Raw genomic sequence first — 45,666 nt, 5'->3', positions numbered from 1 at the left:
AAATGGACGGGGCGTATTCAAGGCTGGGGGCAAATCATCCTCCAACTATCCATTCATTTCGAGGAGCGCGTCACCCCTTATATCATTGATTAATAGAGTTTACACAAAATATTTGACAGTCCCAATTGATAATAACCAAATCGTCCCCTTCAGCAACAATAAATACTTAGAAAAGTTAAATGGGGTAAAAGAAGAAGAATTAATTGGCGAAATACAACAATTACAACTCCAATCCAAATAAACCAAACAGAATGAATATGATTATTATGCGCATATTATCAGTAGTGATCTTTATTATACTCATAAGCTGCAGCAATAAGACGTTCACCTTAGAATCTGATGTCCATCATTTAAAACTATTAAATTGGGATGGAACCGGTTCGATCAAAACAATTTCTAATCAAGCTGTAATTAAAGATCTAATTCAATGTTTAGAAAATTCAAAAAGTAAATCTACTGCTTCAATGGATTTCCCTAATCCTCATTGGCGTCTCTCCTTTTTGGACGAGAGTGGAAAGACGATTATAGAGTTAGGTTATTTTCAAGAGGAAGTCGAACTTGGTGTTAGTGGACACTACTGGGATCCAGAAAAAGATATCGTTTATGGATGCAATTATAATCTCATCTATCCGTTCTAGATTTGTATACAAAAGGAAGAAGAGCGCTGTGATAGCGGTTATATATACCTTCGGCCTGCCGCCTGAACGAGCGTTTAATTTCACAATAAAATAACCTAAGGTGAAAACGCTCTTTCAAAAGTCGGCACTTCGGTATAAACCATACTTCACCATACCCCTTTTCATAAAATAACCCCCATGCCGATGGCACGGGGGGTTTGTTTTTATTGCCTTATTTGTCGCCTTTAATCATCTGGCGAAGTACAGTTTGCAGAATGCCGCCATTGCGGTAGTAGTCGACATCGACCAAGCTGTCGAGACGGACGATCACGTTGAAATCGAACGTGCTGCCGTCCTCGCGAACAGCTTCTACCTTAAGCTGCTGGCCAGGCTGAACATCGTTGCTCAAACCGACGATGTTGAACGTTTCGCGTCCTGTCAGTCCAAGCGTCTTCCAGCTTGTTCCTTCAGGGAATTGCAAAGGCAGAACGCCCATACCGACAAGGTTGCTGCGGTGAATACGTTCAAAGCTCTCAGCGATAACCGCTTTAACACCGAGGAGATCCGTTCCTTTTGCTGCCCAGTCACGGGAGCTTCCGGTACCGTATTCTTTACCCGCAATGACTACAAGCGGTGTGCCGGCTTCTTGATATTTCATTGAAGCATCATAGATCGGCATGACTTCACCGGTTGGCAGGTATGTCGTAACGCCGCCTTCTGTACCAGGAGCCATTTGGTTCCGGATTCGGATGTTCGCGAACGTACCGCGCATCATCACCTCATGGTTACCGCGGCGGGAACCGTACGAGTTGAAGTCTTCCTTCTTCACGCCATTTCCAACCAAGTATTGTCCAGCCGGGCTGTCTACTTTAATGTTTCCTGCCGGTGAAATATGGTCTGTCGTGACGGAATCGCCCAGCAGTGCTAAGGTTTTAGCGCCGCGAATCTCCGTAATATCTTCAAGCTCTGTACCCAATCCTTCGAAGAAAGGAGGCTCTTGAATGTAAGTGGACTTCTCATCCCATTCATAGAGCTGACCTTCTGGAACCGGAATTTCATTCCAACGAGGGTTGGCACGGAATACATCTTTATATTTCGCTTCGAACAGTTCAGGACCCATTGCCTGTTCAACAGCGTTTTTAATCTCTTCATTCGTTGGCCAAATATCCTTCAAGTAGACTGGCTCACCTTGATCGTTGGTACCGATCGGATCGTTCGCCAAGTCGATATTGACCGTGCCCGCAAGCGCGTAAGCAACGACAAGCGGTGGAGAAGCGAGATAGTTCGCTTTGACCTGCGCGTGAACGCGACCTTCGAAGTTACGGTTACCACTAAGTACGGAAGCGACGGTCAAATCGTTGTCTGCGATCGCCTTGCTGACTTCGTCAGGAAGCGGACCGGAGTTACCGATACAAGTTGCGCAGCCGTAGCCGGCAACGTGGAAGCCGAGCGCTTCAAGAGAATCAAGCAGGCCGGATTTCATCAGGTATTCGGTAACGACCAGTGAACCAGGCGTTAAGCTGCTTTTCACGTAAGCAGGCTTCTTCAGGCCTTTCTCAACCGCCTTCTTCGCGACTAAGCCTGCACCAAGCATAACGCTTGGGTTGGAAGTGTTCGTACAGCTGGTGATGGCTGCGATAACGACCGAACCCGTACCCAGCTTCGTCGTTTCTCCGTTTGGATGCTTCACTTCAACTTGTTCTTCGATTTTTTGCTCAGATAGACCGTATCCGCCTTGTTCAATTGGCGTACGGATAATTTGATTGAAGGCTTCCTTCATGTTCGTCAATTCGATGCGGTCCTGCGGACGCTTCGGTCCGGACAAGGAAGGAACGACCGTGGACAGATCAAGCTCTATCGTATCGCTGAAGATCGGATCGGCAGTTTCGTCTGTGCGGTACATGCCTTGCTCTTTGTAATATTGTTCAACCAGCTTAATTTGCTCTTCGCTGCGATTCGTCATTCTCATGTAATTGAGCGTTTCATCATCGACTGGGAAGAAGCCGATCGTTGCGCCGTACTCAGGAGCCATGTTCGCTACCGTTGCACGGTCAGCCAGCGTAATGTTGCTGAGGCCGGAACCGTAAAACTCAACGAACTTGCCGACAACGCCTTTTTTACGGAGCATTTGCGTAACCGTCAGTGCAAGGTCTGTTGCGGTTGCGCCTTCGCTCAGGCTGCCGGTTAATTTGAAGCCGATGACCTCAGGTGTAACGAAGTAAAGCGGTTGGCCCAGCATGCCGGCTTCTGCCTCAATACCGCCGACACCCCAGCCGACAACACCAAGACCGTTAATCATCGTAGTGTGGGAGTCAGTTCCAACGAGGGAATCCGGATACACTTCGGTTTCACCGTCTACCACTTTCGTAGCGGCTACGGAAGCGAGATACTCCAGGTTAACTTGGTGCACGATCCCGGTTGCAGGAGGGACAGCGCGGAAATTATCGAACGCGGTTTGTGCCCAGCGAAGGAAACGGTAGCGCTCTTCGTTGCGTTCGAATTCTTTGTTCATGTTATATTCAAGCGCGTCTTTATTTCCGAATGCATCGACCATAACCGAGTGGTCAATAACCAAATCGACAGGTACGAGAGGATTGATCCGCTTTGGATCGCCTCCTGCTTTTTGCATGGTTGCGCGCATAGCAGCTAAGTCAACAACGACAGGAACCCCTGTGAAGTCTTGAAGCACGATACGGGCTGGAATAAAAGGAATTTCCTTATTCTTGCCTTCCCCGGAAGCCCAATTCATGATTTGTCCAACATGATCCTTGGTAATCGCTCTGCCGTCAAATTGGCGAACAGCCGCTTCGAGCAGCACCTTGATGGAGAAAGGCAGTTTGGAAATATCGCTGCTGCCAGCTTGATCTTGCAGCTTCTTCAAAGAGTAGTATTGGTATTCCTTGCCGCCTACCTGCAGGCTGGAGCGTACAGAAAAAGCATCTTTACTCAATGGGATACAGCCTCCTTATCATTTTTTGTTTCACTAGGTGAAACAGGATTTCAAAATTAATTGATCTACCCTTAGTATACATTTTCTGTCCTATTACGTAAAGATATTTTTACCACACCGTTCCACTCGGAAAGTTGAATTTGAATAAAGTAATCATATGCGGAAGTTTCCAGACTGAGGGTATAAACAACCTTAAAACTGATAAGTGAATGTTTACGATGCAGTTGACTATAAGACCTCGGGAGGACGCTTTTCAGGAGGGATTTTGGCTAGAAGTTAATCCACCTTTCGATTCGGGAATGGCCACCATGGAAAAAAACGCAAAAATTCATGAAAGGCTGAATTCTATCATATATTAATACATCGTTTCCTGCGGGAGGGATTTCATGCAGCAGCTGTGGAAAGCGGCCGTTTTGGATTACGTGAGACGGCGCAATCGGATGGAAACTCATTATGAATGGATAGAAGACGGCTTCATTCAGGACAGCCGCGATGATTTCAAAATCCAGCAAGGTTTAAAAAGAATCAAGGAATGGCATAAGGAAAGAGGCGTTCAGCCGATTCGCAGCGAATCGAGCATACGGATTCTTCATCATCGTGCGGTAGAAGATCGGTTGAATGTGACGGTGATGATCCAGAAGACGACACATTTTCGTCAAGGACAGCTCGAGTACGATGAATCGCGTATCGATATAGAGCGGCTGGAGCTGCGCCAACAAGGCAATCAGTGGAACATTCGAACGATAGTGAGGGATGTCCCGGAACGTTCTTCTTTCTTCTATGATCGCAACATAAAATGGAAGCAAAAGAAAGAGTCACAGCCTCTCATCAGGGTACCGGCACTACAAACGAATGGGCTTCATCGTCCTGGGAAAAGGCATTATGACCGCAATAAGGCGAAGGCGTATGCCGATATGTGGTGGGATCATCCGAATCCCAACTTCATGTCGTTTGATGTCGACTGCACGAATTTTGTTTCCCAGTGCCTCTATGCAGGCGGTGCTCCGATAAATTATACTGGTAAAAGGGAATCTGGGTGGTGGTACCGATGGCAAAACGGCAAAGACCAGTGGAGCTTCAGTTGGTCGGTCTCCAACAGCTTGAAAAGATATTTGTCTTCGAGTCAAAACGGCCTAAGGGCGGAACAATTGGATGATCCTCGGGGACTCGACATTGGCGATTGCATTATATACGATTGGGATGGAGACGGCAGGTATCAACACAGCACGATTGTGACATCCAAGGATGCAAGCGGGATGCCGCTCGTCAATGCGCATACGATCAATAGTAAGAATAGATATTGGGACTATCGCGATTCACCGGCGTGGACACCTCGAACGGTATATTGCTTCATGCATATTATCGATGATTTTTAACCTATCAAACCTATTCATGATGACGGAGGGACCTATGGACAGAAAAATACGTGTCGGACTTATATACGGAGGAAAGTCAGGCGAGCATGAGGTTTCTCTGCAAACGGCGCTGGCAGTGACGAAAGCATTTGATTTTACGAAATATGAAATTGTACCCTTTTATATTACTCCGCAGGGAGAATGGAACAAAGGAGAGCTTCTTCAGGGCCCGGCCCAAAATCAGCAGCAATTGGCGTTCGGCGGCTCAGAAGGAGGCAGTGATCATACAGCACTTATGCCGCTGCTGTATTCCATGACGCAAGTAAAGAAGTCAGGCGATGGAGATCGAGATCAGCTTGAGCCTGCGATCGATGTCATGTTCCCGCTGCTGCACGGTACATATGGCGAAGACGGAACGATCCAAGGCTTGTTTGAAATGGCGAACATTCCATATGTTGGTGCAGGTGTATTGGCGTCGGCGGTGGGCATGGATAAGATTATGATGAAGAAAGTGTTCGCACAAGAAAATCTGCCGCAGTGCATATATCGTTATTTTAATAAAGTACAGTGGGAGAAGGACCCGAACTTCTTCATTATGGAGGTCGAAATTTCGTTAGGCTATCCTTGCTTTATTAAGCCGGCCAATCTGGGCTCCAGCGTAGGCATCTCCAAAGCGAACAACCGGGAAGAGCTCATTCAAGGCATCGAAACGGCTCTTCAGTACGATCGCAAGGTCATTATTGAGGAGTACATTCATGCGCGGGAAGTCGAGGTAGCGGTTCTAGGGAATGATGAGCCGGAAGCATCCGTGCCTGGTGAAATTGTATCCTCGAGTGATTTTTATGACTATCAAGCAAAATATATCGACGGCAATTCAGCGATGATTATTCCGGCCGAGCTTGAGCAGGAACAGGCAGACGACCTTCGAAAGATGGCGATTCAAGCGTTCCGTGCAATCGATGGTTCTGGATTGTCCCGTGTCGATTTCTTCATTAGAAAGGAAGACGGCAAAGTATTTATCAATGAAATCAATACGATGCCTGGATTTACCCCGTTCAGCATGTATCCATTGCTGTGGAAGGAGACGGGATTGTCTTATCAAGAGCTGCTTGACCGTTTGATTCAGTTGGCAGTGGAACGATATAATGTAAAGCAGCAATTGAAATTCGGCATGTAGTTACTGCGGAGTATACGAGCCAGAAAACGTTTAAGAGAAATGCTCGCTCCGTGAAAGGTATCCATAATACTCTAGTGATCACAATAGAGAAGGGGGACACAAGACATGGGATTTCAAACCGAATTTAATTCAGCCTGCAAATTTAAGAATGAACAGGAGCTATACGACCTTCTTGAGTACGGCAAGACAGCGATGATCAAAAGTGGATTCAGGGTGTATCCCGCTGGACAAAAAGCGATTGCCTATACGCCGGACAACCAAGCGATCGCAATTGTGAAAATTACAGCATCCATCGCTGAAATTAATTTCCAAGGCGAAGAAGTCACGAAGGTAGAAATGGACTTGATCCGCCGGCTTACCGAAGAAGAAGCCAAAGTACAAACGGCGCTTGCGTACGAAATGTTTTTTGGAGAGCATGGCGAAAAATAAAACAAGCTTGAAATAAGAAGCCCCCTAGCGGATATGAACGGACATATCATCTGCGCTAAGGGGTTTTTATTTGGTTTTATACGAATCTAGGATGTCCCGAAGCATGTCAGTTGTTGGCGCACGGCCGCAAGCATAAAGGGCATGGAACTACGATATTTATCATAATTGAGAAATATTGAAACTTTATCCCAAATTCTGACGTATTATCTAATGAAAATGCATTCATGTTCCGCCGGCGGAAGAAAATGGAGAAGGGGGCCTGGGTGGGTGAGAAAATGTTGGCATTGTACTGGATCTGTTTTATATTTGGCATCCTATTTGTCTTAATCACGGTTCTTGCCGGCGATATTATCGGCGGCTTGTTGGATGGCATGTTTGAATTTCTATCCGCGGAAGGGATGGACTTCCTCCAGCCCATTACCATTGTCGGGGGTCTCACAGCTCTCGGCGGTGCGGGCATCATGCTCGAAAACTATACGTCGATCGGCCCCTTCTACACGTTCGTATGCGCCTTGTTTTTGGCAACGCTGATTTCCATCGCTTTGTATTTTTTCTATGTGAAACCGATGTCGGATGCTGAAAATTCCACCGCGATTTCGATGCAGGATCTAGTTGGTAAAATTGCCGAAGTGAATATCCCGATTCCCGCAGACGGATATGGAGAAATTACGATGAAATCAGGAATTGGTACGTATCACGAAATCGCAGCCAGCTTTGATGGAGTTGAAATTAGTGCAGGAAACAAGGTGTTAGTGATTGATGTGAAGGATAAGGTGGCGTACGTTTCCAAGTGGGAAGAGGTATGAAATGAAAAATAAACATATATGGGAGGATGCAAATGGATCAAGTGATGTTGATTCCCCTCATTGTCTTAGGGGTTATTGTATTGTTGGGTGTGGCGTTCTGGGCGAGGTATAAGACGGTCGGGCCGGATGAAGCGATGATCGTCACGGGCTCGCTGCTTGGCAGCAAAAATGTCATTACGGACGAGAACGGACGAAGCATAAAAATTATTCGCGGCGGCGGTTCCTTCATATTTCCTATTTTTCAAAAAGCGGAGTTCATTTCTCTACTCTCCCTTAAGCTGGATGTATCTACACCGGAAGTATATACGGAGCAAGGGGTTCCCGTGATGACGGATGGAGTAGCGATCATTAAGATCGGCGGTGTGGTCGAGGATATTGCGACCGCTGCAGAGCAGTTTATGGGTAAACCGAGAGAAGCGTTGGAATCCGAAGCGCAGGAAGTATTGGAAGGACATCTAAGAGCGATCCTTGGTTCCATGACCGTAGAAGAAATATACCGTAATCGCGATAAATTCGCTCAGGAGGTGCAGGGGGTAGCGGCCAAGGATTTGAAGAAGATGGGCCTGCAGATCGTATCTTTCACCATCAAAGATGTGCGCGATAAGCACGGTTATCTGGACGCTTTAGGTAAGCCTCGTATTGCAGCCGTGAAACGAGATGCCGAAATTGCTGAAGCTGATGCCATTCGGGATTCAAGAATTCAGAAGGCTCGCGCGGAGGAAGAAGGGATGAAGGCGGAGCTGCTGAGAGATACGAATATCGCGGAGGCGACGAAGGAGAAGGAGCTGAAGGTAGCGGCATTCAAAAGGGACCAGGATGCTGCCAAGGCCGAAGCCGATCAGGCTTATCATATTCAGGAGGCGCGTTCCAAGCAGCAGGTTGTGGAAGAGCAGATGAAGGTTGAGATCGTTCGTAAGGAACGTGAAATCGACATCGAGGAGAAGGAAATACAGCGCAGAGAGAAGCAGTATGATGCGGAAGTGAAGAAGAAGGCAGATGCGGATCGTTATGCTGTCGAGCAGGCCGCTGAAGCGGAAAAACTGAAGAGAATTAAGGAAGCTGATGCGCTGCAGTACAAAATCGAAGCGGAAGCCAAAGCAATGGCTGAGCAAAAAAGGCTGGAGGGTAATGCGATAGCCGAAGCGGAGAAAGCAAGAGGTAGCGCTGAAGCTGAGGTCATACGACTGCAAGGTTTAGCGGAGGCGGAAGCGAAAGAAAAGCTCGCAGAAGCGTTCCAGAAGTTTGGCGAGGCCGCTGTTCTCGACATCATTGTGAAGATGCTGCCTGAGCTGGCAGGTAAAATCGCCGAACCGTTAAAAGGCATCGACAAGCTGACCGTCGTAGATACGGGGAATGGTGAAGGGGCTGCCCGCGTCAGCAATTATGTAACACAGCTCATGGCGACAGCACCTGAAATGCTGAATGATGTTTCTGGGATTGACATTAAACAAATGATGAAGCAGTTAATTCATAAGAAGGGAACGTCTGAGCCAGCCGAGACGGTTAGCACAGCGATATTGCAAGATTCGATAGGAACGAATCAGCCAAATTCGAGAATGTAAGGAGGAGCAGGGATGGGGATTTTCAAAAGAATACGCGATATTTCCGCTGCGGCGATTCATGACTTGATTGATAAGGCTGAAGATCCAGTGAAGCTGCTGAACCAATATTTAAGAGATATGGAAGACGATATTGCAGATGCAGAAGTCGCTGTTGCGAAGCAGATTGCGGTAGAGAAGAAGTTTAGGCATCAATATGAAGAAGCCGAGGAAATGGCAGAGAAGCGGCAGTCTCAAGCTGTCAAAGCTCTCGAGAGCGGCAATGAGGAGCTGGCTCGCAAGGCTCTAAAGGATAAGAAGGAGCACCAGCAGAAGGCGGATGAATTTAAAGGACTGTACGAAAGCGCGAAAGAAAATGCCGATATGCTCCGGGGACAGCTGCGTGAGATGAAGCAGGAATTTGAAAAGATGAAAAGCCGCAAAACCGTGCTGATCGCAAGGGCGGAAACAGCCAAAGCACAGAAAAAAGTGAACGAAACGATGGTCGGTCTTGGCAAGGATACCTCAATAAAAGGCTTTGAACGAATGAACGAAAAGGTGATGCAGCTTGAGGCCGAGGCCGAAGCGGGGAAAGAACTCGGAAGCCGAAGCCGTTCCTTAGATGCCGAGCTTGCTGCTTTGGACGATGATGGGATAGAGGATGAGCTCGCCGCATTAAAAGCCAAGCTGAAACAGAGCAAGGACGATTCACCTGCCGAATAAAAAAAAGGAAACTTCAAGCTGATTCTGTACGTAAACATAATGAGATCACTTGAGTCAGTGAATGAATAAAGGTGAAAAAATAACTAAAGTTTTGACAGAAAAGATGGGCAATGGACTGCCCATTTTTTCTTCATGCTTTAATTTTTTTGCCCGCCGCGATTTATCATGATGACAAGATTGAAGAATCTGAATTAGGGCGGCGCCAAGTCGTGTTCTTCATAAGGGAGAGGAGGCTGCATGAGCTTGGATCCAAACTGGATTAGTAACTCTATTTCTGCAAATGTGCTTACCCATTTTCTGCTTGCCGTCATTTCATTGGTTGTCTGCTTGTTCCTGTTTGAATGTGTGACGAGGTACAGCAATTGGCAGCAAATCAAAAACGGAAATGTCGCAGTAGCCATGGCAACCGGAGGGAAAATATTTGGGATCGCCAACGTCTTCAGATTCTCTATCGAAGCGAATGATACGCTTTGGGAGAGCGCCATCTGGGGAGGAACCGGCTTTTTACTGCTGCTCATCTCTTATTTTATTTTTGAATTTCTAACCTTCCAGATGAATATCGATCGTGAGCTGGAGCGAGGCAATGCAGCTGTAGGACTGATCTCGCTCAGTATATCTGTCGGCCTGTCCTATGTCATTGGAGCCAGCATCGGATAAGAAAGCGCCCTGATCTAGGATGCAAAGCTTTCCCGCAGGGAACCCTAATCATGAATATAGCAGATGATAGGGAGGTCTCACGCTGTGATTGTTCGTTTCGGATATGTTGCTATGTCGGTCGTCGTTCCGAATTGCTCACCCTCTAAGACGATGACCGCGACCACTTTTCAAAAAATCACAGATCGGGAAGCCGCTATTCGAAAGCTGCAAAGAATCGCAGCCGAGAACCTGCAGAATACATTAAGGCTGCTTAAACATAATCAGGCCCATGATATTCATGTGTACCGCTTTTCTTCCAAGCTCATCCCGCTCATTAGTCATGAATGGCTGTCAGGCTGGGATCCGTTTCCGATCCTGGAGCCGTTCTTTCGTGAGATTGGCGATTATGTGAAGGCACATGGGATGAGGGTGAGCTTTCATCCGGACCATTTTACCGTACTCAGCACCCCGCGCCCGGAAATACTAAAAGCCTCTATTCGGGACCTGCACATCCATGTCAAAATGCTTGATACGATGGGACTTGGGGAAGAAGCAAAATGCAATATTCATATTGGCGGCGCATACGGAGACAAGCCCAAAAGCCTGGAGCGTTTTATTCGTCAGTTTTCTGAATTGGATGAGTCGATACGGCGCCGCATTACGCTCGAAAATGACGATAAAACCTTTAACGCATTGGAAACGCTGAAAGCCTGCGAAGCGCTGCAAGTCCCGATGGTATTGGACATTCATCATCAGTGGGTGAACAATGAAGGAGAACGAGCGATCGATTTATGGCCAAGGGTGCTGCAAACGTGGGCAGATAATCCACAGCTTCCTCCCAAAATACATGTATCCAGTCCAAAGAGCGAGTCCGACCCAAGAGGTCATGCAGACGATGTCGATGCCGGTTTTGTACGGGATTTTTTGATTTCGATTTCGAAGCATACAGATCGGCTTGATGTCATGATTGAGGCGAAGAGGAAAGACGGTGCCTTGTTTCAACTCATGGAGGATCTTCCTAAGCTCGATTCACGAATCAAAAAACGGGATCAGGCAACGATTGAACTGGAATAATTCATGTGTAAAAAAATGCAATCGGATGACCCAGTACGTCCTTTTTCGTGTACAATAAGAATGATGCTGCGTCTGCTGATCGTTGAATCTTTGCGTATAAGGCTGATCGGGTATACCTTTGTTTCAATCATTCCCGGCTGATTTACGCATTCGGTTCGAAACTTTAAGCTGTGCGGTTCGTAAATAGAAATAGAAAAGCTTGGAAGAGCAAAGGGATGATAATTATGGCGAGTCAAAAAGAGAATTCAAATCCCGCCGTTGTGACAGGAAAAAGCTTTACAGCAGTAGCTATTAATACAGCGGCAAAGGCCGGAGAATGGATTAAAAGTAAATTAGGCAGCTATGGACAGTTGTCATTGAAAACTTCCGCTCAGGATCTAGTGACGGAGGTTGATAAAGGATCTGAAAAGATGATCCGAAATCTCATTTCAACTCATTTCCCGCATCATACGTTTTTGGGCGAAGAGAGTGTAGGCCAGACGGAGGAAGAAAAGCAAGAAGCGATTGCCAGAGCAAGTGAGGCAGAGTATGTATGGGTCGTGGATCCAGTGGATGGTACGACGAATTTCGTTCATGGCTTCCCGTTTTTCTCCGTTTCGATTGCACTCGCTCATAAGGGTGAAATCATCGTCGGCGTGGTGTATGATCCTTCGAGAGATGAATTGTTTGTTGCGGAAAAGGGGAAAGGCGCCTATGTCCATGGCAACAAAATGAAAGTGAGCAGGGAGTCGGAATTAGCTCAATGCTTAATTGCGAGCGGCTTTCCTGTCGACCAGCAAAAGACACTTCCGCCGAACATGCGCGGATTGCAGGCACTTGCACCACAGGTGAGAAATATCCGGACGAGCGGATCGGCCGCTCTCCACATGGCGTACGTTGCTGCCGGACGGTTAAGCGGTTTTTATGAATTAGGCCTGAACGCCTGGGATACGGCTGCTGGGGCGATTCTTATTCAAGAGGCTGGCGGCAAAGTAACCGATACGCTTGGCAACCCTTATCGTCTTTCGACGCGTCACACATTAGCATCGAACGGAATAGTACATTCATCATTATTAGAAGTGATTAAACAAGCGGATGCTCAAGGATGAGCATCCTTTTTACTTTTAAGTATAGAAAATGATTTTTTGAAGCGTGGATGACTTGGACTGCAAGTAGACAAAATAGTAGCATCTGTTAGATGGAAAAAAGGAGTGTGGGGCATGAAAGAGGATCAAAAGCTGGAGGAGCAGCTTTCTCGGGCTTTGACGGAAGGTGAGATGGAACGGAATGACCCGAAAAGGGCAGCGATCCGTCAATTGCCTACGAAATATGAAACAAGAACACAAGCCGCATTCGACCCCATTGTAGAGGAGACGAAGCGTTTTCGAGGCATGGCGAAAGAAATCGATGATCGGTATGACCGCTATATGAAACGGGAAGCCTCGGATGAGGAGCATACACCCCAACCCTAGGAGAAAAAGAAAAGGATGGCGAACAAGTCGCCATCCCGCATACCATTAATCGATTTTCATGACACCGCCTGTGCTGGCGGATGTAACTAGCTTGGAATACCTAGCCAAGTATCCTGTTTTCACTTTAGGCTCGAAGCCTTTCCAATTGGCTTTGCGCTGTTCCATTTCTTCATCGCTGATCAGAACATTAATCTTGCGATTGTTCAAATCAAGTTCAATTTCGTCTCCATCTTCTACGAAGGCGATCGGTCCGCCTTCAGCCGCTTCAGGAGAAATATGTCCGATGCTGATGCCTCGGGAAGCACCGGAGAAACGGCCATCTGTAATCAGGCCGACCTTCGCACCCAGCCCCATTCCTACGATTTGAGAAGTAGGTGCAAGCATTTCTGGCATTCCCGGACCGCCTTTAGGACCTTCGTAACGGATGACGACAACATGTCCTTCTTTTACTTTGCCGTTTGCAATGCCGTGCAGCGCCTCTTCTTGAGAATCAAAGCAAATTGCCGGTCCCTTATGGTATCCGCCGACGGATGGATCTACAGCACCGACTTTAACGATAGCACCGTCGGGTGCCAAGTTTCCGAACAGAACAGCCAATCCGCCTCTTTCGCTGTGAGGATTGTCTATTGTATGAATAACATCCGTATTGACGATCGGATGATCCTTGACATTTTCGCGAAGTGTTTTGCCAGTAACAGTAATCTGTTCAGCGTGAATAGCTCCTTCTTTTTTAAGCAGCTCGTTCAGAACGGCGCTGACACCGCCCGCATTATGAACATCTTCGATATGCCAATCGGATGCGGGAGCAATTTTCGCAATATGAGGTACTCTCTGTGCGACTTCATTAATACGGGAAATCGGATAATCGATTCCGGCTTCATGTGCAAGAGCCAATGTATGAAGTACGGTATTGGTTGAACCGCCCATAGCCATATCGAGCGCAAAGGCGTTGTCGATCGCTTCTGGAGTGACGATATCTCTAGGCTTGAGATCCATTTCGATCAGCTTCATCAATTGACGAGCCGATTCTTTAACGAATTCTCTACGTTCCGGTGCGACGGCCAGAATAGTACCGTTGCCTGGAAGCGCAAGACCAAGTGCTTCTGCCAGACAGTTCATAGAATTAGCTGTAAACATACCGGAACAGGAGCCGCACGTAGGGCAGCCGTATTGTTCTAATTCCAATAGACCTTTATCGTCGATTTTCCCTGCCTGATAAGCACCTACCCCTTCGAATACAGAAGAAAGGGAGATGGAACGGCCGGTACTGTCCTTACCTGCTTTCATCGGACCGCCGCTGACGAATACGGTAGGAATATTCACCCTTAATGCACCCATCATCATTCCAGGTGTGATTTTATCGCAGTTGGGGATGCAGACCATGCCGTCAAACCAGTGAGCGGATACAACGGTCTCAAGAGAGTCGGCGATAATCTCACGGCTTGGAAGGGAATAGCGCATACCGATATGGCCCATCGCAATTCCGTCGTCTACGCCGATGGTATTGAATTCAAAAGGTACACCGCCAGCTTCGCGGATCGCTTCTTTGACTAATTTTCCGAATTCCTGCAAATGCACATGACCGGGTACAATATCAATATAGGAGTTGCACACCGCGATAAACGGTTTGTCGAAATCCTCTTCTTTGACTCCGGCTGCCCGAAGCAAGCTGCGGTGGGGAGCCCGGTCAAACCCCTTTTTAATCATGTCAGATCTCATTTTACCTGATGGCATGGGATTTACCTCCATTACTCTTGGATTAATACGAATACTCTTATTCTTATAGACTACCACATTTGTCCCCTGCGACGCCAGATTACCGCATAAAATCTTGCAAAAAGATAACAATCACGACTTCAATAAAATGTAAATTAATGAAAATACATCAATTTATTTCGTTATACTTCCAAATGATTAGGGGATAATAAGCTTAACCCATTGTAGCATATACGAAATAACGACGCGGATGGTAATTATGTGAACATGAATTAATGCGTTGAAAGGACATGTCATGACCAGTGAGCAATTAGAGCGAATATGTTGGGGAGTCGCATTGCCGGGCTTTGGCCAATTGTTGAACGGCAAGTATATTAAGGGACTGTTCTTTACTGTAGTCGAGGTCATTATTAATTTGCAATCGAATCTAAATGAGGTGATCTTGTACAGTTTTTTGGGTCAGATAGGCCATGCCATTCAGCTGGCGAATTATGATTGGCTGATGTTCTACCCATGCTTTTATATATTTTCTATTTGGGATGCATACAAAGATGCCGGTGGCGGAACAACGAAATATGCCGTGCTCCCTTGCGCCTTCGGTGCTTATTTTGGAACGGTTGGAGTCATGTATTCCCGCGTTTGGCTCGGGCCGGTATGGTTGGGATTAGGATTGTTTTTTGTAGGAATGTTTATAGGGAACCTGCTGAGAAAAAGAATGATACGGCAGAATTATCGTGAAACGAATCATTTGCAGTAATGATAACCCGGTAATGGTACCGGGTTTTTCTCATGAGCTGAATTGATTGTCAACCTATTATATTAATATCTGGTTGACAATCAATTCAGCAATCGCTATCATTTTTCTTGAACTAAAGTAAGGTTTTACCAGGACTAAAATAAAAGAGAACAAGACACAGATGAGAGCATGTTATTTTTAGGAGGACGTAATATGATAAGTATTCAGAGCAATTGGGACGAACTTGCGGTTCAGGTGCTGCAGGGAAAAGATGTTCAGAAGGAAGAGGCGCTGTCCATTTTGCAAGCGAAGGATGAGGAGCTGCTGGCGATCATGAACGCTGCGTATCGAATTCGAAGCGCTTATTTTGGGAATAGAGTGAAGCTGAATTATATCATCAATGCGAAAAGCGGCTGGTGTCCCGAGGACTGCGGATATTGCGCTCAGTCTATCGTTTCCGAGGCGCCTATTGATAAATACTCACTCATGGAAAAGGAAGAATTAATTGACGGTGCAAGAAGAGCGATGGAGCGTAAAGCAAGCACATATTGCATTGTAGCCAGTGGAAGAGGACCGAACCGGAGAGATTTGGCTCAAGTGATTGAAGCCGTTGAAGAAATTAAAGCGACGATGCCGATAAAAGTATGCGCTTGTTTAGGTGTTTTATCGCAGGATCAGGCGGAGTTATTGAAGGAAGCGGGAGTGGATCGCTATAATCATAACTTGAATACGAGTGAATCTCATTTTGGCAAAATTACAAGCACTCATACGTTTAATGATCGAGTGCAAACGGTAGAAAGAGCTAAGGCGTCAGGTATGTCTCCTTGTTCAGGATGTATTGTGGGCATGGGAGAAAGTGACGAGCAGCTTGTTGAGGCAGCATTTGCTTTAAAGGCGTTGGATGCAGATTCAATTCCAGTGAACTTTTTGCATTCGATTCCCGGAACCCCGCTTCAGGACCTGAAGGAATTAGATCCTCGGAAATGTTTGAAGGTATTAGCCATGATGAGGTTCATCCATCCTACGAAAGAAATTCGCATTTCTGGAGGAAGAGAGATAAACCTCAGGTCCATGCAGGCGATGGGACTGTATGCGGCGGATGCGATGTTTGTAGGAGATTATTTAACGACAGAGGGTCAGGCAGCTTTCGCCGATCATCAGATGATCGAAGATTTGGGCTTTGAAATTGAGGTGGCCTCTTCTTGAGCGGCAGCTGCCGATATCGGTATATTAATAAGTTAAAGGCTCCAGGAGAAATGGTTCCAGATGCAGATTTCTGCTTTTAATTTCCTCGTACAGCAGTTGAATAAATTCCTCCTCTAACTTCATTTCGATGGCATCGATATAGCTTTCGATGAGGTGCAGATCAGACAAGTCTTTCATTACAGTACAGCTCCCTTTCTTTTCTATAAGATGAATATCGAATATTCATGAAACAAACCTTCTCACTCTATTATCATACCGAATAAAGTAGATTACCGGAGTGCAATTATATTGCATCTTTCGCTAAACTTATTTGCATTTAGATGAAATAAATGAAAAAAAGATTGTATATTAGGACAGCAGCCTAATATACAATCTTTCATATAATTGGTAAAATTGAGAATAAAGGGTTAGTCCCAATAAGTACCTTGCCGTTCTTCTTTCTTTTTGTTCAGGTTCATCAGAATTTCTCTCTCTTCTGCCTTAAGGGAACCTTCTTTGAATTGAATAGACATGCTTTTTTTCATAGATTTTGCGGTGTCCAGCAGATTGGAGCTCCAAATAACAGATTGCATCGTTTTTCCACCTTTCACTGAAAAATTTTGGATTTGATGTAAATCCATAAAATATTATATCATAATTTGGGGGAAAAAATGGGTATTTTTCCTTTAAAGTCCAAATTTTTTTACACGGTCTTGTTTTTATTTTCGTTGGCTCTCGGATATTTCTTACTGCTGACATTTGCCTTTGTCCCGATGGGAATTGACGTGGACAAGACGAAGGAAGGTTGGGAAGTACGAAACGTTGAGTCTTCCAATCCAACGATCGAATCAGGGGTGCGAGAGGGAGATCTCATTTTAGAGATTGACGGGAAAAGGCCGGAAGAGATGAAAACAATGGAAAGTTGGAGATCTATTTCGACTTTTGAGGAAATCGTAGTCAATAGAGATGGCGAACCGCTGACTCTCCATGCAAGCAGACGTTATTTTTGGATCGACTTTCATTATGTGTACAGTCTGTTTTCCGTGCTCATGCTGATTTTTGCAGTCTACATTTATAATAAGGTCAATACTTCTTCGGCTCAGATTCTATCTTTTGTGTTTATCAATATGGCTGCCATCTTTATGAGTCTCGGTGCTTCGGCGCGTGGAAGCGGGTTGGGAAAGGCGATATTGTTTACAGGCTTGATGCTCTTTCCGATTCTATTCATTCATTTTTTGATTCGGATTTTTTCAGAGAAGGGCTATGATTTCCCCGGTGTGAAATATGTCAAATGGCTGTATATGATCGTTGCAGCGGTGGCTGTTCCGATTTTCATCTCGTTTATATGCGAGGGGAAATACACGTATCCTTTATACTTATTTTTTACCAAGGTTACGATCGTCATTACACTCATTCTATTTCTCATATCTCTTCTATTTTTAGGCTACGTGTCGTGGAAGCAGACCAAATATAATGAACTGCTGGGCGTGATTACGAAAACGCTGTGGTTCTCCATTTTCATTTCCTGTGCACCGATTGCCCTTTTTGCTTTTATTCCTAGAATTATTTGGGGCGAAGAAGCGGCAAATTCCTTTGTTATGGGATGGTTCACCCTGCTTTTCCCTTTGTCTCTCGTCTATTTGATCGCGAAAAATCAATTATACGATATCGGACTCATCACACGCAGGCTCTTACTGACGACAACGATTAGTATTTTTCCCAGCCTTGTCATTGTTTTGACGGTAACGGTTCTTTTCCCCGGAGATGATCCTTTGAATCGGGCAATCCTTTTATTTTTCATCTCCGTATGTATGATCACGTTCGTACTGTATTCACTAGAATATGTAACGACTCGATTTGAAGCGATTATGTTTCCTAGAAAGTATGTTCTTCAAAATTCCATAAAAAAAATAGCCCGTGATTTAAGCAAAATTAATAACTTCCGCGAATTGAAAGATATGGTCCTGCTTGACATTGTAAATACACTGGAGGTATTTGGCGGAGCTATCGTATTTCATGCAAAGGATACCTTTGAATGGATAGTGGAGGGCGATATTGATGAGGACGAGGCTAAATCCTTGATCTTGAAGGGAACGACAACGAGCAGCAACTACACTTGTCTGGAAATCAATCGCAATGAGCAATATACCTCCTATTTGATTTTTACGAAAAAAAGATCTCATGCAGTTCTGGGCAAAGAAGAAAGAGAATGGTTGAATATGCTGATCTCCTATTTGGCTGTCAGTCTGGAGAACCTTCACTTGATCCGAAAACTGACGATTCGGCTGCAGCAGCTGGCGGCTCAAGCCCCTGATGAACGAAGCGCGAGTGAACTGAATTGGTTTCGCAAGCTGATGTTTGAGCTTCAGGAGGAGGAGAGAGTACGTATTGCAACGGATCTCCATGATACAACGATGCAGGATTTATTTTTTCTGAAGCAAAAGCTATCCGCATTATTAAGCAGGGTGACCTTGACGCTGGAGGACGCCAAGCTGGCGGATAATTTATTGGAATATATCGATATTATCAACACCAATTTGCGCCAAAGCTGCTTTGAGCTTCACCCTCATCTGCTGGAGGAAATCGGACTTGCGGAGACGATTCGAAAAGTGGTGGATCGGGAGCGAATCGTATCCGCGTTCGAGATCGGTTATGAATATTACGGTAAGCCGTGGATCGAGCTGCATGGGATCGAGACGAAGCGGCATCTTTTTCGCGCGGTACAGGAATTGATTAATAATGCGAAAAAGCATTCCTATGCCAAGCAGGTTCGCATTTATTTATCCGCAACAGAAGAAGGGCTGCAGCTGGAATATGTGGATGATGGCGTAGGCTTTCTTGCAGGTGAAAATCGCTCCAATCGCGATATCGGAGATTCTGGCATGGGACTCGAGCAGCTGCGCAGCCGTATTTTGTATTTAAAAGGTCAGATGGAGATTGAGACGAGTCCGGGACAAGGCGTCCAATGTGTCATTACAGTTCCATTACAGAAAGGATTATCTGCATGAACCAGGAAATCAAGCTGTTGGTCGTAGACGACCACCCGTTGATGGCGCAGGCAACGAGCGCGACCTTAGACCGCATCGATCGAGTCAAGGTGATAGGCATCGCAGAGAATGGGACGAAATGTTTGGAAATGGTAGAACAATATAAACCGGATATCATATTTTTGGATTATTATTTACCGGATCAATACGGCAGCAGGTTAGCGGAGAAGATTAAGAAAAAGTATCCTGACATCCATATTGTTATTTTTACAGGCGTTGAAGTTGCGGAAATTTACAATCAATTGGTCAGCATTGGAGTCTCAGGTGTGCTGTCCAAAGATGCTAGCGAAGAAACGATCCGCATTGGTGTACAGTCGATCTTGAATGGGCATACGCTTGTGCCGTTGATGCTGTATCATAAAATGCGTTTGACCGAGCAGCAGGGAGAAGCGGAGTTTGTATTGTCCGAGGACGAAATAATCATTATGAACCGTCTGATCGAAGGCTTTACACATGAACAAATTGCGGAAGAAATTCATGTCAGCAAACGCTCCGTAGACAATTATTTGCGCAGAATTTATGCCAAGCTGGATGTGAAGACCAAACCGCAAGCCATTCAAAAGTTCGTGCAAAGCCCATATTACAAGGAAAGGTAGATCAAGTTGCAGGTACGTATATTGGAATCGATGCAGCAAACGATTGAGCGATCAGCTGAATCCGAGGAATACCGTGATTTACTGAGGCTGTTCTTAAGCTCGAAAGATTGGCACCACTCGAAATGGTCGGAATGTGTGATCGAAACCTACCGTTTGTTTGGTGGAGCAGACGATATGATTATCGACGCGGCGGCTGCGCTAGAACTGCTGATGCTGGCTCAGGATATTCTGGATGATTTGCAGGACGAAGATCATGAGGAAGCGCCATGGATGACGTGCCCCAAAGGACTTGCGCTTAATGCGATGATGTCGCTTGTATTCGGCGCGATGAACGAAATTGGGAGATTGGATCGCGAGCATGGGAAAAATGGAGCTGTCATCCGGAAATTGAACAAGTATGTCCTCCAAGCGCTGGATGGACAGTTCCGAGATCTGCAAGGTGACATTCAAACCGAACAGCAATATGTCGAAATCGCTTACAGCAAATCCGCGGTACTGCTTCGTTTGGCATGCTACATGGGTTATGTGTGGACCCAGGTCAGTGAAAAGCAGATGAAGATGATGGATGAGTTGGCTGAAAATTTGGGCATGACGGCTCAAATTTATAATGACTTAAATGATCTGCAGCGCTGGGAGGAAAAGAGCGATATGCGGATGAAGAAGAAAACATTGCCGATCCTGATGATGCTTTCCGATGAGGAAAATCGGCTGACTCGAAGTTATTTTGACGGTACCTTATCTTGGGATGAGCTTGCGGCCAGCAAAGCGAGGTGGGACGATGAGAAGGAAGCCTCCGGCGCGGTGGAAGCCTGCCAGGTCATCGTACGGATGTATCGTAATCGGGCAAGACGTCTATTGGACGAGCTGGACGTGGATGCGGAGCGGAAGCAGCGATTTTGGGAGCGGATCGTGAAGCCGTAAAATACGGGAAATAGGAAGAGCCGTCCGGTGAGGACGGCTCTCTCAGTGCTTAATGATCTCCATGGTTGCCTTTGGCTGGATTTGTGATGACAAAGCCTTCCTCCGGAACATAGAAATATTGGATCCATATGCCATCAAGCCATTCCTTCTCACGCTGATCCAGTATAATATCAATATCTTTGTCCGTATGAACCACTTCATCATGTTCTCCCGGCACATCCAGCTCCAGCGCGTAATGAGCATGGTCTCCGTGCTGATGCGTCTTGACGACACGGATCATTTTGCCTTGCGATTCTTCTTCGTTCAATATTTCCTTGAGCTTCTTTGCAGCGTTACGATTGATTTTACATTTCATACCGTCTTGTCTCCTCGCGGGTGTTCTAGGATATCTATTTTTTCCAAAAACTTGGAATCTATAAGCATGTCTTAATTATCGAGCTTAGGACAGTCTTTTGTCAAACATTTCACACGTGCAGTGTAATTTATCGCCTTGATGCAAAACGTTCAACGGCTTGAACGAAGGCAGATTCCAAGCTCGTCGAAACGGCGATATTCCGATCCCGATCTTTCCATTCGACGAAGCCTTCCCCCGCCTGTTTCCCAATCACGATTCTAACTGGGATGCCGATCAGATCTGAATCCTTGAACTTGACACCTGGACGTTCCTCGCGATCGTCAAGCAGCGTCTCAATGCCGGCATCACACAGCTGTCTATATAATGTTTCGGCAGCATTCATTTGTTGGGAGTCTTGCATAGAGACAGGGATGAGATGAACTTGAAATGGAGCCAAAGAGCTTGGCCACACGATGCCCTCCGCATCATGATGCTGCTCAATAACGGCAGATAATATACGCGATACTCCAATACCGTAGCAGCCCATGATAACGGGCTGCCATTTGCCGTCCGGGCCGAGGCATGAAGCGTTCAGCGATGAACTGTATTTCGTGCCCAGCTTGAATACGTGACCGAGTTCAATCCCTCGCGATAGCTGCAGATTGCCGGAGCAGTGAGGACAGCTTGGCGAATCGTCCGTTTGGTTCTCGCGGCTTGGCTGCATGACTTCAAGATTTGATGCAAAGCCGCACTGGCTGCAAATCGCAACCGTGTCTTCGCCAATCGCTGCGGGTGCGATAAACTCGTGCGTTTCTCCTTCTCCTCCAATAGCTCCTGCATCGGCTTCTACAGCTAGAACGTGCAAACCGCAGCGTTCAAATATACGGAGATAAGCTTCATAAACCTCTAGGTATGTACGATCTAATTGTGCCCAACTGCCTTCAAAGGAATATGCGTCCTTCATCATAAATTCCCTGCCCCTCAACAGGCCAAAGCGGGGTCTTTGCTCATCCCGAAATTTGGTCTGGATTTGGAACAGCTTTAGGGGAAGGTCGCGATAGGAAGCGATGTTTTCACCGATGAGAGAAGTAATGACTTCCTCATGGGTCGGACCGAGAGCGAATTCCCTGGCATGGCGGTCATGGAAACGAATAAGCTCCGGGCCGTACACCTCGTAACGTCCCGATGTTTTCCAGAGCTCCGCGGGCTGCATCGCTGGCATGAGCAGCTCGGAGAAGCCGATTTGCTCCATCTCGTCCTGTATGATAGAGGAAACTTTCTTCAATACCCGTAGTCCGAGCGGCAAATACGTGTATATGCCCGCTGCTAATGGCCGGACCAAGCCGGCACGCAGCAGGAGCTGGTGACTGACCGCTTCCGCGTCGGACGGTGCTTTGCGCAGTGTAGGAAATAGATAATGGTGTTGACGCATACGTACAATTCCTCCTTAGACTAAGTAAGTTTGGATAAAAAAAGACGCACTCGTCAGGGACGAATGCGTCGTGGTACCACCCTAATTTAAGCACCGTGATTTGATGCTTCTCTGATGGATAACGGGTTTTTCCCGGTGACGACGGAGAACAATAGCCGTCACAGCTCACAAGGCGGGAAACGAACAAACGTGCCGGGAAACCTTGCAGCCCTTGGGTTTCCTCTCTGCCGCGGCCGGATTTGAACATCAATTCCTTGGTCATCGCTATTTGGTCATGACATAAATTTCTATATAATGTATAACGCAGGAAGGTGCCCGTCAAGAGCTCGATGTGAAAAAGTACATCGAATGGGGATGTATGTTGAAATGAACGAGAGATTATTCTGAAAAATTTAATCAGAAATTGATTGTATTTTTCATAATGTAGAAATATAATTTCATTAACACATCATGTTTTGCGGAAATATCCATTGGATGAGAAGGAGAGGAGAATATGACACAGACTGCAGGCAAATTAACATATTCCGAGATTGCAGGACAATCGGAAGCACTATCTGCTGCATGGCGGGAGCTGGAAAACCAGCAGGATTGGATCAGGCGCTACATCGGGAACGAGGAATTTGATGAAGTGGTGTTTATCGGCTCGGGTTCTTCTTATTATCAGGCATTAACGATGGCTTCATCGTATCGGAAATGGATGGGTAGAAGGGCAAGCGCACACCCATCCTCGGAAATATTTTTGTTTCGAGAGCAAGCGGTTGGAAGCGGTGGGAACATGCTGCTGGTCGGCGTATCAAGGTCTGGTGAATCCACGGAAGTGATTTTAGCCATGGAAGCGGTTCAGAATGACCCTTCATGGACGTTGTGCGGGATTACCTGCTGTGAGGACAGCCGGATGGCGAAGCTGGCGCCATGTCTCGTATCTCCGCTTGGCAGGGAAGAAAGCACCGTGATGACGAAATCATTCAGCAGTATGACGTTTATGATGCAGGGTGCGATCGCCTATGCGTCAGCTCAAGGTTCAGGCAGAGCGCAAGCCGGAGTGATGGAGGGACTGCAGCAGTGCATGCAGCGCAGCGGGGATGTTGTAAACGGGGCTGATGCGTTTGCCAAGCAAATTGTCAATCACATGACCTTTTCGAAATATATGTATTTAGGCATGGGGGCCTATCAAGGACTCAGCCTGGAAGCCAGCTTGAAAATCAAAGAAATGTCCTGCGTGTGGACGGAAAGCTTCGGGACATTGGAATTCAGGCACGGTCCAAAATCGATTGTCGAACCCGGAACCTTTGTATGTTTACTGTTATCTCAACAAGCTCGGTCATACGAATTAAAAGTGGCGGAAGAAATGAAGGGATACGGGGCTTATACGGTCATCATTTGTGCGGAGCCGGGAGAAGATACGGCGTTTGCCGATCAAGTATTTGATTTGCGAAGTCCCGATGTAGAAGATGAGGCGAGGGCGGTTCTCTACTTGCCCGTCCTGCAGTATTTGGGATATTATACGGCGCTCAGCAAAAAGCTGAATCCAGATTATCCACGTCATTTAACACAGGTCGTAAAAATATAGCAGCAGGGAGCGATGCAGCATGACAGAAAGGAATGTATCCAAAGGGGAACGGAGACAGGCAATATACCAATATTTGAAGGAGCATGGGAGCATCTCGCTGCAGCAATTAACAGAACAATTTCAATGCTCGGAGGCTACGGCCAGACGTGACCTCGAAGCGTTGGAGGAGAACGGCGGCATTATACGAACCTTAGGCGGGGGTGCCAAATATGTGGCGAAGGCAGCGATGTATGAGGTTCCATTTCGCGAGAAGGAGCAGCTGCTGCTAGAGGAAAAGGAAGCGATCGCAGACGTGGCAGTGTCATTCGTCAAGGAGGGCGATGTCATAGGATTAACGGGAGGGACCACGACCTACCTGATCGCCAAGGCACTGAAAAGAAAAAAGCATGTTACCATAGTGACCAATGCGGTGAATATCGCGATGGAGCTGGCGGATATGGACGATCTACAGGTGGTGTTGACCGGGGGAATGCTGCGCAACAAAAACTACGAGCTGAGCGGTCCGCTTGCCGAACGTACGCTGGAGGTTTTAAACATCCATACGTTATTTATGGGCGTTGACGGCGTATCGGCAGAACAGGGGATCAGCACACATTCCGAGTTCGATGCAAGTATCGCCAAGCTCATGATGTCCAGGTCGGAGCGAACGATTGCTGTCTTCGATCATTCAAAGTGGCTCCGCAGCTCGCTTTTTCATATTGCACCGCTCAGCGCATTGCACGGCTGCATCTCCAATGCCGTACCTCCGGCGGATACGCTGTCTATGCTGCAGCAGATTGGACTTCAGGTTCACATTGCAGAGAAACAGGGGGCAAGCTTCAAATAAGGAGGCGCATTTCTGATGAAAGTCTACGCAGGAGTGGATATCGGCGGGACGAATATGGTTTGCGGGCTCGTGAGTGAACTCGGACAAGTGCTGGCCAAGGTCAAAGTGCCGACGAATGCGGGGGAAGGATCAGCGGCGGTGTTGGATCGCATCGTAGACATGGTTCGTGAATTGGAGGCATCTTACAGCGGCTGGGATGCCGGCAGCCCGCGCATTGCCGGATTGGGCATCGGTGTTCCAGGTCTAGTTGATCCCGGCACCGGATATTCGCAGTACTCCAGCAATTTGGGATGGCTGGATCTAGCTGTGAGGGACGTCATGGAGAAGAAGCTTCACCTTCCAGTTGTTATAGATAATGATGTACGCATGTATGTGTACGGAGAGGCGCTGTATGGTGCAGGCATTGGAAGCCGTCATGTGCTCGGCGTAACGATAGGAACCGGCATTGCGGCGGCATATGTTCAGGATGGTCAGCTGTATTACGGTGCACAGCATATGGCTGGTGAAATCGGGCATTTTCGAATGGACGGTGTGAATGAATTATGCGCCTGCGGCCGAATAGGATGTTTGGAGACAATCAGCTCGGCCGGAGGGATGGTGAGGCAGGCGAGGAAAGCACTGCAGCAGGGCGAACCAAGCCTGCTCTTCGAACGCTTTAATGGCAGCAGGCTGCAGGAGTTGACCGCAGCTGATCTTTCGAATGCATATGACAGGGGAGATACGCTATCCATTCGAGTGATGGAAGAGGCGGGAGCAGCCCTTGGCCGAGCGCTCGCATATGGTGTCATGATGATGAATCCGGACCGGATCATCATCGGCGGCGGGGGCGCTTTGGCAGGAGAGCGGCTGCTCGCGCCGCTTCGAAAAGAACTCTTGGCTAGTGTTCTGCCGCAATATGCCGAGCAATTGGAAATCGTCGTGGCGAAGTGGAACGACGATGCGGGAATCATTGGCGCTGCGATGCGAATGAAAGCTTACGAAACGAGTCCATCTGATTATAGGAGAACGGGGGAAAGGCGATGACATTGGTCTCATCTACACCGATGCTTAGGGCAGCGAGCAGGAACGGATATGCGGTGGCTGCCTTTAATGTGCATACATTGGAAATGCTGCAAGCCGTTGTCGAAGCGGCTGAAGAAGCGGAAGCGCCGCTCATTATTCAAACGACTGTAGGGACGGTAAAGCATTTAGGGGCTGATTATATCTGTGCTTCTGTCCATGCGGCCTCCAAGCATACGAAAATTCCGATGGCGCTGCATTTGGATCATTGCTCCGATTTTGCGATGATCATGAATTGTATACGAGCAGGCTATACTTCAGTTATGATAGATGCATCCGCTTACCCTTTCGAGGATAATGTGAGGATAACCCGTAAAGTTGTGGAAGTGGCCAATGCCTGCGGCATCAACGTTGAGGCGGAGCTGGGAAAGGTCGGCGGTGTAGAGGATGATATCATCGTCGATGAACGAGATGCGCTGCTGGCCGATCCGGAGGAATGCGCCGTCTTCGTGGAGCGTACGGGTGTGCACAGCTTAGCTCCGGCCATCGGGACGGCACACGGCATCTATAAAGGGGAACCGAATATCGATTTTGATCGGATTCGCGCGATTCGGGAGAAAACGGCGGTCCCATTGGTGCTACACGGCGGTTCCGGCATTCCGGCCGCCCAGGTGAAGCGGTCGGTTGCATTGGGGATGGCCAAGATGAACGTGGCGACGGAGCTGCGTATCGCATTTTCCGATGCGATCAAGGACGTGTTTACGGCAAAGCCGGAGGAGAATGATCCGCGTAAATATATGGTTCCGGCCAAACAGGCGGTGAAGTCGATCGCTTTGGCGAAAATGGAGCTGTGCGGTTGTATAGGAAAAGCGAGGGATATCGGATGAAGCGCAAAACGATAGTGACGGTAACACTGAATGCAGCGGTAGACAGAACGTATTATGTGCCTAAACATGTGAAGGGTACGGTCATGCGGGTACAGAACATGAAAGCGATCGCCGGCGGCAAGGGAAACAATGTCGCAAGGGTGCTCCGCAGGCTGGGGCACGAGCAGGTGATCGCCACCGGATTTTCGGCTGGATGGAATGGACAATTTTTGGAAGCGGATTTGAATGCGGACGGAATTGAAGTCGATTACGTGCAGGTACCGGGGGAATCGAGGCTTTGCTTGAACATTATGGATGAGCAGGATGGCAGCTCCACAGAACTGCTGGAGCCGGGTCCGGAAATTTCCGTATCGGCACTGGAAAGACTACAAGACAAAATCAGAGGCTATGCGGAGACGGCGGGGGTGATTGTGTTATCCGGCAGTATTCCACCGGGGTTGCCGCAGATCGTATACCGCGACCTGATCCAGATCGCCGGAGCTCATGGGGCGAAAGTGCTGCTGGATACGAGCGGTGAAGGGCTGCGGAACGGCTTGGACGCTGCGCCAACCTTCGTCAAACCGAATGAGGATGAGGTCAAGCTGTTTCAGACGGGCACGAATGGGGAGGAAATCCCGCTAGAGGATATTGTCGGGACGTGGCTTCGCCAGGGCGTCCGGCATGTCGCCGTCACACTGGGAGGACAAGGCGCGCTGATCGGCTGGAACAGCAGGCTGTATCGCCTAGAGATTCCTCCGCTTCAGACGATGAATACGGTGGGCTGCGGCGATGCATTCACTGGAGGCTTTGCCTTCGGCATCACTCGCAGTTGGTCGGCGGAGGAATGCTTCAAATATGCGGCGGCGGCAGGCAGCGCGAACAGCCTAACGCCGTATGCGGGCGACGTTCGCATGCATGATGTAGAGCGGCTGCTGCCGCAAATTCGGCTGACAAAAATTGGCTGAGCCATAGACAATAGAAAGGCCGTCCCAACATGACTTGGGACGGCCTTTCTATTGCTAGCTTCTGCGCGCTATTTCCTTCAGCGATGCTTCCGCAGCATGGATAGTGCGCTCCACGTCCTGCACGGTGTGCTCTGTCGTCAGGAACCAAGCCTCGAACTTGGACGGCGCGAGATTGATGCCCTGATTCAGCATCAGGCGAAAAAACTGCGCGAACTGTTCTCCGTCCGTATCCTTCGCTTCTTCATAATTCGTGACTGGATGATCGCAGAAATGCGTCGACAGCGCGCCGCAAATTCGGTTCACAGTCATCGGAATGCCGGCCAGCTTCGAGGCCGCTTCGATACCGGCTTCGAGCATAGCCCCGAGCCGATCGAGATGCTCATACGTGCCAGGCTGCTTAAGCACCTCAAGGCAGGCGATGCCCGCCGAAATCGATGCAGGGTTGCCCGCCATTGTACCGGCTTGATACGCCGGCCCGAGCGGGGCGACCTGCTCCATTATGTGCTTGCGGCCACCGTATGCGCCAATCGGCAGGCCGCCGCCGATAATTTTGCCCATCGCCGTCAAATCCGGCTCGATGGCTTCTGCACTAGGAAAAGCGCCATACGTCTGAGCGCCGCCATAGTGGAAGCGAAATGCGCTGATCACTTCGTCATAAATGACAAGGGCGCCGTACTGTCGCGTCAGCTGACATAGTTGCTCCAAATATCCTTCGCGGGGCATGACCATGCCGAAATTGCCGACAATCGGTTCAATCATTACCGCTGCCGTCTCTTCGCCCCAGCGCTCCAGTGCCTGCTTCAATGCATTGATGTCATTAAAAGGCACCGTGATGACTTCCTGGGCAATTGTATTTGGAATACCCGCGCTGTCTGGAATGCCTAAAGTGGAAGGACCGGACCCTGCGGCGACCAGCACCAAATCTGAATGGCCGTGATAGCATCCTGCGAACTTAATGATTTTAGTCCGTCCGGTGTAAGCTCTGGCCACACGAATCGTCGTCATCACTGCTTCTGTTCCGGAATTGACGAAACGAACCTTGTCCATCGATGGAATGGCCTGCTTCAGCATTTTTGCCAGCGTGATTTCTAGTTCAGTCGGCGTACCGTACAGTGTGCCATTTTCCGCAGCGGTTTGAATCGCCTTCGTAATATGAGGGTGGGCATGACCCGTAATGATCGGGCCGTACGCCGCCAAATAGTCGATGTACTGGTTGCCGTCTACGTCCCAGAAATAAGCGCCCTTCGCTTTGTTCATAAATACCGGTGCGCCTCCGCCCACCGCTTTGAACGAACGAGAGGGGCTGTTGACCCCGCCGACGATATGTTCCAGGGCTTGCTTGTAAAGCTGTTCCGATTGTTCTCGCTTCATAAGATCTACTCCTTTGGCTTGTATATTTTGACGCAGTAGGCAGTGATTTTAACGTAAAGGACTCGGGCATATGATCGAATAGAAAGATCACATGTCCGAGTCCGCCAAAATAATCGTTTAGGGTGATCGGTGCTATGGCTGAGCGCTGCCGCTCTCATTCGTGGTTTCCGGTGAATCCGTTCCATCTGTGCCTGTCGTGCCATCTGTTCCTTCGGTTGTTTCCGCCTCCGGCTCCTTCGTAAACGTCTCCTGAACGTATTGCTGTACTTGCTCTGGATCCGAGCCGAGTACGCTGGCGCCTCCGACATTAGTTTCCTGCAGCAGTTCAAACGGAGGGATCTGCACACTGCCGACCTCACTCGTGTCTACTTGGAAGGCCAAGGTTCCCATGCGCAGCATTTTGTTCATCGAAATATTCGTTTCAATATATGGCGCAATATCCTCTAAGATCGATGGCAGCTTGATCAGATTCGAGGTGGACTGCACTTTGGCGACAACGGCTTTGAGGAAAGCGCGCTGGCGTTCCGTACGGGAATAGTCGCTCATCGCATCGTAACGGAAACGTACATACTGCAGCGCTTCTTTTCCATCTAAGTGCTGGAAGCCCTCTTTCAGATCAATCGTATATTCCGGCCCATCCGCCCGGCTGCTGTAATACATGTCCTTTTCAACGTAGTAATCAATACCGCCGATCGCATCGACGAGTGCCTGGAATCCAACGAAATCGACGAAGACGTAATATTGAATTGGAATGCCGAGATAATCGCTGACCGTCTTCATGGCGAGATCCGGACCGCCGATCGACAAGGCGGAATTGATTCGATCCATGCCATGATCTGGAATGTCGACCCAGGAGTCGCGAAGAATGGAGAACAGGTGAGCTTTCTTCGTGACGGGATCGACGGAAGCGACCAGCATCGTATCCGAACGAGGGGCTGTTCCTTCATTCACCCCGCGGGAGTCTCCGCCCAGCAGCAGGATGTTCAGTCTTTCGTCCCCTTCCCATGCAGGGGGTTCATATGGTCTGGGCTCGTCTTCCTTATAATAATCTTTGAACCGAGACTCTTCAGGATCCTTGCTGATTTCTTGACCAAATTTATAAATGCCGTAAGCATAATAAGAGGCCGTGCCCACAATTAAAAGCAGGACGATGAGGGCGACCCATTTCCATTTAATTCTTCTCATTGTTTCCCCGATCCTTTCCTTTATAGCCAAGCAACGTATGTTTCTTAATCCTATGAGATGAAGCCATGATTTAACACCGATAGAGGCGCCTTTAAGTCTTTTCGAATAGTAAGGCTTGATGTATCATGATGTTTAGTTTAAACGAATTTTAAGCTCACTTCAAATATTGTGACAAATGCTGTCGTTATGCGGATTTAGAGAGGTAGAGGGGAGAAACATCATGCAGGCGATTGAAGTAGAAGGACTCCGAAAGGAGTTTAAAGTGCAAAAAAACCGGGAAGGCCTGAAGGGCGCAATCCGGGATTTGTTCAAAAGGGAATACCACCAAGTCGTTGCAGTAGACGATATCAGCTTTTCGATCCCGCAGGGTGAGATTTGCGGCTATATTGGCGAGAACGGAGCGGGTAAATCGACGACGATTAAAATGCTCACAGGCATTTTGGTGCCGACGTCAGGAAAGCTGCTCGTGAATGGTTACGTTCCCTATAAGGAGAGGGAAGAGTTTGTTCGCCGGATCGGCGTCGTATTCGGACAGCGGAGCCAGCTCTGGTGGGATTTGGGCGTGATCGAATCATTCCAGCTGCTGCGCAAAGTATACCGCGTGCCGCAAAATGATTTTCAAAGCCGATTAAACGAGCTGGTGGATCGGCTGCAGCTGTCTGAGCTTCTTCATCGTCCGGTGCGAAAGCTGAGCCTGGGACAGCGCATGCGGTGTGAGCTTGCCGCATCACTTATTCATAATCCGTCCATTGTCTTTCTCGATGAACCGACGATTGGCTTGGACATTGTCGTGAAGACAGAAATTCGCGAGTTTCTCAAGGATATGAATCAGCGGTATGGAACGACGATCTTGCTGACCACGCACGATCTTCAGGATATTGAGGCGCTGTGCTCGCGTGTCATTATGCTGGATGCGGGCAAAGTGATCTATGACGGAAGTCTCGATCATTTGAAGGAAACGTGGGGCAAAGGCAAGGAAATTGTGCTCCAGTTTGGCACGCCGCAGCAAATACAGCGATTGTCCAAGCTGACGGAAGGCATGGGGGTTCAGTGGGAGATGGAGCATCCGTTCCAAGGAACGATCCGCATTCCGTCCGGTACAGTAAGTGTGTCGCAGGTGCTTGGCCGTCTCGTGCATGAAGTCGAGATCAGCGACATGAAGATCGTCGAGACGGGTACCGATGAGATCGTGCGTGAAATATACAAGACCGGATCAGCGGAAGTGGATGGTGTGAAGGTCCATGCTTAGCGCTTATGTGGAAATCATTCGCATTCGTTTTTTGATGATGCTCGCTTACCGGGTCAATTACTACAGTGGAATTATTATTTATGCAATCAACATTGGAGCTTACTATTTCTTATGGAAAGCCATCTATGGAGATGCCTCTTCGCTGGCGGGCTTTACGGTCGATCAGATGACCACTTACGTCGCGGTCGGCTGGATGGCCAGAGCTTTTTATTTCAACAATTTGGATCGCGAGATCGCTAGGGAAATTAAGGACGGCAGTGTCGCCGTGCATATGATTCGCCCTTATCAGTATTTGCTTGTGAAGATGATGCAGGGATTAGGGGAAGGACTGTTCCGCCTGCTGCTGTTCTCCATTCCGGGTATGGTGATCATCGTGCTGCTGTTTCCCGTGACCCTTCCGACAGATGTGTTCACTTGGTCCGTCTTTCTACTGATGCTGGTATTCAGCTTCCTGGTCAATTCGCAAATTAACGTTCTGATTGGATTGTTCGCCTTTTTCGTGGAAAATAATGAAGGACTCATTCGGATGAAGCGGGTTGCCGTGGATCTGTTTTCGGGACTGATTATTCCATTAAGCTTTTTCCCTGGTTGGGCCGAGTCGGTATTGGGCCTGCTTCCGTTTCAGGCGGTGACGTATTTGCCATCCTCCGTATTTACCGGCAGGGTGAGCGGCGGGGATATATGGCATGCCGTAGGCATTCAGGTTCTGTGGTTCGTGCTGCTGATCGCTCCGATCTATTTCGTCTGGATCAAAGCCCGCAAGCGGCTTTTCGTGCAGGGAGGGTGATGATCTTGTTTTATGCTTCGATATTTTGGAATTATTTGAAGACGTATATGAAAACGCGCATGACGTACCGATCCGATTTCTGGATCGAGGTGCTGTCCGATCTGCTGTTCCAAGGAATGAACCTGCTGTTCATATTGGTCGTCTTTGGACATACCGACTTGCTGGGCGGCTGGACAAGAGATGAAATTATATTTATTTACGGTTATTTCATGATCCCTTACGGTATCTTTTCCTGCTTCTTCAATTTATGGGATTTTACTGAGCGTTATATTGTCAAAGGGGAAATGGACCGAGTGCTGACAAGGCCGGCGCACAATCTTGTGCAGCTGCTGCTGGAAAACATGGATCCTCCCGCGCTGCTGGGCGCAGTAACCGGCGGCATTATTATGGGGTATGCCTGGCTGGAATTGGGGGTCGCCTTCCATTGGTATGATCTGCTTGTCCTGCTCTTGTTCGTGCTGGGCTCTGTCATGATATATGCTGGAATTTATATGGTGCTGACGGCCGTCTCGTTCTTCTCGGATGCGCCAACAGGGATTTTGCCCCTCATGTACAATATTCAGCAGTACGGCCGCTATCCGGTGAACATCTACAACAAAGTGCTTCGGTTTGTATTAACTTGGCTGGTGCCGTTCGCGTTCGTCGGTGTCTATCCATCGGCATTTTTCTTGGAAAAAGGCGCGAGCGCCGCGTTTACGTTCTTAACTCCGGTCGTAGGCATCGTATTCTTGACGATCGGCATTTTGTTCTGGAACTATGGCGTAAAACGCTACCGCGGAGCGGGATCCTAAATTTGAAAACGTGTTTCATGAAGGTCGTCGTGACAGAATGTCGGACGGCCCTTTTTGTATGGAGGTAAGCTTCGTGCAGTTCCTCCTTATGCCTGTAACCATTTGGAATAGGCCAAGCGTTTCGCTATAATGAGGGTAACCGATACAGATAAAGGAGTGGTGGATATGACACAAATCGAAGTCGGGCACGTTGTACCTGATTTTACGCTGCCAGCATCTACGGGAGGAACGATCTCTCTCAGCGATTATAAAGGGAAAAAGGTCATCATTTACTTTTATCCGAAAGATATGACTCCCGGCTGCACTACAGAGTCTTGCGATTTTCGTGATTACAACGGCGAATTTGCGAACTTGAACACGGTCGTTCTCGGCATCAGTGCAGATGATCTAAAATCGCACGGCAAATTTGCAGAAAAGTACAGCCTGCCGTTCCCGCTGCTGTCAGATGAACAGCATGAAGTGAGCGAATTATTCGGCGTATGGAAGCTGAAGAAGAACTTCGGCAAAGAATATATGGGCATCGAGCGTTCCACCTTTTTGATCGACGAGGAAGGCAAGCTGGTTCGTGAGTGGCGCAGCGTCAAAGTCGAAAACCACGTGCAGGAAGTACTGGATGCGGTCAAAGCGCTGTAAGAGGATGAGAAGCTGTTCCGAAAAGCATGACTGCTGACGGAGCGGCTTTTTTATCAGCAGTAATATATGACTATACAGTAACCAGCAGGAGGAATTCGCATGCTAGACCGTACCGTAAGGCGAATGGAGCTCTCAGAATTTGATCATTTTTATGCATGTATCGAAAATGACTTCCCAGTAGGAGAATATGCGCCCCACCAAGTGATGAAGGGACAAGTCAGCCGAGGTCTGCAGGAAGGATGGGTATACCAAGAAGGGGAACAGGCGCTGGGCTATGCGTTCTGTGCTGCGGGACATCCGAATGACTGTGTACTGCTCAGCTTTTTTGCCATTCATAAGCCATATCGTAAACACGGGATCGGGTCCGAATTTCTTGCTGCGCTGAATCGAAAATATGACCATAAACGAACGATGCTGGTCGAGGTGGAAAAGCCGGAGCTTTCCGAGACAGAGAACGAGAGAATTGTACGAAACAACCGAATCGCTTTTTACGGTAAAGCGGGGTACAGGCAAATTCCAGCTATCGAGTATGTCATTTGGGACGTCCCCATGCATCTCATGGCAGCTCCTTTGGCAGCTGAGTGGCCTTGGATTGTCCAGCATGTTGGGCAAATCATTTATGACATCAATGAGATGCTCATGGGTCAGCGGTATATGCATCATATGAAGTTTGTGCGGCTGAAGGGGCAAGACGCCACCCGATCACAGCAAAATCGGACAGAAAGTAATAATGATTGAAACCAATTGTGGGAATATTTCCTCATCAGTCCCACGAATTTTAGTGGCACAGATTTAGTAAGGGATTGGGGTTGGGCTTCTGTTAATAGTCTTATGACATATTGTAGGGTCGGTATTGATATGAGTGCCGCGATAGGCACAACGTATGACTCAAGCAAGTGGACTAAGAATTTTAAATGTATGGTAATCAGCATTGTATTAAAATCTGGCTTAACCATAGTCTAGTAGTCCATCCGCGCTTGCCTTTAAGGTATGCCGCGAAATATCTCGTATCGAACTTCATTCTATTCTTTCCTGTCATACTTGTCCCCTGCGCTCCATATAATCTATCAGAATCCAATTCGTAGATTAGATGGAGGAATTCACAATGTTCAAAAAAGCCGCCGTTCTTTTATTCGCACTTCTACTCGCCTTGTTTATGTTTCCTTTTTCAATTGTACATGCTGAGCGCGCACAAACAAGTCAAAGCAGTACCTCTATTTACGATCTACTCATGCGGGGGGAGAAAGCAGCCATCGCCTCCGATTACCAACATCCTGAACAACCGACCGTTTATTTGACCTTTGATGACGGGCCTAGCAAGCTGACTCCCAACGTATTGGATATATTGAAGCAAGAACAAGTGCCGGCGACATTCTTCGTACTCGGGAAGCTGGCAGAGCAATCCCCCGATGTCATTCAGCGCATTGCAGACGAGGGCCACGCGCTCGGCAATCATACGTATGATCATGAATACTCCGATTTGTATGCGGATTTTGCAAGCTTCTGGGAGCAAGTACAGCGGACGGAGCGCATCCTTAAGGACATTACAGGAGAAGCTACGACGCTGATGCGGGCTCCCGGAGGGACATACACAAACTTCGATGCCTTCTATTTCTATTATTTAACGGAAGCGGGTTATCACATATATGATTGGAATGTAGACAGCGGCGACAGTCGAAGCAAGCATGTGACGGCGACACAAATGATTCAAGAGGTTCAGCAAAGTCCGCTGAAACATGAAGTTCATGTACTGATGCATGATGGAGCGGGGCATAAAGAAACAGTCAAGGCGCTCCCAACCATTATCCAGTGGTATAAGCAGCAGGGGTATCAGTTCAAAGCCCTCACGCCAGATGTGGAGCCGGCCCAATTTCGCATCGGCCCTGTCAAATGGGACAGGACGATGTCTAAGGTGAAGCATAGTCAGTATGTTGCCATGGTGGACCAATATATAGCTGCGAATGCATTGACTGAAAGTGCCACAGGCGGCTCTCTGAATGATCCGGTCGGGTCGGATGAAGCCGTTCAGCAAGATCAGCAGGAAGAATCTCCATTATTCAAATCTATAATTTGGGAGCGGTTGTTGGAACGGGTCCAGCCGTTAAGGGAGCTGACTGCTCGTCCTCTTCAGGAGACGATCTATGTAAGAGAGTGGGCGGAGAAGCTAGGAGGCAGGGTGCATTGGGATCAGAAACGGCGGAAGGCATATACCGATTTCATCGGCGGACGGATCGAGTGGAGCCTTGAAAGTCACAGTGTGAAGATGGTGACGGCAAGCCATACGTGGACCACGATGCTGCCGCATATGAAAGTGAAAGACGGAAGATTGACCGTGACCGGATCTGATCTTTTCACCATGTGGAGAGCATCCAGCCCATATTCTACTTCTCTCTCTTCTTTGTTTTCCTCTTTTCTCAAATAGATTATTTTTCCGAGGTCTAAAATCGCCTTCCGGCGGCAAAACTAGTATCTATGAACCTCTAATAAAGGAGGATGCTAGCATGCTGCTGGAAAAATCATTTCCTTTGGCGGAAGAGCCGCAGGCCCTATTGAATAGAGTGATAGATAATGTAAAAAAGGTGTATTTAGGACATGATGACGTCATCGAAAAGCTGATGATTGCGCTTTTAAGCGGGGGGCATGTGCTGCTGGAGGACGTGCCTGGAGTAGGGAAAACGGTACTCGTCCGCGCTTTGGCTTCATCCATTGACGGGCTATTTAAAAGAGTGCAATGCACGCCGGATGTGATGCCGTCGGATTTAACGGGCATTCGGTTGTTTAACCAGCGAAAAGCCGAGTTCGAATACCGCCCGGGTCCATTAATGTGCAACGTGCTGCTTGCCGATGAATTGAATCGATCTTCTCCAAGAACACAATCCGCACTGCTGGAAGCGATGGAGGAGGGGCAGATTACGGTCGATGGAGAAGTGATTCGCCTTCCTAAACCGTTCTTTGTGCTCGCCACGCAAAATCCATACGTCTTCGAGGGAACCTATTCTCTCCCTGAAGCGCAGCTGGATCGATTTATGTTCAAGCTGCAGCTCGGTTATCCGGAAGCGAAAAATGAAGAGCGGCTTTTAGAACAGACACAGGGTGCGATTCATCCGGTTAATCGGCTGAAGCCGGTACTGCTGACGGAGGAATTGAATGCGCTCATTCAGGAATCAAGCAAGGTTCACATCGATCCAAGCCTTCGCACTTATATCGTTCAATTGGCAGAAGCGACTCGGCGCCATGAGGACATATCGCTGGGAGTCAGCCCGCGGGCTTCCATCATGCTGATGAAGGCATCTCAAGCGTGTGCGTTCATTCGCGGAAGAGGCTTTGTGCTGCCGGATGATATTAAGGAATTAGCACCTTATGTGTTCGCCCATCGAGTACTGCTTCGCCATTATAGAGGACTGGAAGCGGGAGACGCTTTTGAAATTATGAAACAAATCACCCGTCTTATTGCAGCGCCCGGTCTCAAATATGTGAGGTGAGGAATCGCTCATGAGATGGTTCGTACTGTGTCTGATATGGGGCTGCTCTTTATTTTTTGCAGCTTATTCCGGCGGGGCTGCGGGATGGTTTTTAGTGATCAGTCTTGGATTACTGAACGGCTTTGCCTGTTGGGCGAAGGCAGCGGGAATACGAGTTGAATCGTGGGAAAGGAAAGTCAGCAGAAACGAATTGGAAGCAGGGTATTCTGTAACCGTTAAGACGACGCTGCAACTTCGTTCCCGTTTTCCTTTTACATGGGTTCAAGTAGAAGAGAAATGGCAATGCCCGCTTGATGATGGGGAATGGTCCATCAAGAAGCTTGGCTTTGTTGGCGGCAGAACGGAATTAACCTATGAATACAGTCTGCCTGATTTGCCCAGAGGGTTGTACTGTTCGGAAGCGATTCAGCTTTATTATGGAGATGGATTGGGCATTACCCAATCGAAGAAAAAGCTGGAGAACAGCTGCGTGATCACTGTATATCCGAAACCGATGGACAGGCTGTCTCCATTCTGCAAGCTGGAATCTGACAGAGGGGCACCTTCTGCTGTTCGTGCATACACGAGTTTTCATTCGGAGCCGGATGGACTCAGAGACTATAGAATCGGTGACAGTATGAAGCATATTCATTGGAAGCAGTCCGCAAAATACGGAATGCTGAAAACCCGTGAGCATACAAAATGGTTTGAGGAACACAGCTGCTTATGGATACATGGCGAATTGCTTCGGGGAGAACAACAAAACCGGAATCCGATATGGGAAACCATCGTTTATATGGCCGCTGGGCTTTCTCATAAGGATGAACCGGATATGCATAAGCTGTCCACTGTCGTTTCCATCCAAGATGAATCTGGAGATATCCGGTTCACCTTGGCCGAGAGCAGAAGCCGTTTGCGGCGGCTGCTTGCCGCATTTCCCTTCGTCGATTTGGACGAATGGCCCGATCCTCCCGAAATCATTCGAAACCAAAGCTGGACCGTGCTTACGTCCAAGCTCTGGGGGGATTGGATACAGCCTCTTATGCGGACAAGAAAAAGCCTCAAGCTAATCTATGTCGCAGAGGAACTGCTTCCGGAAGACCGGGAACGGTTAGATGAGATGATGTCATGGGGGATTGAAGCCGTATGGGTGAAGCCTTCCTCTACGCTGCGTTATGTAGAAAAGGAGGGATTTGATGTTGGAGCTTAAAGTCCCTTCCGTCACGGAACGAAGCGAAATTGGGAGTCCATTTAGGCTTATACCGTTTCTATTAAAGCTGGGCATATGCGCCTGTCTGCTCGGCAGTGTCTTCGTATGGCTCAGAACAATGCAGACCGATCATACATCGGATGTATATATGCTGAAGCCGTTTTTGTTTGCTGCATCGTCGTTTTTACTCATCCGTTTTTTTGCATTTCATTGGGGCCTGAGGGTGCTTCTTTATGCGGGAGTCAGCCTAAGCCTCATCGTGTTTTACTTCTATGGGACCGTTCTGGAATTAGCGTCGTGGGTGAGCTATGTTCAGGATTGGGAACGGGATGCAGCTCGATTGGCATCCAGTGAAATTCAGCATGTCAGCGGTGCGAATCGAACACTGCTGTTTTATGCCGGGACTGCTTGGGTTGTAGAGGCGCTTTATTATCTATTTATTGAAAAGCACTCAGCCGGCTGGTTTTCCGCCTTTAACTTCGCCTATATCGCTGCCTTCCAATTGACGACCGGCGCCGATTTGCTGTTCGAGATGTTTTTGGCTCTTGTGATCGGTGCTGCTCTGTTAGCCTTTACCCGTTGGAGGAGGCTGCTGGAGGAAGATTCCATTGCCTCTTCAGGAAATAAGGCTGCTTCGGCACGTTGGTTTACGGCTACAGTCATCATCATTGCTTTATGCGCGGGAATCAGCTATATGAGTACGATGGATTTATCGCGGGAGACAAAGCCTGTTTCCTGGGAAGAAGCTTTTTCGGAGTGGCCGATGAAATGGAGCTTGCCGGGTGAATCCCGGCGTGAAACCTATGCCATGACAGGTTATAGTGACCGCGACACGGAGCTTGGCGGTAATTTGAAACCGGATCATACCGTCATGTTTAGTGCAGGAACGCCGAAGCTGACCTATTGGCGCGGAACATCGAAAAGCGAGTACACCGGCAAAGGCTGGAAGTCCGCACCCGAGGAGAAGAGTTACGAGTTTTTTACAGAGACATTTTCTGCACAGGCAGAGAAGCTAGCAGGAACATCCTACGTTCAAACGATTAAGCTGCAGGAGGGTGCTCCATTCCCAACGTTATTTGCGGGGGATCTGGTCACGGCTTTCGAAGAAGTCGTTCTAGACAGCGAAGAAATCATAGATCGCGATGTCGTGCAGTGGAATACGATGAGCGGCAGCTACAGGCTCCCTTACGGTCATGCCTCTTCGTATACAACTTCAAATTTGAACCTTGAGTTGCCGGAGCAGCTGATCAGCGCCTTAATAGCAGAGACGGAATATTTGCTTCCCGAACAGGACGGATTATCTCCGGAGGAAAGAAAGGCGTTTACCCAATTGCCTGAGCGCCTTCCTTCGCGAGTTAAGGCAAAAGCACTGGAATGGACGGAAGGAGCAGACGAGTTGCAGGAACAGATTGCGCAGCTCGTTCGGAATTTGAGAAGCGCTTATCCGTATCGGATGGATGGTCAGATGCCGATGAAGGACGAGGCTGACTTTGTCGATCATTTTCTTTTTGACCAAAAGTACGGGTACTGCGATCATTTCTCTACATCGCTCGTTGTCATGCTCAGAACCTTAGATATACCGGCCCGCTGGGTCAAAGGCTTCTCACCAGGGCAAATCACAGCCGCGCCATCAGAGGAGCAGTCGTACTATACCGTAGAGGTGCGCAATTCCGACGCGCATTCGTGGGCCGAAGTCTATGTAGATGAGATCGGCTGGGTAGCCGTTGATCCAACCCCTTCATCGGATGCGGGCGATGCAGTGGATCATACGGCTGCAGAGGCAGCCGTTGCTTCCGCCAAGGATGAAGTGGATCGAGACGAAAGCGAAGGTGATGGCTTGTGGGCTAAGATATGGCGGAATTCGCTTTTTCCGGTGAAGGAATGGTTTATCCATGTTGCTCAAATGATTGCGGACCCCATTCGGGATGGATGGCATCGTACTGCAGATTGGCTGCAACATGCATGGAGCGGAGGTGCATGGTCACGTTGGATCGTCGGTACGCTGGTCTTAGCTACCGCTTCAGCAGCATCGGCGGCGGGATTCATCTGGATCAGACGAAAGGGATGGATTCATCATACATCTCAAACATCGAAGGGATCGTTATATCAGCAGGAAATGTACTGGAAGAAGCTGATTCGTAAATATGGGAAAATGAAGCCGGCAGAGACTCCGCGTGAGTATATTGAACGATTGAAGAAGCGGTATCCGGAGCGGGAGCAAGATTTAAACGTTTGCCTTCAGCATTATGAAAGCACCCGGTTTGGCATGGACAGCAGTCAAATGAATTTCGAACAGGTGCGTCTATTGTATTTGCGGCTGTGTGAAGGGAAGGTGTAAAGTCTGCATATCTTGACTGTCACTTTGACGGTTATATATAATGGGTTCAATTGACCGGACACGCTGTACAAGCGTGTCTCCATTATGTTTAGGAGGCCCTGCCGCGATGAAGAACAAGCCAAATGAAATCGTGGTTGTATTGGATTTCGGAGGACAATACAACCAATTAATCGCCCGTAGAATCCGTGATTTAGGAGTTTACAGCGAACTGCTGCCTTATAATACATCAGCCGAGAAATTGAAGGAGCTCAATCCGAAAGGGATTGTTTTTTCGGGCGGTCCCGCCAGCGTATATGGTGAAAATTCACCGATCGTGGATGCAGCCGTTTATGATCTTGGCGTACCGATTCTTGGTATTTGCTACGGCATGCAGATGATGTCACATCAATTGAACGGAAAAGTTGAACGCGCCGGCAAAAGGGAATACGGTAAAGCCATGGTTGATTTTAACGAAAGCTGCTGCTTGATTAAAGGACTGGAGCGTTCTCAGCAGGTATGGATGAGCCACAGCGACCTCGTGATCGAACCGCCGGCTGGCTTTGTCGTCGATGCAAGCACAGAGCATGCTCCGATTGCGGCGATGAGTCATCCAGAACGGAAGCTGTTCGCGGTGCAATTCCATCCGGAAGTGAGACATACCGTGTATGGAAACGATATGATCCGCAACTTCTTGTTTGAGGTATGCGGTTGTGAAGGCCAGTGGTCCATGGAAAGCTTTATCGAGGACACGATTCGAGATATTCGCGAGCAGGTGGGCGATCGCAAAGTATTGTGCGCGCTCAGCGGAGGCGTGGATTCTTCTGTCGTAGCAATATTGATTCATAAGGCCATTGGTGATCAGCTAACCTGTATGTTCATTGATCATGGTCTGCTTCGCAAGGGGGAAGCGGAGGGCGTTATGGACACCTTTGCCGGCAAATTCGATATGAACGTTATCAAGATCGATGCACGGGAACGTTTTATGTCCAAGCTCGCCGGAGTCAGCGATCCAGAGCAAAAGCGCAAAATTATCGGCAATGAGTTTATCTACTTGTTCGAAGAGGAATCAGCGAAGATTGGGGACTTTGATTTCTTGGCTCAAGGAACTCTGTACACCGATATTGTGGAGAGCGGAACGGCCACAGCTCAGACGATTAAATCGCACCATAACGTAGGCGGTCTGCCGGAGGACATGAAGTTCCAGCTGATCGAACCACTCAAGGCACTGTTTAAAGATGAAGTGCGCAAAGTGGGCGAAGAATGCGGATTGCCGGCGGAAATTGTGCATCGTCAGCCTTTCCCAGGACCAGGCCTAGCGATTCGAGTATTAGGTGAGGTTACGGAGGAGAAACTTGCGATCGTTCGTGAATCCGACGCGATTTTACGAGAAGAAATTGCGAAAGCTGGACTCGATCGGGAGATATGGCAGTATTTCACAGCTCTGCCGAATATGAAGAGCGTAGGGGTTATGGGTGATGCCAGGACGTATTCTTATACTGTCGGCATTCGTGCGGTTACTTCCATCGACGGAATGACAGCAGACTGGGCTCGTATACCTTGGGATGTTCTCGAGAAAATTTCGGTTCGCATCGTAAATGAAGTGGAGCATGTCAATCGCATTGTGTACGATGTGACTTCGAAGCCGCCGGCAACGATCGAGTGGGAATAGTCTATAAGTAACAAGCGCATAATGATGTCAAACGAATATGTTGGCATCATGGTGCGCTTTTTTTTGTGATTTTCGAGCTCTATTCCGAACGACGAATGAAAAGTTTTTGTTAAATGTTCGGATTTTGCGTTGACAAAATTCGATAATGCTTCTAGAATAGAGACGAACAATCACAAATGAAGCTTTCGTATAATCTCGGGAATTGGCTTGAGAGTCTCTACGAGGTCACCGGAATGACCTTGCTACGAAAGTACGAACAATTGCGGTATTGGTCTGTTTGACCTATTTTCGCGGCTGAACGTACAAGAGACTGCCATGGCCCTGAGAGAGCACGTGCGGTCTTTTTTGTGTTTGTATAACGAACTCTGACGATTATTTAGGGGAGGATTGGCTGTATGGCTAATTTACAGCAACAGCAGAATGAAACAGGCTTGGCCAAATATTTTGAATTTGGAAAGCACGGAACGTCTTACAGAAAAGAAATTATCGCTGGTATTACCACATTCCTCGCGATGGCATACATATTAGCTGTCAACCCCGGAATGCTTAGTGCGGCGGGAATGGAGCTGGAGGCGGTATTTACAGCTACGGCCATCGCTGCGGTGATCGGTACGTTGGTAATGGGAGTTTTAGCTAAATATCCAATTGCACTTGCGCCAGGTATGGGCTTGAATGCATTTTTCACGTTCTCTGTTGTGATCGGTTTTGGCATTCCGTTTGATCAAGCGTTATCCGGTGTATTGGTTTCCGGGATTATTTTCTTGATTCTGGCGTTAACCGGAATTCGCGAGGCAATTATTAACGCGATTCCATCCGGTTTGAAGCATGCGGCTGCCGCCGGTATCGGCTTGTTCATTGCATTAATCGGGTTGAAAAATGCCGGCATTGTTGCGGCGAATCCAGATACACTGGTAGGATTGGGAACCTTCACTGAAGGGACGACCCTTTTGGGCATTTTCGGTATTATCGTGACGGCTTTATTAATGGTTCGCAAACTAAACGGCGCGATCTTCTATGGTATTTTGGTTACTGCGATTGTCGGTATGATTTTTGGGCTTGTGGAAACACCTTCTGGCTTCATTCAAGCACCTCCAAATCCGGATTACTTAGGAGATGCAATCGGTCCGATCTTTGATTTTGATTCTGGTTTTTGGACCGGCCAAATGTGGATTGTTATCTTTACGTTCCTGTTCGTCGATTTCTTTGATACAGCAGGTACATTAGTAGGTGTTGCGACGCAAGCTGGCTTCATTAAAGACGACAAACTGCCTCGTGCAGGCCGGGCGCTAGCTTCTGATTCGGTTGCGACGATTGCAGGTGCATTAGTAGGTACTTCTACGACGACTTCTTATGTAGAATCAACAGCGGGTGTAGCCGCGGGCGGTAGAACAGGCTTTACAGCAGTCGTTACAGCCATTTGCTTTGCACTGTCTCTGTTCTTATTCCCTGTCGTTGAAGTGATTGCCAACGTAGGTGCGGTAACGGCACCGGCTCTTGTTATGGTAGGGGTATTGATGGCTTCCAATCTGGCTAAGATTGAGTGGGAAAAGCTGGAGGAAGCAGTTCCTGCCTTCTTGACCGCTGTTATGATGCCGTTGACGTACAGTATTGCTACTGGTATTGCCTTAGGATTTATCGTATATCCTCTAACGAAGATCGTTAAGGGAGAAGGCCATAAGGTACATTGGATTATGTACTTCCTGTTCTTCGTCTTCCTTGCTTATTTCATCTTTGTAAGAGAATAGGTTTCGGTTGCATTCCGTTGATCTAAACTGTCTAATTGCAGCGTGCTGCATTAGGCAGTTTTTTATTGTTTTTAAACATACATTAGTAACAATGATAAAATGTGTGGCAATTGAATGTTTATATAGTCTAGGAAGAACCAATGGGGGGTGGATATAATGACTAATGCTGTTTATTCGCTTATGTTTAATATGTGGTCAGCAGATAAGTCGCGGTTTAAGTATGAACGAGTATATTTAACGAATGTAGGGATAGGGGATATCGTTTGGAAGGAATGGAGCAAATAAGGGATTGGGGTATGCGGTATATATCAATGAGCAGGTGAAAAAATGCGGCTTTGCACACCTTCAATAAAATGGAAAGGGAAATGTTTAATTTCGCTGTTGATTTTTTATTTGTTATTTGATATATTCTTACTTGCCGCTTCGAAAGGCCAAGCCTTTCTAGAAGCTGTGCAGCAACATTGAAATATGGAAGTAAGTACGATTTATATTCTGGATCACATCGGTATAGATTGACTTGGAAAAAATAAGTACTTGCAAAGATATACTGAAATGTGATAGAGTATGAAAGTCGCCTCAAGGACATTACTCCTGAAGCGATGATGAATAATGAAACATCATGAGCATCGATTGATGCAATGATTGATGCGAATTGATCCTTGAAAACTGAACAGCGAGCGAATAAGTCTAATACGTTCCCTTAAGGGAACCCCGAATACAATTCGGAAATGATGCTTAGCATCGAAATGAGCAAGTCAAGCTTTACCAACTTTATTGGAGAGTTTGATCCTGGCTCAGGACGAACGCTGGCGGCGTGCCTAATACATGCAAGTCGAGCGGACTTGATGGAGTGCTTGCACTCCTGAGGGTTAGCGGCGAACGGGTGAGTAACACGTAGGCAACCTGCCTGTAAGACTGGGATAACTAACGGAAACGTTAGCTAATACCGGATAGATCTTCTCACTGCATGGAGAGAAGGNCCTACCTAGGCGACGATGCGTAGCCGACCTGAGAGGGTGATCGGCCACACTGGGACTGAGACACGGCCCAGACTCCTACGGGAGGCAGCAGTAGGGAATCTTCGGCAATGGGCGAAAGCCTGACCGAGCAACGCCGCGTGAGTGAGGAAGGCCTTCGGGTCGTAAAGCTCTGTTGCCAGGGAAGAATGCCGTCATGTTAACTGCATGGCGGGTGACGGTACCTGAGAAGAAAGCCCCGGCTAACTACGTGCCAGCAGCCGCGGTAATACGTAGGGGGCAAGCGTTGTCCGGAATTATTGGGCGTAAAGCGCGCGCAGGC

Annotated in this window: 41 protein-coding genes, 1 rRNA gene and 1 riboswitch; of the genes, 34 read left to right on the top strand and 8 right to left on the bottom strand. The window is 48.0% G+C overall.

The annotated features are described in order from the left end of the window. The first annotated feature begins 203 nt into the window (after positions 1-203). On the top strand, positions 204-638 hold the full coding sequence (locus tag ACFPXP_RS01215) for a hypothetical protein (protein WP_379891629.1): 435 nt from the start codon (positions 204-206) through the stop codon (positions 636-638). A gap of 211 nt (positions 639-849) precedes the next feature. On the opposite strand, the gene acnA is transcribed toward ACFPXP_RS01215, so the two are convergent. Continuing rightward, a complete protein-coding gene (gene acnA / locus ACFPXP_RS01210) occupies positions 850-3,573 on the bottom strand; it encodes an aconitate hydratase AcnA (protein WP_379891633.1) in 2,724 nt (907 codons plus the stop codon). A 380-nt stretch (positions 3,574-3,953) separates the two neighbouring features. Here acnA and ACFPXP_RS01205 point away from each other — a divergent pair, with 380 nt between their 5' ends. The 10 genes from ACFPXP_RS01205 to ACFPXP_RS01160 all read left to right on the top strand — a co-directional run bounded on the left by ACFPXP_RS01205 (position 3,954) and on the right by ACFPXP_RS01160 (position 12,756). Continuing rightward, positions 3,954-4,943: an amidase domain-containing protein gene (locus ACFPXP_RS01205; RefSeq protein ID WP_379891627.1), complete on the top strand. Its 990-nt coding sequence runs from the start codon at positions 3,954-3,956 to the stop codon at positions 4,941-4,943. Between the two features lie 34 nt (positions 4,944-4,977). Then, positions 4,978-6,099, top strand: coding sequence for a D-alanine--D-alanine ligase (locus tag ACFPXP_RS01200; protein WP_379891625.1), 1,122 nt, complete (start codon positions 4,978-4,980; stop codon positions 6,097-6,099). Between the two features lie 105 nt (positions 6,100-6,204). Continuing rightward, on the top strand, positions 6,205-6,528 hold the full coding sequence (locus ACFPXP_RS01195; RefSeq protein WP_379891623.1) for a hypothetical protein: 324 nt from the start codon (positions 6,205-6,207) through the stop codon (positions 6,526-6,528). Positions 6,529-6,791: 263 nt separating this feature from the next. Beyond that, complete coding sequence (locus ACFPXP_RS01190; protein ID WP_379891621.1) at positions 6,792-7,334, top strand: protease; 543 nt, start codon at positions 6,792-6,794, stop codon at positions 7,332-7,334. Positions 7,335-7,366: 32 nt separating this feature from the next. Next, positions 7,367-8,896 (top strand): flotillin family protein, encoded by a 1,530-nt coding sequence (locus ACFPXP_RS01185; protein ID WP_379891619.1) that lies wholly within the window; start codon positions 7,367-7,369, stop codon positions 8,894-8,896. Positions 8,897-8,908: 12 nt separating this feature from the next. After that, a complete protein-coding gene (locus tag ACFPXP_RS01180) occupies positions 8,909-9,595 on the top strand; it encodes a PspA/IM30 family protein (protein ID WP_379891617.1) in 687 nt (228 codons plus the stop codon). Between the two features lie 237 nt (positions 9,596-9,832). Next, a complete protein-coding gene (locus ACFPXP_RS01175) occupies positions 9,833-10,252 on the top strand; it encodes a DUF350 domain-containing protein (protein ID WP_379891615.1) in 420 nt (139 codons plus the stop codon). 84 nt (positions 10,253-10,336) lie between these two features. Beyond that, positions 10,337-11,305: a UV DNA damage repair endonuclease UvsE gene (gene uvsE, locus ACFPXP_RS01170; RefSeq protein WP_379891613.1), complete on the top strand. Its 969-nt coding sequence runs from the start codon at positions 10,337-10,339 to the stop codon at positions 11,303-11,305. Between the two features lie 224 nt (positions 11,306-11,529). After that, on the top strand, positions 11,530-12,393 hold the full coding sequence (locus ACFPXP_RS01165) for an inositol monophosphatase family protein (RefSeq protein ID WP_379891611.1): 864 nt from the start codon (positions 11,530-11,532) through the stop codon (positions 12,391-12,393). A gap of 111 nt (positions 12,394-12,504) precedes the next feature. Beyond that, positions 12,505-12,756, top strand: coding sequence for a hypothetical protein (locus ACFPXP_RS01160; RefSeq protein ID WP_379891609.1), 252 nt, complete (start codon positions 12,505-12,507; stop codon positions 12,754-12,756). Positions 12,757-12,801: 45 nt separating this feature from the next. On the opposite strand, the gene ilvD is transcribed toward ACFPXP_RS01160, so the two are convergent. After that, complete coding sequence (gene ilvD / locus ACFPXP_RS01155; protein WP_379891631.1) at positions 12,802-14,475, bottom strand: dihydroxy-acid dehydratase; 1,674 nt, start codon at positions 14,473-14,475, stop codon at positions 12,802-12,804. Positions 14,476-14,767: 292 nt separating this feature from the next. On the opposite strand from ilvD, the gene ACFPXP_RS01150 reads away from it, so the two are divergent. After that, a complete protein-coding gene (locus tag ACFPXP_RS01150) occupies positions 14,768-15,229 on the top strand; it encodes a hypothetical protein (RefSeq protein WP_379891607.1) in 462 nt (153 codons plus the stop codon). A 192-nt stretch (positions 15,230-15,421) separates the two neighbouring features. Then, positions 15,422-16,414 (top strand): biotin synthase BioB, encoded by a 993-nt coding sequence (gene bioB, locus ACFPXP_RS01145; RefSeq protein ID WP_379891605.1) that lies wholly within the window; start codon positions 15,422-15,424, stop codon positions 16,412-16,414. A gap of 24 nt (positions 16,415-16,438) precedes the next feature. Here the strand turns inward: bioB and sda are convergent, their stop codons facing one another. Both sda and ACFPXP_RS01135 read right to left on the bottom strand, forming a co-directional pair. After that, the gene (gene sda / locus ACFPXP_RS01140; RefSeq protein WP_379891603.1) at positions 16,439-16,591 is read right to left on the bottom strand and encodes a sporulation histidine kinase inhibitor Sda; all 153 of its coding nucleotides are present in this window, start codon (positions 16,589-16,591) and stop codon (positions 16,439-16,441) included. 230 nt (positions 16,592-16,821) lie between these two features. Beyond that, complete coding sequence (locus ACFPXP_RS01135; protein WP_379891601.1) at positions 16,822-17,034, bottom strand: hypothetical protein; 213 nt, start codon at positions 17,032-17,034, stop codon at positions 16,822-16,824. Between the two features lie 30 nt (positions 17,035-17,064). On the opposite strand from ACFPXP_RS01135, the gene ACFPXP_RS01130 reads away from it, so the two are divergent. From ACFPXP_RS01130 to ACFPXP_RS01120, 3 genes are read left to right on the top strand one after another with little or no spacing between them, the layout of a single operon-like run. Further along, a complete protein-coding gene (locus ACFPXP_RS01130; RefSeq protein WP_379891599.1) occupies positions 17,065-19,401 on the top strand; it encodes an ATP-binding protein in 2,337 nt (778 codons plus the stop codon). Beyond that, on the top strand, positions 19,398-20,036 hold the full coding sequence (locus tag ACFPXP_RS01125) for a response regulator transcription factor (RefSeq protein ID WP_379891597.1): 639 nt from the start codon (positions 19,398-19,400) through the stop codon (positions 20,034-20,036). The genes ACFPXP_RS01130 and ACFPXP_RS01125 overlap by 4 nt, the downstream gene beginning before the upstream one ends. Positions 20,037-20,042: 6 nt before the next feature. Continuing rightward, the gene (locus ACFPXP_RS01120; RefSeq protein WP_379891596.1) at positions 20,043-20,957 is read left to right on the top strand and encodes a polyprenyl synthetase family protein; all 915 of its coding nucleotides are present in this window, start codon (positions 20,043-20,045) and stop codon (positions 20,955-20,957) included. A 49-nt stretch (positions 20,958-21,006) separates the two neighbouring features. Here ACFPXP_RS01120 and ACFPXP_RS01115 read toward each other — a convergent pair whose 3' ends face one another. Together ACFPXP_RS01115 and proS are read right to left on the bottom strand one after the other, a co-directional pair. Next, on the bottom strand, positions 21,007-21,312 hold the full coding sequence (locus ACFPXP_RS01115; protein WP_379891594.1) for an iron-sulfur cluster assembly accessory protein: 306 nt from the start codon (positions 21,310-21,312) through the stop codon (positions 21,007-21,009). Positions 21,313-21,439: 127 nt separating this feature from the next. Then, on the bottom strand, positions 21,440-22,723 hold the full coding sequence (gene proS / locus ACFPXP_RS01110) for a proline--tRNA ligase (RefSeq protein WP_379891592.1): 1,284 nt from the start codon (positions 22,721-22,723) through the stop codon (positions 21,440-21,442). Positions 22,724-23,216: 493 nt separating this feature from the next. Here proS and ACFPXP_RS01105 point away from each other — a divergent pair, with 493 nt between their 5' ends. The 5 genes from ACFPXP_RS01105 to ACFPXP_RS01085 are packed head-to-tail and all read left to right on the top strand — an operon-like array spanning position 23,217 to position 27,949. Next, on the top strand, positions 23,217-24,293 hold the full coding sequence (locus ACFPXP_RS01105; protein ID WP_379891590.1) for an SIS domain-containing protein: 1,077 nt from the start codon (positions 23,217-23,219) through the stop codon (positions 24,291-24,293). 19 nt (positions 24,294-24,312) lie between these two features. Then, positions 24,313-25,119: a DeoR/GlpR family DNA-binding transcription regulator gene (locus ACFPXP_RS01100; RefSeq protein WP_379891588.1), complete on the top strand. Its 807-nt coding sequence runs from the start codon at positions 24,313-24,315 to the stop codon at positions 25,117-25,119. Between the two features lie 15 nt (positions 25,120-25,134). Further along, positions 25,135-26,142 carry an ROK family protein gene (locus tag ACFPXP_RS01095; RefSeq protein ID WP_379891586.1) on the top strand — a complete coding sequence of 336 codons (1,008 nt, stop codon included), beginning with the start codon at positions 25,135-25,137 and terminating at the stop codon, positions 26,140-26,142. Continuing rightward, on the top strand, positions 26,139-27,005 hold the full coding sequence (gene fba, locus ACFPXP_RS01090; protein ID WP_379891584.1) for a class II fructose-1,6-bisphosphate aldolase: 867 nt from the start codon (positions 26,139-26,141) through the stop codon (positions 27,003-27,005). Before ACFPXP_RS01095 ends, fba begins: the two co-directional genes overlap by 4 nt. Next, positions 27,002-27,949 carry a 1-phosphofructokinase family hexose kinase gene (locus tag ACFPXP_RS01085; protein WP_379891582.1) on the top strand — a complete coding sequence of 316 codons (948 nt, stop codon included), beginning with the start codon at positions 27,002-27,004 and terminating at the stop codon, positions 27,947-27,949. The genes fba and ACFPXP_RS01085 overlap by 4 nt, the downstream gene beginning before the upstream one ends. A gap of 54 nt (positions 27,950-28,003) precedes the next feature. On the opposite strand, the gene ACFPXP_RS01080 is transcribed toward ACFPXP_RS01085, so the two are convergent. Both ACFPXP_RS01080 and ACFPXP_RS01075 read right to left on the bottom strand, forming a co-directional pair. Next, positions 28,004-29,320, bottom strand: a complete 1,317-nt coding sequence (locus tag ACFPXP_RS01080) for a glutamate-1-semialdehyde 2,1-aminomutase (RefSeq protein WP_379891580.1) — start codon at positions 29,318-29,320, stop codon at positions 28,004-28,006. 132 nt (positions 29,321-29,452) lie between these two features. Further along, positions 29,453-30,505 (bottom strand): LCP family protein, encoded by a 1,053-nt coding sequence (locus tag ACFPXP_RS01075; protein ID WP_379891579.1) that lies wholly within the window; start codon positions 30,503-30,505, stop codon positions 29,453-29,455. Positions 30,506-30,725: 220 nt separating this feature from the next. Here ACFPXP_RS01075 and ACFPXP_RS01070 point away from each other — a divergent pair, with 220 nt between their 5' ends. The 13 genes from ACFPXP_RS01070 to ACFPXP_RS01010 form a co-directional block, all read left to right on the top strand. Then, positions 30,726-31,754, top strand: coding sequence for an ABC transporter ATP-binding protein (locus tag ACFPXP_RS01070; protein WP_379891577.1), 1,029 nt, complete (start codon positions 30,726-30,728; stop codon positions 31,752-31,754). Next, positions 31,747-32,541: an ABC transporter permease gene (locus ACFPXP_RS01065; protein ID WP_379891575.1), complete on the top strand. Its 795-nt coding sequence runs from the start codon at positions 31,747-31,749 to the stop codon at positions 32,539-32,541. The genes ACFPXP_RS01070 and ACFPXP_RS01065 overlap by 8 nt, the downstream gene beginning before the upstream one ends. Further along, on the top strand, positions 32,541-33,332 hold the full coding sequence (locus ACFPXP_RS01060; RefSeq protein ID WP_379891573.1) for an ABC transporter permease: 792 nt from the start codon (positions 32,541-32,543) through the stop codon (positions 33,330-33,332). Before ACFPXP_RS01065 ends, ACFPXP_RS01060 begins: the two co-directional genes overlap by 1 nt. A 165-nt stretch (positions 33,333-33,497) precedes the next feature. Continuing rightward, a complete protein-coding gene (gene bcp, locus ACFPXP_RS01055; RefSeq protein ID WP_379891571.1) occupies positions 33,498-33,965 on the top strand; it encodes a thioredoxin-dependent thiol peroxidase in 468 nt (155 codons plus the stop codon). A 99-nt stretch (positions 33,966-34,064) separates the two neighbouring features. After that, positions 34,065-34,703, top strand: a complete 639-nt coding sequence (locus ACFPXP_RS01050; protein WP_379891569.1) for a GNAT family N-acetyltransferase — start codon at positions 34,065-34,067, stop codon at positions 34,701-34,703. 367 nt (positions 34,704-35,070) lie between these two features. After that, positions 35,071-36,387, top strand: a complete 1,317-nt coding sequence (locus tag ACFPXP_RS01045) for a polysaccharide deacetylase family protein (RefSeq protein WP_379891567.1) — start codon at positions 35,071-35,073, stop codon at positions 36,385-36,387. A 79-nt stretch (positions 36,388-36,466) separates the two neighbouring features. Further along, the gene (locus ACFPXP_RS01040; RefSeq protein WP_379891565.1) at positions 36,467-37,447 is read left to right on the top strand and encodes an AAA family ATPase; all 981 of its coding nucleotides are present in this window, start codon (positions 36,467-36,469) and stop codon (positions 37,445-37,447) included. A gap of 10 nt (positions 37,448-37,457) precedes the next feature. Beyond that, positions 37,458-38,636 (top strand): DUF58 domain-containing protein, encoded by a 1,179-nt coding sequence (locus tag ACFPXP_RS01035; RefSeq protein WP_379891563.1) that lies wholly within the window; start codon positions 37,458-37,460, stop codon positions 38,634-38,636. Continuing rightward, positions 38,623-40,974, top strand: coding sequence for a DUF4129 domain-containing transglutaminase family protein (locus ACFPXP_RS01030; RefSeq protein ID WP_379891561.1), 2,352 nt, complete (start codon positions 38,623-38,625; stop codon positions 40,972-40,974). Before ACFPXP_RS01035 ends, ACFPXP_RS01030 begins: the two co-directional genes overlap by 14 nt. A 106-nt stretch (positions 40,975-41,080) precedes the next feature. Then, positions 41,081-42,622 carry a glutamine-hydrolyzing GMP synthase gene (guaA, locus tag ACFPXP_RS01025; RefSeq protein ID WP_379891559.1) on the top strand — a complete coding sequence of 514 codons (1,542 nt, stop codon included), beginning with the start codon at positions 41,081-41,083 and terminating at the stop codon, positions 42,620-42,622. Positions 42,623-42,787: 165 nt separating this feature from the next. Further along, a riboswitch (purine riboswitch) is annotated at positions 42,788-42,887 on the top strand. Positions 42,888-43,053: 166 nt separating this feature from the next. After that, positions 43,054-44,367 (top strand): NCS2 family permease, encoded by a 1,314-nt coding sequence (locus ACFPXP_RS01020; protein WP_415803562.1) that lies wholly within the window; start codon positions 43,054-43,056, stop codon positions 44,365-44,367. 156 nt (positions 44,368-44,523) lie between these two features. Then, positions 44,524-44,652 carry a hypothetical protein gene (locus ACFPXP_RS01015; RefSeq protein WP_379891555.1) on the top strand — a complete coding sequence of 43 codons (129 nt, stop codon included), beginning with the start codon at positions 44,524-44,526 and terminating at the stop codon, positions 44,650-44,652. 486 nt (positions 44,653-45,138) lie between these two features. After that, positions 45,139-45,666: ribosomal RNA gene (locus tag ACFPXP_RS01010) — 16S ribosomal RNA — on the top strand; the annotation flags it as partial.

The sequence above is a fragment of the Marinicrinis lubricantis genome (assembly GCF_042658665.1).
Taxonomy (GTDB): domain Bacteria; phylum Bacillota; class Bacilli; order Paenibacillales; family KCTC-33676; genus Marinicrinis; species Marinicrinis lubricantis.
This window is presented reverse-complemented; position numbering and strand designations above follow the sequence as displayed.

Coding starts and splice junctions, on each gene's coding strand:
- ACFPXP_RS01060 (WP_379891573.1), top strand. CDS start 32,541: ATGATCTTGTTTTATGCTTCGATATTTTGGAATTATTTGAAGACGTAT.
- ACFPXP_RS01070 (WP_379891577.1), top strand. CDS start 30,726: ATGCAGGCGATTGAAGTAGAAGGACTCCGAAAGGAGTTTAAAGTGCAA.
- proS (WP_379891592.1), bottom strand. CDS start 22,723: ATGCGTCAACACCATTATCTATTTCCTACACTGCGCAAAGCACCGTCC.
- ACFPXP_RS01045 (WP_379891567.1), top strand. CDS start 35,071: ATGTTCAAAAAAGCCGCCGTTCTTTTATTCGCACTTCTACTCGCCTTG.
- fba (WP_379891584.1), top strand. CDS start 26,139: ATGACATTGGTCTCATCTACACCGATGCTTAGGGCAGCGAGCAGGAAC.
- ACFPXP_RS01075 (WP_379891579.1), bottom strand. CDS start 30,505: ATGAGAAGAATTAAATGGAAATGGGTCGCCCTCATCGTCCTGCTTTTA.
- ACFPXP_RS01205 (WP_379891627.1), top strand. CDS start 3,954: ATGCAGCAGCTGTGGAAAGCGGCCGTTTTGGATTACGTGAGACGGCGC.
- ACFPXP_RS01080 (WP_379891580.1), bottom strand. CDS start 29,320: ATGAAGCGAGAACAATCGGAACAGCTTTACAAGCAAGCCCTGGAACAT.
- ACFPXP_RS01085 (WP_379891582.1), top strand. CDS start 27,002: ATGAAGCGCAAAACGATAGTGACGGTAACACTGAATGCAGCGGTAGAC.
- ACFPXP_RS01130 (WP_379891599.1), top strand. CDS start 17,065: ATGGGTATTTTTCCTTTAAAGTCCAAATTTTTTTACACGGTCTTGTTT.
- ACFPXP_RS01100 (WP_379891588.1), top strand. CDS start 24,313: ATGACAGAAAGGAATGTATCCAAAGGGGAACGGAGACAGGCAATATAC.
- ACFPXP_RS01125 (WP_379891597.1), top strand. CDS start 19,398: ATGAACCAGGAAATCAAGCTGTTGGTCGTAGACGACCACCCGTTGATG.
- ACFPXP_RS01050 (WP_379891569.1), top strand. CDS start 34,065: ATGCTAGACCGTACCGTAAGGCGAATGGAGCTCTCAGAATTTGATCAT.
- guaA (WP_379891559.1), top strand. CDS start 41,081: ATGAAGAACAAGCCAAATGAAATCGTGGTTGTATTGGATTTCGGAGGA.
- ACFPXP_RS01065 (WP_379891575.1), top strand. CDS start 31,747: ATGCTTAGCGCTTATGTGGAAATCATTCGCATTCGTTTTTTGATGATG.
- sda (WP_379891603.1), bottom strand. CDS start 16,591: ATGAAAGACTTGTCTGATCTGCACCTCATCGAAAGCTATATCGATGCC.
- ACFPXP_RS01150 (WP_379891607.1), top strand. CDS start 14,768: ATGACCAGTGAGCAATTAGAGCGAATATGTTGGGGAGTCGCATTGCCG.
- ACFPXP_RS01180 (WP_379891617.1), top strand. CDS start 8,909: ATGGGGATTTTCAAAAGAATACGCGATATTTCCGCTGCGGCGATTCAT.
- bcp (WP_379891571.1), top strand. CDS start 33,498: ATGACACAAATCGAAGTCGGGCACGTTGTACCTGATTTTACGCTGCCA.
- ACFPXP_RS01200 (WP_379891625.1), top strand. CDS start 4,978: ATGGACAGAAAAATACGTGTCGGACTTATATACGGAGGAAAGTCAGGC.
- ACFPXP_RS01030 (WP_379891561.1), top strand. CDS start 38,623: ATGTTGGAGCTTAAAGTCCCTTCCGTCACGGAACGAAGCGAAATTGGG.
- ilvD (WP_379891631.1), bottom strand. CDS start 14,475: ATGAGATCTGACATGATTAAAAAGGGGTTTGACCGGGCTCCCCACCGC.
- ACFPXP_RS01175 (WP_379891615.1), top strand. CDS start 9,833: ATGAGCTTGGATCCAAACTGGATTAGTAACTCTATTTCTGCAAATGTG.
- bioB (WP_379891605.1), top strand. CDS start 15,422: ATGATAAGTATTCAGAGCAATTGGGACGAACTTGCGGTTCAGGTGCTG.
- ACFPXP_RS01015 (WP_379891555.1), top strand. CDS start 44,524: ATGACTAATGCTGTTTATTCGCTTATGTTTAATATGTGGTCAGCAGAT.
- ACFPXP_RS01165 (WP_379891611.1), top strand. CDS start 11,530: ATGGCGAGTCAAAAAGAGAATTCAAATCCCGCCGTTGTGACAGGAAAA.
- ACFPXP_RS01105 (WP_379891590.1), top strand. CDS start 23,217: ATGACACAGACTGCAGGCAAATTAACATATTCCGAGATTGCAGGACAA.
- ACFPXP_RS01035 (WP_379891563.1), top strand. CDS start 37,458: ATGAGATGGTTCGTACTGTGTCTGATATGGGGCTGCTCTTTATTTTTT.
- ACFPXP_RS01095 (WP_379891586.1), top strand. CDS start 25,135: ATGAAAGTCTACGCAGGAGTGGATATCGGCGGGACGAATATGGTTTGC.
- ACFPXP_RS01160 (WP_379891609.1), top strand. CDS start 12,505: ATGAAAGAGGATCAAAAGCTGGAGGAGCAGCTTTCTCGGGCTTTGACG.
- ACFPXP_RS01185 (WP_379891619.1), top strand. CDS start 7,367: ATGGATCAAGTGATGTTGATTCCCCTCATTGTCTTAGGGGTTATTGTA.
- ACFPXP_RS01135 (WP_379891601.1), bottom strand. CDS start 17,034: ATGGATTTACATCAAATCCAAAATTTTTCAGTGAAAGGTGGAAAAACG.
- ACFPXP_RS01040 (WP_379891565.1), top strand. CDS start 36,467: ATGCTGCTGGAAAAATCATTTCCTTTGGCGGAAGAGCCGCAGGCCCTA.
- ACFPXP_RS01115 (WP_379891594.1), bottom strand. CDS start 21,312: ATGAAATGTAAAATCAATCGTAACGCTGCAAAGAAGCTCAAGGAAATA.
- ACFPXP_RS01195 (WP_379891623.1), top strand. CDS start 6,205: ATGGGATTTCAAACCGAATTTAATTCAGCCTGCAAATTTAAGAATGAA.